Annotated in this window: 49 protein-coding genes and 1 tRNA gene (1 of these 50 running past the window's edge); 19 read left to right on the top strand and 31 right to left on the bottom strand. The window is 66.2% G+C overall.

Annotation, left to right across the window (positions count from 1 at the left end; translation table 11 throughout):
• Positions 1-51: 51 nt before the first annotated feature.
• Together CV_RS08190 and CV_RS08185 are read right to left on the bottom strand one after the other, a co-directional pair.
• Positions 52-762, bottom strand: coding sequence for a substrate-binding periplasmic protein (locus CV_RS08190; protein WP_011135223.1), 711 nt, complete (start codon positions 760-762; stop codon positions 52-54).
• Between the two features lie 77 nt (positions 763-839).
• On the bottom strand, positions 840-2,162 hold the full coding sequence (locus CV_RS08185) for a sodium-dependent transporter (RefSeq protein ID WP_011135222.1): 1,323 nt from the start codon (positions 2,160-2,162) through the stop codon (positions 840-842).
• A 727-nt stretch (positions 2,163-2,889) separates the two neighbouring features.
• Between CV_RS08185 and CV_RS08180 the strand changes: the two genes are divergently transcribed.
• Both CV_RS08180 and CV_RS08175 read left to right on the top strand, forming a co-directional pair.
• The gene (locus CV_RS08180; protein ID WP_045050414.1) at positions 2,890-3,369 is read left to right on the top strand and encodes a hypothetical protein; all 480 of its coding nucleotides are present in this window, start codon (positions 2,890-2,892) and stop codon (positions 3,367-3,369) included.
• 320 nt (positions 3,370-3,689) lie between these two features.
• Positions 3,690-4,625, top strand: a complete 936-nt coding sequence (locus tag CV_RS08175) for a sensor domain-containing diguanylate cyclase (protein ID WP_011135219.1) — start codon at positions 3,690-3,692, stop codon at positions 4,623-4,625.
• Positions 4,626-4,680: 55 nt separating this feature from the next.
• On the opposite strand, the gene mpl is transcribed toward CV_RS08175, so the two are convergent.
• Positions 4,681-6,051: a UDP-N-acetylmuramate:L-alanyl-gamma-D-glutamyl-meso-diaminopimelate ligase gene (gene mpl, locus CV_RS08170; RefSeq protein WP_011135218.1), complete on the bottom strand. Its 1,371-nt coding sequence runs from the start codon at positions 6,049-6,051 to the stop codon at positions 4,681-4,683.
• Positions 6,052-6,229: 178 nt separating this feature from the next.
• Between mpl and CV_RS08165 the strand changes: the two genes are divergently transcribed.
• The 4 genes from CV_RS08165 (at position 6,230) to CV_RS08150 (ending at position 11,444) form a co-directional block, all read left to right on the top strand.
• Positions 6,230-7,930 (top strand): sensor histidine kinase, encoded by a 1,701-nt coding sequence (locus CV_RS08165; RefSeq protein WP_043595844.1) that lies wholly within the window; start codon positions 6,230-6,232, stop codon positions 7,928-7,930.
• Positions 7,924-8,646 carry a two-component system response regulator BtsR gene (gene btsR, locus CV_RS08160; RefSeq protein WP_011135216.1) on the top strand — a complete coding sequence of 241 codons (723 nt, stop codon included), beginning with the start codon at positions 7,924-7,926 and terminating at the stop codon, positions 8,644-8,646. Before CV_RS08165 ends, btsR begins: the two co-directional genes overlap by 7 nt.
• Before the next feature lie 90 nt (positions 8,647-8,736).
• Positions 8,737-9,507, top strand: a complete 771-nt coding sequence (locus CV_RS08155) for a hypothetical protein (RefSeq protein WP_045050342.1) — start codon at positions 8,737-8,739, stop codon at positions 9,505-9,507.
• Positions 9,508-9,635: 128 nt separating this feature from the next.
• Positions 9,636-11,444, top strand: coding sequence for a carbon starvation CstA family protein (locus CV_RS08150; RefSeq protein WP_011135214.1), 1,809 nt, complete (start codon positions 9,636-9,638; stop codon positions 11,442-11,444).
• 69 nt (positions 11,445-11,513) lie between these two features.
• Here CV_RS08150 and CV_RS08145 read toward each other — a convergent pair whose 3' ends face one another.
• From CV_RS08145 to hemG, 9 genes are all read right to left on the bottom strand, one after another.
• The gene (locus CV_RS08145; protein WP_043595842.1) at positions 11,514-12,929 is read right to left on the bottom strand and encodes a sodium:proton antiporter; all 1,416 of its coding nucleotides are present in this window, start codon (positions 12,927-12,929) and stop codon (positions 11,514-11,516) included.
• A 341-nt stretch (positions 12,930-13,270) separates the two neighbouring features.
• Positions 13,271-13,660, bottom strand: a complete 390-nt coding sequence (gloA, locus tag CV_RS08140) for a lactoylglutathione lyase (protein WP_011135212.1) — start codon at positions 13,658-13,660, stop codon at positions 13,271-13,273.
• 19 nt (positions 13,661-13,679) lie between these two features.
• Positions 13,680-14,390, bottom strand: coding sequence for a M48 family metallopeptidase (locus CV_RS08135; protein WP_043595839.1), 711 nt, complete (start codon positions 14,388-14,390; stop codon positions 13,680-13,682).
• Positions 14,350-15,126, bottom strand: a complete 777-nt coding sequence (locus tag CV_RS08130; protein WP_011135210.1) for a lysophospholipid acyltransferase family protein — start codon at positions 15,124-15,126, stop codon at positions 14,350-14,352. The genes CV_RS08135 and CV_RS08130 overlap by 41 nt, the downstream gene beginning before the upstream one ends.
• A gap of 16 nt (positions 15,127-15,142) precedes the next feature.
• The gene (gene gmhB, locus CV_RS08125; RefSeq protein ID WP_011135209.1) at positions 15,143-15,682 is read right to left on the bottom strand and encodes a D-glycero-beta-D-manno-heptose 1,7-bisphosphate 7-phosphatase; all 540 of its coding nucleotides are present in this window, start codon (positions 15,680-15,682) and stop codon (positions 15,143-15,145) included.
• 111 nt (positions 15,683-15,793) lie between these two features.
• On the bottom strand, positions 15,794-17,854 hold the full coding sequence (gene glyS, locus CV_RS08120) for a glycine--tRNA ligase subunit beta (protein WP_011135208.1): 2,061 nt from the start codon (positions 17,852-17,854) through the stop codon (positions 15,794-15,796).
• Between the two features lie 15 nt (positions 17,855-17,869).
• Entirely contained in the window at positions 17,870-18,292 is a 423-nt protein-coding gene (locus CV_RS08115) for a surface-adhesin E family protein (RefSeq protein ID WP_011135207.1), read from the bottom strand.
• A gap of 64 nt (positions 18,293-18,356) precedes the next feature.
• Complete coding sequence (gene glyQ / locus CV_RS08110) at positions 18,357-19,247, bottom strand: glycine--tRNA ligase subunit alpha (protein ID WP_043595837.1); 891 nt, start codon at positions 19,245-19,247, stop codon at positions 18,357-18,359.
• Positions 19,248-19,303: 56 nt separating this feature from the next.
• Positions 19,304-20,611 carry a protoporphyrinogen oxidase gene (hemG, locus tag CV_RS08105; protein ID WP_158303306.1) on the bottom strand — a complete coding sequence of 436 codons (1,308 nt, stop codon included), beginning with the start codon at positions 20,609-20,611 and terminating at the stop codon, positions 19,304-19,306.
• 155 nt (positions 20,612-20,766) lie between these two features.
• Between hemG and CV_RS08100 the strand changes: the two genes are divergently transcribed.
• Positions 20,767-22,311, top strand: coding sequence for a methyl-accepting chemotaxis protein (locus tag CV_RS08100; protein ID WP_227590075.1), 1,545 nt, complete (start codon positions 20,767-20,769; stop codon positions 22,309-22,311).
• Between the two features lie 49 nt (positions 22,312-22,360).
• On the opposite strand, the gene tdh is transcribed toward CV_RS08100, so the two are convergent.
• The 5 genes from tdh to hemB form a co-directional block, all read right to left on the bottom strand.
• A complete protein-coding gene (gene tdh, locus CV_RS08095) occupies positions 22,361-23,386 on the bottom strand; it encodes an L-threonine 3-dehydrogenase (RefSeq protein WP_011135203.1) in 1,026 nt (341 codons plus the stop codon).
• Positions 23,387-23,438: 52 nt separating this feature from the next.
• Positions 23,439-24,638 carry a glycine C-acetyltransferase gene (locus CV_RS08090; RefSeq protein WP_011135202.1) on the bottom strand — a complete coding sequence of 400 codons (1,200 nt, stop codon included), beginning with the start codon at positions 24,636-24,638 and terminating at the stop codon, positions 23,439-23,441.
• A 15-nt stretch (positions 24,639-24,653) separates the two neighbouring features.
• Positions 24,654-24,746 (bottom strand) — tRNA-OTHER (locus CV_RS23455).
• Positions 24,747-24,771: 25 nt separating this feature from the next.
• Positions 24,772-24,987 carry a hypothetical protein gene (locus CV_RS08085; RefSeq protein WP_011135201.1) on the bottom strand — a complete coding sequence of 72 codons (216 nt, stop codon included), beginning with the start codon at positions 24,985-24,987 and terminating at the stop codon, positions 24,772-24,774.
• Positions 24,988-25,062: 75 nt separating this feature from the next.
• Positions 25,063-26,070 (bottom strand): porphobilinogen synthase, encoded by a 1,008-nt coding sequence (gene hemB, locus CV_RS08080; protein WP_011135200.1) that lies wholly within the window; start codon positions 26,068-26,070, stop codon positions 25,063-25,065.
• A 791-nt stretch (positions 26,071-26,861) separates the two neighbouring features.
• On the opposite strand from hemB, the gene CV_RS08075 reads away from it, so the two are divergent.
• Entirely contained in the window at positions 26,862-28,004 is a 1,143-nt protein-coding gene (locus CV_RS08075) for a porin (RefSeq protein ID WP_011135198.1), read from the top strand.
• Between the two features lie 121 nt (positions 28,005-28,125).
• Here CV_RS08075 and dnaJ read toward each other — a convergent pair whose 3' ends face one another.
• From dnaJ to grpE, 4 genes are all read right to left on the bottom strand, one after another.
• Positions 28,126-29,253 (bottom strand): molecular chaperone DnaJ, encoded by a 1,128-nt coding sequence (gene dnaJ, locus CV_RS08070; protein ID WP_011135197.1) that lies wholly within the window; start codon positions 29,251-29,253, stop codon positions 28,126-28,128.
• 13 nt (positions 29,254-29,266) lie between these two features.
• Positions 29,267-30,376 (bottom strand): fatty acid desaturase family protein, encoded by a 1,110-nt coding sequence (locus tag CV_RS08065; RefSeq protein WP_011135196.1) that lies wholly within the window; start codon positions 30,374-30,376, stop codon positions 29,267-29,269.
• A gap of 119 nt (positions 30,377-30,495) precedes the next feature.
• Positions 30,496-32,424, bottom strand: coding sequence for a molecular chaperone DnaK (gene dnaK, locus CV_RS08060; RefSeq protein ID WP_011135195.1), 1,929 nt, complete (start codon positions 32,422-32,424; stop codon positions 30,496-30,498).
• A gap of 114 nt (positions 32,425-32,538) precedes the next feature.
• The gene (gene grpE, locus CV_RS08055) at positions 32,539-33,084 is read right to left on the bottom strand and encodes a nucleotide exchange factor GrpE (RefSeq protein WP_043595834.1); all 546 of its coding nucleotides are present in this window, start codon (positions 33,082-33,084) and stop codon (positions 32,539-32,541) included.
• A 442-nt stretch (positions 33,085-33,526) separates the two neighbouring features.
• Between grpE and aceA the strand changes: the two genes are divergently transcribed.
• The gene (aceA, locus tag CV_RS08050) at positions 33,527-34,825 is read left to right on the top strand and encodes an isocitrate lyase (RefSeq protein WP_011135193.1); all 1,299 of its coding nucleotides are present in this window, start codon (positions 33,527-33,529) and stop codon (positions 34,823-34,825) included.
• A gap of 129 nt (positions 34,826-34,954) precedes the next feature.
• Positions 34,955-35,434 carry a ribonuclease E activity regulator RraA gene (gene rraA / locus CV_RS08045; protein ID WP_011135192.1) on the top strand — a complete coding sequence of 160 codons (480 nt, stop codon included), beginning with the start codon at positions 34,955-34,957 and terminating at the stop codon, positions 35,432-35,434.
• Here the strand turns inward: rraA and CV_RS08040 are convergent.
• Positions 35,431-35,838, bottom strand: coding sequence for a GFA family protein (locus tag CV_RS08040; protein ID WP_043595832.1), 408 nt, complete (start codon positions 35,836-35,838; stop codon positions 35,431-35,433). The genes rraA and CV_RS08040 overlap by 4 nt on opposite strands.
• A 166-nt stretch (positions 35,839-36,004) precedes the next feature.
• Here CV_RS08040 and CV_RS08035 point away from each other — a divergent pair, with 166 nt between their 5' ends.
• Positions 36,005-36,802: a substrate-binding periplasmic protein gene (locus CV_RS08035; protein ID WP_043595829.1), complete on the top strand. Its 798-nt coding sequence runs from the start codon at positions 36,005-36,007 to the stop codon at positions 36,800-36,802.
• 65 nt (positions 36,803-36,867) lie between these two features.
• Here the strand turns inward: CV_RS08035 and panD are convergent, their stop codons facing one another.
• From panD to CV_RS08000, 7 genes are all read right to left on the bottom strand, one after another.
• Positions 36,868-37,248, bottom strand: coding sequence for an aspartate 1-decarboxylase (gene panD, locus CV_RS08030; RefSeq protein ID WP_011135189.1), 381 nt, complete (start codon positions 37,246-37,248; stop codon positions 36,868-36,870).
• 24 nt (positions 37,249-37,272) lie between these two features.
• On the bottom strand, positions 37,273-38,106 hold the full coding sequence (gene panC, locus CV_RS08025) for a pantoate--beta-alanine ligase (RefSeq protein ID WP_011135188.1): 834 nt from the start codon (positions 38,104-38,106) through the stop codon (positions 37,273-37,275).
• Between the two features lie 19 nt (positions 38,107-38,125).
• Positions 38,126-38,914, bottom strand: coding sequence for a 3-methyl-2-oxobutanoate hydroxymethyltransferase (panB, locus tag CV_RS08020; protein ID WP_011135187.1), 789 nt, complete (start codon positions 38,912-38,914; stop codon positions 38,126-38,128).
• Between the two features lie 49 nt (positions 38,915-38,963).
• Positions 38,964-39,599: a deoxynucleoside kinase gene (locus tag CV_RS08015; protein WP_011135186.1), complete on the bottom strand. Its 636-nt coding sequence runs from the start codon at positions 39,597-39,599 to the stop codon at positions 38,964-38,966.
• The gene (gene folK, locus CV_RS08010; RefSeq protein ID WP_011135185.1) at positions 39,596-40,108 is read right to left on the bottom strand and encodes a 2-amino-4-hydroxy-6-hydroxymethyldihydropteridine diphosphokinase; all 513 of its coding nucleotides are present in this window, start codon (positions 40,106-40,108) and stop codon (positions 39,596-39,598) included. The genes CV_RS08015 and folK overlap by 4 nt, the downstream gene beginning before the upstream one ends.
• Complete coding sequence (gene pcnB, locus CV_RS08005; RefSeq protein ID WP_011135184.1) at positions 40,105-41,457, bottom strand: polynucleotide adenylyltransferase PcnB; 1,353 nt, start codon at positions 41,455-41,457, stop codon at positions 40,105-40,107. The genes folK and pcnB overlap by 4 nt, the downstream gene beginning before the upstream one ends.
• Before the next feature lie 150 nt (positions 41,458-41,607).
• Positions 41,608-42,513, bottom strand: a complete 906-nt coding sequence (locus CV_RS08000) for a LysR family transcriptional regulator (protein WP_043595826.1) — start codon at positions 42,511-42,513, stop codon at positions 41,608-41,610.
• 127 nt (positions 42,514-42,640) lie between these two features.
• On the opposite strand from CV_RS08000, the gene CV_RS07995 reads away from it, so the two are divergent.
• The 6 genes from CV_RS07995 (at position 42,641) to mobA (ending at position 51,189) form a co-directional block, all read left to right on the top strand.
• Positions 42,641-43,654, top strand: a complete 1,014-nt coding sequence (locus tag CV_RS07995; protein ID WP_011135182.1) for a zinc-binding alcohol dehydrogenase family protein — start codon at positions 42,641-42,643, stop codon at positions 43,652-43,654.
• 94 nt (positions 43,655-43,748) lie between these two features.
• Positions 43,749-44,600 carry a glycine betaine ABC transporter substrate-binding protein gene (locus CV_RS07990; RefSeq protein WP_011135181.1) on the top strand — a complete coding sequence of 284 codons (852 nt, stop codon included), beginning with the start codon at positions 43,749-43,751 and terminating at the stop codon, positions 44,598-44,600.
• A gap of 140 nt (positions 44,601-44,740) precedes the next feature.
• A complete protein-coding gene (locus CV_RS07985; RefSeq protein WP_011135180.1) occupies positions 44,741-46,270 on the top strand; it encodes an efflux transporter outer membrane subunit in 1,530 nt (509 codons plus the stop codon).
• A gap of 76 nt (positions 46,271-46,346) precedes the next feature.
• Positions 46,347-47,453 carry an efflux RND transporter periplasmic adaptor subunit gene (locus CV_RS07980; protein WP_011135179.1) on the top strand — a complete coding sequence of 369 codons (1,107 nt, stop codon included), beginning with the start codon at positions 46,347-46,349 and terminating at the stop codon, positions 47,451-47,453.
• A 9-nt stretch (positions 47,454-47,462) separates the two neighbouring features.
• Entirely contained in the window at positions 47,463-50,519 is a 3,057-nt protein-coding gene (locus CV_RS07975) for an efflux RND transporter permease subunit (RefSeq protein WP_011135178.1), read from the top strand.
• Between the two features lie 73 nt (positions 50,520-50,592).
• A complete protein-coding gene (gene mobA / locus CV_RS07970; RefSeq protein WP_011135177.1) occupies positions 50,593-51,189 on the top strand; it encodes a molybdenum cofactor guanylyltransferase MobA in 597 nt (198 codons plus the stop codon).
• Positions 51,190-51,198: 9 nt separating this feature from the next.
• Here mobA and fdhD read toward each other — a convergent pair whose 3' ends face one another.
• Complete coding sequence (gene fdhD / locus CV_RS07965) at positions 51,199-52,011, bottom strand: formate dehydrogenase accessory sulfurtransferase FdhD (RefSeq protein ID WP_011135176.1); 813 nt, start codon at positions 52,009-52,011, stop codon at positions 51,199-51,201.
• Between the two features lie 110 nt (positions 52,012-52,121).
• Between fdhD and CV_RS07960 the strand changes: the two genes are divergently transcribed.
• Together CV_RS07960 and CV_RS07955 are read left to right on the top strand one after the other, a co-directional pair.
• A complete protein-coding gene (locus tag CV_RS07960; RefSeq protein WP_043595824.1) occupies positions 52,122-52,403 on the top strand; it encodes a helix-turn-helix domain-containing protein in 282 nt (93 codons plus the stop codon).
• A gap of 149 nt (positions 52,404-52,552) precedes the next feature.
• Positions 52,553-54,856, top strand: a complete 2,304-nt coding sequence (locus CV_RS07955; RefSeq protein WP_011135174.1) for an FdhF/YdeP family oxidoreductase — start codon at positions 52,553-52,555, stop codon at positions 54,854-54,856.
• A gap of 37 nt (positions 54,857-54,893) precedes the next feature.
• Here the strand turns inward: CV_RS07955 and CV_RS07950 are convergent, their stop codons facing one another.
• Positions 54,894-57,671 carry the 3' portion of a PAS domain S-box protein gene (locus tag CV_RS07950; protein WP_080508952.1) on the bottom strand. 2,439 nt of this gene lie beyond the right edge of the window, so the window shows 2,778 of its 5,217 coding nt (coding positions 2,440-5,217); its start codon lies beyond the right edge, outside the window; the stop codon is at positions 54,894-54,896.

The raw sequence follows: 57,671 nt of genomic DNA, 5'->3' as shown, positions 1-57,671 counted from the left end.
TGGCAAAAACGGCAGTGTAGCCCAGCGCGGGCCCATTTGGCATGCCCGCCGTCAGCGCAGATCGAAACGGGCCATGCTGCCGTCGGCGCGCATCGCGGCGATGGCGCCATCCAGCCGGGCGATCAGCGCGTCGTCCACTTGCCGGTTGCAGGCGAAGGACACGTCCAGCGTATCCATCACCCAGGCCACCCTGGGCGGCGGCATTTCCAGACGCCGGGCCAGCGACGCGACGCCGACATCCAGCATCGCCCACAGATCCAGCCGGCCCAGCCTCAGCTTCTCCAGGCCGCTCAGGTAATCGGCGCTTTCCTCCACCGCCACGCCCCGCTCTTTCAGGCGCGCCGCCGCCATGGTGCCGCGCATCGCCCCCACCCGCAGCCCCCCCGCCTGCTCCAGGCTGCGCAGCTGGCGGCCATCGTCCCCCCTGGCCAGCAAGACCAGGCGCATCTGCAGCAGCGGGGCGCTCCATTTGAAATTCGCCGCCTGCTCCGGCAGATGCGCCACCGGCAGGCAGGCATCGCGCTGCCGCTCCACCAGCAGCCGCGCGCGGGCCTGTGGATAGGCTTCGAAACGCAATTCCACGCCGGCCCGGCGCCCCACCTCTTTCATCAGGTCGATGCCAACGCCGCGCATGGACGCTCCATCGGGCGCCTGCTCGATGATGCCGGGGATTTGCGTCAGCAGCATGCGCAAGGCTTCAGCCCGGGCATCCGCCGCCAGCAAGGCGCCGGACAGGATCGCCGCCACTCGCCACTTCGCCATGGCTACTCCAGACCGTCCGTACTGTCTGAACCATAGCAAAACGGGGAGCCGCCGCTCCCCGTCTTCTCATGCCGCCATCAGCGGAAGCTGGCCACCATGATGCAGCCTATCAACAGCGGCGCCAGCGCCATGCAGAAGCCGCGCATGCATTGCATCGCCCGCGGCGAGCGGCCGGACGACAGCTCGGCCCTGACCACCGGCCAGGCTTTCCAGCCTACGAACAGCGCCAGCAGCAGCTCGCCCGCCGGCATCAGCAGCTTGGAGGTGACGAAGTCCAGCAGATCGAAGAAGTTCATGCCGAACAGTTGGTAATCGCCCCATACGCCCAGCGACAGCGAGGCAGGGATGCCCAGCAGGAAGGTGCCGGCGGCCATCAGGATGGCGGCGGTGCGGCGCGACAGGCGCAGCTCGTCGATGGCGAAGCTGGTCACCACCTCCAGCAGCGACACCGACGAAGTCAGCGCCGCCAGCAGCAGCAGGCAGAAGAACATCACCGCGAACAGCTGCCCCAGCGGCAGGTGGGCGAACACCGCCGGCATGGTGATGAAGGTGAGGCCGGGGCCCGCGGACGGGTCGAAGCCGAAAGCGAATACCGCCGGCAGCACCATCAGGCCGGCCAGGAAGCAAGTGGCCACCGTCAGCAGGATCACCCACAGCGCCGAGCCCAGCAGCTTGGATTCGCGGCCGACGTAGGAGCCGTAGGTGATCATGATGCCCAGGCCCAGCGACAGCGAGAAGAAGGCCAGGCCCAGCGCGTCCACCAGCATGCTGGCGCTCACCTTGGAGAAGTCCGGCGCGACGAAATAGCTGACGCCCTCCAGCGCGCCCGGCAGCGTCAGTCCGCGCGCGATCAGCACCAGCATCAGCGCGAACAGCGCCGGCATCAGGAACTTGGACAGCGCCTCGATGCCCTTCTGCACGCCGCCGACCACCACGGCCAGCGTCAGCAGCGCGAAGCCGCCGTGATAGAGCAGCGGCTGCACCGGGTCGCTGATGAAGCCGCCGAAAATGGCGCCGAGCGCCTTGGGATCGGACGTCATGATGCCGCCCTGCAGCGACTTGACGATGTAGGCGATGGTCCAGCCGCCCACCACGCTGTAGAACGACAGGATCAGAAAACACACCAGCACGCCCATGTAGCCGATGAGCGGCCAGAAGCCGCCGGCCAGCTTGCGGAACGCGCCGACGGCGCCGGCGCTGGTGGCGCGTCCCAACGCCATTTCAGCCAGCATCAGCACCAGGCCCAGCGTCAGGCAGATGCCGAGGTAAATGAACAAAAACGCGCCGCCGCCGTTGGTGGCGGCCACGTAGGGAAACTTCCAGATGGCGCCCAGCCCGATGGCCGAGCCGGCTGCCGCGAGAATGAAACCGAGGCGCGAGCCCCATTGAGATCTAGCCATGTCCTGTAAATCTTTGTCGTGTAATGGTTTTGTCTTTGCCGCGGCGGGCGTCCGGGCACGCGAAAGCGCCCCGTCGAAACGGAGCGGGTCTGACGTGCACGGGAAACGCGCGGTGCCGCGGCGTCGCCGAACGCCCGCGCCGGCCGATGCGGCGTGGCGCGGAGTCGAGATGTCCGTCGCGCGCGTCGCGGCCGCTAGAGCGGACCGCGGCCGCCTGCGCGGCGGAACCGGGAGAGGAAGCCGTCTGTTGGACGGTTGCTACGGGCGCCTCGGGGTGGTGAAGCCTGCCAGTCCTCGCGATGCATCTTGCAGATGCGTTTCAGAATGTAACACGATTGCGGGTGGTATCTAACTGACATCAGTGTAAATCGACATTTACATGATGCCGGCAAGCCGGAATCAACACTCGATGCGCCGCCTGTCTCCGGATGGGATCGACGGCCGCCGGGCACATGCGGCGCCATCCGGCGCGACGCGCCGGGCAGTCGCCCCTTCTTTTCCTCTTCCGGTCCTGCCGCGGGCTGCTACCGGCTGCCTGCCGGCGCCCCGCGCGAAATCAGGCAAACGGCGCGCCGCCACCCACCCATCGCAGCCATCTTCACACTTTATTCATCATTGAAAAACAAACACATCACTCTTATTGCAAATGCAACATAAGCGCTACTCATTATCACTAGAATCATCTGCGCAACAAAACAATGTCATTAAAACTGCAAAGGTTATGAAAATGAAGAAACTTGTTTTGACCGCCTGCCTGCTGGGCGCTTCCTTCGCGGCGCTGGCCGACGCCAAATCCGACTGCCGCGCCGCCGCCGGCAGCTACCTGACCGGCACCGTGGTCAGCGGACCGACCTTCGCCTCCGGCCAGATGCTGAACGGCGTCGAGCTGTCGCACACCCACGTGCGCCTGCGCGCCGACCAGGACGGCCGCACCTATGATGTGGCGATGGACAATGTGTACGCCTACGGCTACGACTACGCCGGCGAAGACGTGCCCTCCCCGCTGAACACCATCCAACGGGGCGACCGCCTGCAATTGTGCGGCCAGTTATACACCAGCGGCGTCGGCATCCACTGGGTGCACCCCAACTGCGGCGCGCAGCCGACCAGCCGCCAACCGAACGGCTGGGTGAAGAAGATCTACAGCGACGGCACCGTCAGTGACAACTACGAAGCCAACACCGAATACTGCCAACTGTGGCAATAGGCCAGCTTCCGGCTGGGAAAAAACGCGCCTGCGGGCGCGTTTTCCTTTGCGGTGACAAACCGTCCACGAGCTGGCGGCGGCCAGGCGCTGCGCGCCCCCGCGCGCCGGCACGCACCGGATGTGCTCGATATCCAGATGGAAGCCGCCGCGCCCGAGAAATACACAAATATCATTTGAAATTAACGAGTTAATCTTCATCAAGCTACGTGAAAACCACGAGAACAATGAATAAACTAAGTAGAAGAACGTAGTGTGCCGCGACGCCTCACCCAGGTGCCCAAGCCGCGTCATTACCTTCGGCAGCCAAGGGAGGCGGACAGATGGTCACATTGCAGGCGTTCCAGCCATTGATAGACACGGTGCAGGGCAGCCTGCTGCTGGCCTCGCCGGACGATGGCCACATCTACTGCGCCAACCAGCTGGCCTGCATCCTGCTCGCCAGCCCCCACAGCGAACTGCTCAAGTCCTCGGTCTACGATTTTCTGCCGGACAAGAACGAGGCCTACACCATCTGCCGCGAACTGGCAGGCAACAATATGATCTACAACCGCGGCATGCAGCTGAGCACCAGCACCGGACGCATCTTCGACGTCCAGCTGTCGGCGCGGCGCATCAGCCTGGACCAGGTGCCCTTGCTGGTAGTGAGTTTCTCCGACCGCACCGAGACCAAGGTGCTGGGCCAGTTGCTGGATTTCGAACGCCAGCTGGTGGAACGCTCGCTGAGTATCGTCAAGACGCTGAAGGAAGAAGGCCGGCAGAACGACGACGAGGACAAGCTGACCGGCGTGGTGGGCATGCACAGGCTGATGTCCAGCGCCCACTCCGAAACCAGCCGCGCCAAGCGCTACGGCGGCAGCCTGTCCGGCCTGGCGCTGGAGCTGGTCAACGTACCCGAGATGGTGCCGCGCGAGGACGACGGCTCCGCCTATGGCCACCTGATCCGCCTGGCCGGCAGCCTGTGCCTGCAGAGCAGCCGCGACAGCGACCTGGTGGCGCGGCGCAGCGCCAACACCTTCGTCATCCTGCTGCCCCATACCGCGATCGGCGGCGCCAACGAAATGGGGCGGCGCCTGATCAAGTCGCTGCGCCAGCTCACCTTTCTCTACCAGGGGACGGAACACCAGGCGGCGGCCTGCGTCGGCATCAGCGCGCTGCGGCCGGAGGAATCCAGCCCCACTCCTATGCTGGAGCGGCTGGAAGAGGCGCTGAAGAAGGCGCGCGACGGCGGCGCCAACTACATCATCCAGCTGCCCTGAGGCGGGGGGGCATCTCCGCACGCCCCGGATCCATGCGCCAAGCCGGCGGCGCGGCTCAGGCCAATTTGTCCAGCAGCTTCTGGTGAATGCCGCCGAAGCCGCCGTTGCTCATCACCAGCACATGGTCGCCCGGTTTGGCCTCGGCGGCGATGGCGCCCAGCAGCGCGTCGAAATCGCTGAAGGTCTGCGCCTTCGCCCCCATGACTTGCAGCGCCTCGCCCGGATTCCAGTTCAGCCCCGCGGCCGAGCAGAACACCTTGTCGGCCAGCGCCAGCGAACCCGGCAGCGCGTCCTTCATCGTGCCCAGCTTCATGGTGTTGGAGCGCGGCTCCAGCACGGCCAGAATGCGAGCGTCGCCCACTTTGCGGCGCAGGCCTTCCAGCGTGGTGGCGATGGCGGTGGGGTGGTGGGCGAAATCATCGTAGACGGTGACGCCGCCCGCCACGCCCTTCACTTCCATCCGGCGCTTGACGTTGGCGAAACGGGACAAGGCGTCTATCGCGTCCTTGACCGCGACGCCGGCATGGCGCGCGGCGGCGATGGCGGCGATCGCGTTCAGCCGGTTGTGCTCACCCATCAGCGCCCAGCGCACCGTGCCTTGCTGCTCGCCGTTCAGCAGCACGTCGAAGCCGCCGTCCTCGTGCAGCGCGCCCAGCTGCCAGCCGGCGTCCACGCCGAAGCGCTCCGCCGGCGTCCAGCAGCCGCGCGCCAGCACGCGGTCCAGATTGGCCTCGCGGCCGTTGCTGACGATGCGGCCGTTGCCCGGAATGGTGCGCACCAGGTGGTGGAACTGGGTTTCAATCGCCGCCAGGTCGGCGAAGATGTCGGCGTGGTCGAATTCCAGGTTGTTCAGGATCGCGGTGCGCGGGCGGTAATGGACGAACTTGGAACGCTTGTCGAAGAAGGCGGTGTCGTACTCGTCGGCCTCGATCACGAAGAAGGGGCTGACGCTCGCCGGATCCAGCGCCGGCGCGCCCGGCAGCCGCGCCGACACACCGAAGTTCTCCGGAATGCCGCCGATCAGAAAGCCGGGCGCCAGGCCGGCGTCCTCCAGTATCCACGCCAGCATCGAGCTGGTGGTGGTCTTGCCGTGGGTGCCGGCCACCGCCAGCACCCATTTGTCGCGCAGCACGTTCTCGGCCAGCCACTGCGGGCCGGAAATATAAGGCAGGCCGCGGTTGAGGATTTCCTCCATCAGCGGCTTGCCGCGCGTCACCACATTGCCGATCACATACACGTCCGGGTTCAGGTCCACCTGCTCCGCGCCGAAGCCCTGGGTCAGTTCTATGCCCATCGCCTCCAGCTGGGTGCTCATCGGCGGATAGACATTGGCGTCGCAACCGGTCACCTTGTGGCCGGCCTGTTTGGCGATGGCGGCGATGCCGCCCATGAAGGTACCGCAGATACCCAGGATGTGGATGTGCATATCGTTCAACGCAGCTAAAGACAACGAAACCGCAAGGATACCGGAAAGCCGCCCGGGCCGACACCAGGCCCCTGGCGCCCGGGCAGCGGCCGGATGCCGTCCACCCTTGAGCCAGAACAAGGCCGCGGGGACGGCACGGTCGTTAAACTGTTCTCGCGCAAACAATCCATGCCATCGAATGATCGTAGAACTGACCCTGGTGCTGTCGCTGCTGCAGCAGATGTGCGTTTATCTGGTGATCGCCTACCTGCTGTCCAAGACGCCGCTGTTCATCCCGCTGACCCAGATCACGCTGCAATTGCCCCACAAGCTGGTCTGTTATCTGGTGTTTTCGATGTTTTGCATCATGGGCACCTATTTCGGCCTGCACATCCAGGACTCCATCGCCAATACCCGCGCCATCGGCGCGGTGCTGGGCGGCATGCTGGGCGGCCCCTGGGTGGGGCTGGCGGTGGGCTTCACCGGCGGCCTGCACCGCTATTCGCTGGGCGGGCTCACCGCCGGCGCCTGCATGGTGTCGACGATGATGGAGGGCCTGCTGGGCGGCCTGGTGCATCTCTACCTGGTGCGCCGCGGCCTGCGCGCGCGGCTGTTCGACCCGCTGGTGGTGGCGGCGGTGGCCTGCGTCGCCGAGATCGGCCAGATGCTGATCCTGCTGGCGCTGGTGCGCCCGTCCGAGGCGGCCGAACGCCTGGTGGCCAGCATCGCGCTGCCGATGATGGCGGCCAACACGCTGGGGGCGGCGATGTTCATGCGCATTCTGCTGGACCGCCGGGTGCTGGCGGAAAAATACTCCACCGCCTTCTCCGGCAAGGCGCTGCAGATCGCTGCCCGCGCCGAAGGGGTGCTGCGCCAGGGCTTCGACCCGGAAAACAGCATGACCGTGGCGCGCATCCTGTACGAGGAGCTGGGCGTCGGCGCGGTGGCCATCACCGACCGCGAGCGGCTGCTGGCCTTCATCGGCATAGGCGCGGATCATCACCTGCCCGGCACGGCCATCACCTCGCCGCACACCCACCGCGCGATCGAGCGCAACGAGGTGGTGTACGCCGACGGCAACGAAACGCCCTACCGCTGCTCGATCAGCCCCCAGTGCCGGCTGGCGTCCTCGCTGGTGATCCCGCTGCGCGGCGAGGACGAACGGGTGATCGGCACCATCAAGCTGTACGAGCCGCGCAACAAGCTGTTCTCCCGCATCAACCTGACGCTGGGCGAAGGCATCGCCCGCCTGCTGTCCGCCCAGATCCTGCAGGGCCAGTACGATAAACAAAAGCAGCTGCTGGCGCAGACCGAGATCAAACTGCTGCACGCCCAAGTGAACCCGCACTTCCTGTTCAACGCTCTGAACACGCTGTCGGCGGTGATACGGCGCAACCCGGAACATGCCCGCCGGCTGGTGCAGTACCTGTCCACCTTCTTCCGCAAGAACCTGAAACGCTCCGGCGAAGCGGCGACGCTGGAGGACGAGATCGAACACGTCAGCGCCTACCTGCGCATCGAGGAAGCGCGCTTCGCCGGGAGGCTGGACGTGGAGATCTCGCTGGACGAGGCGGCCCGCCGGGCGCGGCTGCCGGCGTTCTCGCTGCAGCCCATCGTCGAGAATGCCATCAAGCACGGCACCTCCCAACTACTGGAAGCCGGCCGCATCCGCATCGCCGCGCGCTGCGCCGACGGCAGGCTTTGCGTGACGGTGGAAGACAACGCCGGCCTGTACGCGCCGGCCGGCCCCGGCGACGGCTTAGGCATGTCGCTGGTGGACCGGCGCATCCGCGCCCGGCACGGACCGGCTTACGGCGTGTCGGTGGAGTGCGAGCCGGAGGCCTATACCCGCGTCACGCTCAGCGTGCCCTGCCCCGAGCCTGGAGAAATCCCATGCTGAAAACCCTGCTGGTCGACGACGAGCCGCTGGCACGCGACGAATTGCGCGAGCTGCTGGCCGCGCATGGCGATTTCGACATCGTCGGCGAATGCGGCAACGCGATCGAAGCCATCGCCTTCATCCACCGCCAGCAGCCGGACGTGGTGTTCCTGGATATCCGCATGCCGCGGATCAGCGGCCTGGAAATGCTGGCGATGCTGGACCCGGACAAAATGCCGCGCGTGGTGTTCGTCACCGCCTTCGACGACTTCGCGATCCAGGCCTTCGAAGAACACGCTTTCGATTACCTGCTCAAGCCGGTGGACCCGCAACGGCTGGCCAAGACGCTGGTCCGGCTCAGGCGGGAGGCCGCGCCGCAGCCGCTGGACATCCTGCGCCGTCTGTCGCCGCTGGAACTGGTGCCCTGCCACGGCGTCAACCGCATCGTGCTGCTGCCCCTCGCCGAGGTGGAGTACGTGTCTTCGCGCGTCAGCGGCGTGTTCGTGCAGGCCGGGGACGGGCGCGAACACTTCACCGAGCTGACGCTGCGCACCTTCGAGGAGCGCAGCGCGCTGTTCCGCTGCCACCGCCAGCATCTGGTCAACCTGCGCGCGATCCACGAGATCCGCCTGGGCGAGAACGGCGTGGCCGACATCGTCACCCATGCCGGCCGCTCGCTGCCGGTCAGCCGGCGCTTCCTCAAGCCGCTGAAGGAGGCGCTGGGCATTCCCGGCTGACGCCCCCTCCCCCCCTGTGCTACACCCAAATCAGCAAGCGCCGCTCCATACAAGGCGCGATACGAGACGGATGGATGCGAGGGGATGGCCATGATCGCGCCGGAAACGCTTTGCCTGCCGCTGGCCCTGTGCGCGGCGCAGGCCCTTGCCTGCAACGGCACCGCCACGCCGGAAACCGCGCCTCGGGTGGATGCTCCCGACCTGCGCGGCATCGCGGTATACCTGCCGCGGGTGCTGGAAAACAGCGAGTCCGGCCCCTTCGCCGACCTGCTGCAAACCATCGCCCGCCACTACCCGGCCGGCAGGATCAGCTTCGAGATCAAGCCGGTCAAGCGCGTCTACCTGGACACGGACGACCGCGGGGCCGACTTCCGCTTCCCCATCATGAAAGTGCGCGACAACGCCGACGGCGCCACGCCCTACCAGTTCTCCCACGAGATGATGGGCAAGGTCACCTTCGTGCTTTATTCCCATCAGGCCAAGCCGTTGCGCAAGATCGACATCCTGCGCACCGCCAACCTCGCGCGGTATGCGGTGGAGGCGCCGCCGGTCAACTGGGGCTTCCCCAGCAAGAGCGTGGTCAACCTGGAGCTGTCGCTGAAGCAGCTGAATCTGGGGCGGGTCGACGCCGTGCTGTGGGCGCAGGAGGAAGCCGACTACCTGGTGCGCAAGAACAAGCTCAGCCACATCCATCGCGAGCATTTCGACGACTTCCCCGACGTGCTGTTCATGTCCTGCAACCGCCGGGGCGACTTCGTCAATCAGGCGCTCAGCCGCGCCATCAGGGCCGCCCGCGCCAGCGGCGAGCTGCAGAAGGCCTACGCCAGAGTGCACCAGCCCTATCAGGACTGGCAGCCGTAGCGGCCCGCCGCCGCTCGCCCCCGCCACGCCGCCGCTCGCGACGCCAGGCTGCCGCTCGCCGACTTCGGGCGCCGGCGCACGTCCTTTACGGCGTAAGGTGAAGCCACGATTTCACCGGAGCCACCATCATGGATCACGCATTGACTTTTGTGATCGGCAGCCTGTGCATTCTTGCGATCTGCTACCGCCTGTACGGGGTATTCTTCACGCGCAAGGTGCTGGGCGTCGACGACAGCGCCGTCACCCCCTCTCACGAACTGAAGGACGGCAAGGACTACGTGCCCACCAGCAAGTGGGTGGCCTTCGGCGGCCACTTCGCCGCCATCGCCGCCGCCGGCCCGCTGGTGGGCCCGGTGCTGGCCGCCCAGTACGGCTATCTGCCCAGCATGGTCTGGCTGCTGATCGGCTGTGTGATCGGCGGCGCGGTGCACGACACCGTGGTGCTGTTCGCGTCGATGAAGCACCATGGCAAGTCGCTGTCCGAAGTGGCCAAGGCCGAACTCGGCCCGGTGGCCGGCTGGTGCACCGGGCTGGCCATGCTGTTCATCATCACCATCACCATGGCTGGTCTGTCCATGGTGGTGGTGCACGCGCTGGAGCGCAACCCGTGGGGCGCTTTCGCCGTGTTCATGACCATCCCCATCGCCATAGCCGTCGGCCTGTGGGAGCGCGTCACCGGAAGCATGAAGAATGCCAGCTATGTGGGCATCGCCGCCATCATGGCCTGCGTGTTCGCCGGCCCTTACATCCAGCACACCGCGCTGGGCGAATGGCTGTCGCTGAAGGCATCCACCGTGTCGTTGCTGCTGCCTATCTACGCCTTCTTCGCCACCGCGCTGCCGGTCTGGATGCTGCTGACCCCGCGCGCCTGCCTGTCCAGCTTCATGAAGATAGGCGTGTTCGGCCTGTTGGTGGCCGGCGTGGTGTTCATCAACCCGCAGATCCAGTTCCCGGCGGTGACGCAGTTCATCCATGGCGGCGGCCCGGTGCTGTCCGGCCCGGTATGGCCGTTCATCTCCATCACCATCGCCTGCGGCGCCATTTCCGGCTTCCACGCCTTCATCGGCTCCGGCACCACGCCCAAGCAGATCGACAAGTGGAGCGACATCCTGCCGGTGGGCTTCGGCGCCATGCTGGCCGAATGCGTAGTCGGCGTGATGGCCTTGATCGCCGCCACCGCCTTGCATCCGGCTGATTACTTCGCCATCAACTCCGCCCCGGCCGTGTTCCACACCCTGGGCATGGACGTGGTGAATCTGCCCAAGCTGTCCGAGGAGATCGGCCTCGATCTGTACGGCCGCACCGGCGGCGCGGTGACGCTGGCGGTGGGCATGGCGGACATCTTCACCCGCATCCCGTGGTTCAGCAATCTGGCGTCCTATTTCTTCCAATTCATGGTGATGTTCGAAGCCGTGTTCATCCTCACCGCCATCGATTCCGGCACCCGCGTCGCCCGTTACCTGATCCAGGACTTCGTCGGCGATCTGTGGGCGCCGCTGAAGCGCACCGACTGGATGCCCGGCGCCATCGGCGCTTCCGTCGTGGCCTGCGTGATGTGGGGATACCTGCTGAACTCCGGCGACATCAACTCGGTATGGGCGCTGTTCGGCGTGTCCAACCAGCTGATGGCCTCCATCGGCCTGATCATCGGCGCCACCATCATCCTGCGGCTGTCGCACAAGCGCAGCTACATGCTGACCTGCCTGGTGCCGCTGGCCTACCTGTACGTCACCGTCAACTACGCCGGCTACTGGATGGTTAAGAACGTGTACCTGAACCCGGCCGCCAAGGGCTACAACCTGTTCAACGCCGGCATCTCCATCGTGATGCTGGCCCTGGGGCTGGCGATCCTGGTCTCCGCCGTCCGCCGCTGGAAGGCGCTGTTGGGCCGTCCGGCGCCTCAAGCCGCCCTGGAGCCCGCCGCCGCCAAAGCCTGACCTCCCTCTTGTCCAACAAAAAAGCCCATCGCAAACGCGATGGGCTTTTTGATTGCCGACCCAACAGAATCAGAAGTGGAAGAACACCAGCGTCAGCAGCGCGAAGCACGGCAGCAGCACGGCGCCGGACCACAGCATGTAGCCGAAGAAGCCCGGCATCCTGACGTGGCGGTGCTCGGCGATGGCCTTGACCATGAAGTTGGGCGCGTTGCCGATATAGGTCATCGCCCCCATGAACACGGCGCCCATCGAGATGGCCAGCAAGGTGCTGGCGAACGGGCCCATCAGTTCGGCGGCGTCGCCGGACGCCAGGTTGAAGAACACCAGATAGGTCGGCGCGTTGTCCAGGAAGCTGGACAGGATGCCGGTCATCCAGAAGTACATGCCGTCCAGCGGCTTGCCATCGGGGCCGGACACGGCCTGCACCAGGCCGGCCAGCGCGCCGTGGTCGCCGGCGCGCAGGATGGCGATCACCGGCGCGATGGTGATGAAGATGCCGGCGAACAGCTTGCCCACTTCCAGAATGGGCAGCCAGTTGAACTCGTTGCCGGCGCGCACCTGCTTGGGCGTGATCCACAGCGAGGCGAAAGCCAGCAGCAGCAGGATCCCGTCGCGCAGCAGGTTCTGCAGCTCCAGGTGGACGCCGGGCAGCGCGAAGGCGATGCCGGGCTTCCACAGGCCGGACATCAGCACCGCGCCCACCACGCCGGCCAGCAGCCAGAAATTGCGCTTGCCGTGCAGCTTCAGCGGCTTGTCGTGGCTGGTGTCCACCGGTTTGAGCGTGCCTTCCTTCGCCTCCTTGGCGAACATGTGGCGGTCCAGGAAGTAGAAAATGGCCAGCAGCAGCGCCGACAGCAACAGCACCGGGGCCAGCATGTGCTGGAAGGTCCAGCCGAAGGTCACGCCCTTCAGAAAGCCGAGGAACAGCGGCGGATCGCCCAGCGGCGTCAGGCCGCCGCCGACATTGGCCACCAGGAAGATGAAGAACACCACCACGTGCACATTGCGCTTGCGGCCCTCGTTGGCGCGCAGCAGCGGCCGGATCAGCAGCATCGCCGCGCCGGTGGTGCCCATGACCGACGCCAGCGCGGTGCCGATGGCCAGGATGACAGTGTTCAGCCGGGGCGACGCGTGCAGCGAGCCCCACACCAGGATGCCGCCCGACACCGTGTACAGCGCGAACAGCAGCACGATGAAGGGGATGTATTCGGTGAACAGCGCGTGCAGCACCAGCGCGCCGGCGTGGCCCAGCCCGAAGGCCGCGGCGAAAGGCAGCAGGAACAGCGCGGTCCAGACCGCGGTGATCTTGCCGAAATGGTGGTGCCAGATGCCGGGAGCCAGCATCGGAAACAGCGCGATGGACAGCAGGATGCCGGCGAACGGCACGCCCCAGGCCAGGCCGAGCGTGGCGCCGTCCAGATCGGCGGCGCGGGCGAACGCGGGGAGCAGCAAGCCTCCCGCCAGTGCAATCAGTTTTTTATTCATCAGTCCTTCCCGAACGAGCAGATGCCCGTGATGCCAAAACGCAGCCGCGGCTGCCGGAACATTCCCGGTTGGTAGGGCCCGAGCAGGCCCTTTTATTGAAAAGCGGACCGGCTTCCGGGTGCCGGTCCGCCTGGGCGGCCCCTCCCGCCCGCGGCCAGCCGCGTCGCGCGCGGCCGGCGAATTCGGCGGAATATCCGAAAGCCTCCGGACATTCCGCCGGCAGCGCCTAGAATGGCTTACAAAACCCAGTTTTACGGCTGAGGCAAGGCGCGCCGACGCAGACGGCACAAGCCGTACGGCAAGCCGGCGCCACGCAGCATCAGGGGTTTTGTTAGCCGCTCTTAGCGGCTGCCTTTCTGGATGAACTCGATCTTGTAGCCGTCCGGGTCCTCGATGAAGGCGATCACGGTGGTGCCGTGCTTCATCGGGCCGGCCTCGCGCGTCACCTTGCCGCCCTTGGCGCGCGCCATGTCACAGGCGGCGTAGGCGTCGTCCACCTCGATGGCGATGTGGCCATAGCCGCTGCCCAGATCGTAGGATTCGGTGTCCCAGTTGTGGGTCAGCTCCAGCACGGTGTGCTCGGCCTCGTCGCCGTAGCCGACGAAGGCCAGCGTGAAACGGCCTTCCGGAAAGTCGTTGCGGCGCAGCAGCTTCATGCCCAGCACTTCCTGGTAGAAGGCGATCGAGCGATCCAGGTTGCCGACGCGCAGCATGGTGTGAAGCATTCTCATGGCGTTTTCCTTTTAAAGATCAATCCAAGACAAACAAGCCGCCGCCGTGCTGGCGCAGCCAGCGGCGGGCATCCCGCCAGCCGGGGCAGAGACGCTCGGTCTCGGCCCAGAACGCCGGCGAGTGATTCATGTGCTCAAGATGGGCCAGCTCGTGGGCGGCCACGTAATCGACCACCGCCAACGGCGCCTGCGCCAGCCGCCAGTTCAGGCGGATGCGGCCGTCGGCGCTGCAGCTGCCCCAGCGGGTGCGCGCCGAAGACAGCTGCAGCCCGCTCGGTTTGCGGCGGCAATGCGCCGCCAAAAGGGAAAGGCGGCCGGGAAACAGCATCGCCGCCTCGCGTTTCAGAAATGTGGCCAGCGCGGCTTTCAGCGCGGCGGCGTCGCCGTCGGCCACGCCCGCCACCAGCAGTTCCCCGCCCTCGCGGCGCACCGTCTTGCGCGCGCCGCCGATCAGCCTCAAGGCCAGCGGCTCGCCCAACAGCGCCAGCCGGCTCAGCTCCTCGCCGGCCTCCAGGTGGCTGCGCTGGCGCAGCACGTGGCCGACTATCCAGTCGTAGCGCTGCTGCAGGACCTGGTGCAGACGTTGTTGACTGACTCCCGGCGCGGCGATCAGTTCCACCACGCCGTCGCGGATCTTGATGCCTATGCTCTGGCGCGCGCGGCGCGTCAGCAGCACCGGCACCTCGCCGTCAGGCAGAGGCAGTCGATGCCAGACGCTGGCGTTTTTCATCGGGATGGGCAAAGGGGCCGACGCCGCCGATTTCGCGCTGGCGGGCTTCGATCCAGGCTTCGGCCTGGGCCATCATCGCCTCGGGACCGGCCTCGTTGTCGGGGTGGATGGCGGGGCCGACCACCACGGTGATCTCGCCCGGGTATTTCAGGAAGGCGTTGCGCGGCCAGAATTCGCCGGCGTTGTGCGCCACCGGCACCATGGGCATGTCGAACTGCTTGGCCATGCGCGCGGCGCCCAGCTTGTACTTGCCGCCCACGCCCGGCTTGGTGCGGGTGCCCTCCGGGAACACGGTGATCCAGAAGCCGTGGCGCTTGCGCTCCAGGCCCTGGTCCAGCAGGCGCTGGTTGGCGCGCGCGCGGTCGGAGCGGTTGATGATGATGGGGTTCATCAGCACCAGGCCCCAGCCGAACAACGGGATCCAGGTCAGTTCGCGCTTGGCCACATACACCTGCCACGGGAAGATCTTCTGCAGCGCCAACGTTTCCCAGCCGGACTGGTGCTTGGACGCGATCACCGACGGCGCCGACGGGATGTTCTCCGCGCCGATCACCTTGTATTTCAGCCCGATCACATGCTCAAGCATCCACAGCAGGCTCATCGCCCAAGTCACCCCGAACACGTGGCGGCTGCGGCGCGGCAGCGGCGCCGCCAGCATCAGCAGCAGGAAGAACACCGGTGTGATGACGATGAGCACCACCCAGTACAACAGATTGCGTATCCACAAGCCGATCATGCTTTCAGTCTCTGCCTCAATGATGGTTGATCAGATGCTCGGCGGCATCGTACAAGTCGTTGAACACCAGCGTGCTCTCCGGCAGGCCGCCCTTGGCCAGCGTCTTGGCGCCCTTGCCGGTCTTCACCAGAATGGGCTGGCCGCCGACGGCGGCGATCGCCTCCAGGTCGCGCAGACTGTCGCCTATCATCGGCAGGCCTTCCAGCTTGACGTTGAAGCGTTCGGCGATCTCCAGCACCATGCCGGGCAGCGGCTTGCGGCACTCGCAGCCGTGATCCGCGCTGTGCGGACAGAACACCACCGCGTCGATGCGGCCGCCGGCCTGGCCGACCAGGCGGTGCATCTTCTCGTGCATCGCGTTCAGCGCATGCATGTCGAACAGGCCGCGGGCGATGCCGGACTGGTTGGTCGCCACCACCACGCGCCAGCCGGACTGGGTCAGATTGGCGATCGCCTCCAGGCTGTGCTCCAAGGGCACCCACTCGATGGTGTTCTTCACGAAATCGTCGCGATCCTCGTTGATCACGCCGTCGCGGTCGAGAATGACTAGCTTCACGCTCTCTCCAATGAGTAGGGCGGAAGCCCCGCCGGGGCGTTCCGCCGTTTGTATTCCCGTCGACTGCGAGCTTGGCGGAACGCCCGGCACAGCCGGGCCTCCGCCCTGCCCTCACTCCGCCAGCAGCGAAATGTCGGCCACGCGGTTGAACAGCGCGGCCAGGCTGGCCAGCAGCGCGATGCGGTTGGCGCGCACCCTGGCGTCCTCGGCCATCACCATCACCCCGTCGAAGAACGCGTCCACCGGCGCTTTCAGGCTGGCCAGCTGCGACAAGGCGCCTGAGAAGTCGTGGGCGGCGAACTTGACCTCCACCGCCGGCGCCAGATCCCGCACCGCGGCATACAGCGCCTGCTCGGCGGCCTCCTGCAGCAGCGCGGCGTCCACCGCGCCGATTTCGCCTTCGGCCTTCTTCAGGATGTTGTTGACGCGCTTGTTGGCGGCGGCCAGCGCGGCGGCTTCCGGCAGCGACTTGAACGCGGCCACGGCGGCCAGCACCGCGCGCACTTCGTTCAGGCGGCTGGGCGAGAGCGCCAGCACGGCGTCGATCTCGTCGCCCTTGTAGTCGGCGGCGAGGAAGTTCTTCAGGCGGTCCATCATGAAGCCGAACACTTCGTCGGCGACGTTGGCGGACAGCTTGCCGGCCGGGAAGGCCTCGGCGACGATGGCCAGCAGCGGCTTCAGGTCCAGGTCGGCTTCCAGCGCCATGCGCACCACGCCCAGCGCGGCGCGGCGCAGCGCGAAGGGATCCTTGTCGCCGGTCGGGATCAGGCCGATGCCCCAGATGCCGACGATGGCCTCCAGCTTGTCGGCCAGCGCCACCGCGGTGGCGATCTTGCCTTCCGGCAGGGTGTCGCCGGCGAAGCGCGGATGGTAATGCCCTTCCACCGCGGCGGCCACTTCGGCGTGCTCGCCGTCGTGCTGGGCGTAGTACATGCCCATGATGCCCTGCAGTTCCGGGAATTCGCCGACCATGTCGGTCACCAGGTCGGCCTTGGCCAGATAGGCGGCGCGGGCGGCCAGCGCGGCGTCGGCGCCCAGCTGATGGGCGATGGCGCCGGCGATGCTCTGCAGGCGCTCGACGCGCTCCAGCTGCGTGCCGATCTTGTTGTGGTACACCACGTTGGCCAGGCGCGGCAGGCGGCTGTCCAGGCGGTGCTTCTTGTCCTGCTCGAAGAAGAACTTGGCGTCGGACAGGCGGGCGCGCAGCACGCGCTCGTTGCCGCCGACGATGAAGGACGGATCGGCGGTCTCGACATTGGACACCAGCAGGAAGCGGTTCATCAGCTTGCCGTTCCGGTCCAGCAGCGGGAAGTACTTCTGGTTCTGCTGCATGGTCAGGATCAGGCACTCCTGCGGCACCTGCAGGAACTCGGCCTCGAAGCCGGCCTCCAGCACCACCGGCCATTCCACCAGCGCGGTCACTTCGTCGAACAGCTCGTCCGGCGCGGCGATGGTGGCGCCGAGCTTGGCGGCGGCCTCGGCCAGCTTGTGGCGGATCAGCTCGCGGCGGGCGTCGAAGCTGGCGATCACCTTGCCCTGCTCATGCATAACGCGGGCGTAGGCGTCGGCATTGGCGACGACGACCTCGCCCTGCGACAGGAAGCGGTGGCCGCGGGTGGCGTTGCCGCTGTTCAGGCCCAGCACCTCGCCAGCGATGACCTTGTCGCCGTGCAACATGATCAGGCCGTGCACCGGGCGCACGAACTGCACGTCGGAATCGCCCCAGCGCATCAGCTTGGGCACCGGCAGCTTCTTCAGCGCCAGCGACACCACCTCGGCCAGCTGCGCGGACAGCGCCTCGCCCGGCTTGGTGCTGGAATAGGCGTACACGTCCTGCTTGCCGTTGTTGACGATGGACAGTTCTGACACTTCCACGCCGCAGGAGCGGGCGAAGCCGGCCAGGGCCGGCGTCGGCTGCCCGTCCTTCATGCCGGCGGCCGCGGCCGGACCCTGGCGGGTGATGTGCTGGTCCGGCTGCACGGCGAGCACGCCGGGCAGCTGCACCGCCAGGCGGCGCGGCGACGCGTAGGTCACCGCCGCGGCGTCGGCGGCGACGAACTGCATCTTTTTCAGTTCTTCGGTGATGGTCTGGGCGAAACTGGCGGCCAGACGCGGCAGGGCCTTGGGCGGCAGCTCCTCGGTCAGGAGTTCGATCAGCAGGGTCGCGTTCATTCTCTAACGTTTCAATTATCGGGATGCGGCTCCGGCCGCCTCGCAAATCACCTTCATCATGGCGTGGGCGACCGAATCCTCGCTCACCGGCTGCCACTTCCAGGCATAGCGCGGCACCGGGAACATGGTGGAAAACAGGTGCTTGTTGTTCTTGTCGAAATACTCGGAACCGACAAACACGTACTGGTACTGCTTGCAATCGGCGTAGCCGGTGGTGCGGCGGATATGGAAGCTCAGCCGGTACGACTTCTCGTAGCGCGGCTTGGCGAAGCGCTCCTGGTTGATGAAATGCACCAGCCCGTCCTTGCCCAGCCACAGCGAGTTGCCGTCTATCGCCAGTTGCATCTGGCCGCCGTCCTGGTATACCACCCAGTCGGCGGCCGGCTGCGCCCAGGCCGGCAAAGCGAACAACAGCCAGAATGCGGCTTTGATTCTCATATCCATCCCCTGTCAGGCGCGGCGGCTAAACCGCCGCCCCTAACAGCATAGACTGCCGGGCTGCTCAGTCCTTGCGGCACATCGGGAAGCCCAGCGCCTCGCGGGCGTCGTAGTACGCCTGCGCCACGCCGCGCGACAGATTGCGGATGCGGCCGATGTAGGCGGCGCGCTCGGTCACCGAGATGGAGCCGCGGGCGTCCAGCAGGTTGAAGGTATGGCCCGCCTTCAGGATCATTTCGTAGGCCGGCAGCGGCAGGCTGGCTTCCAGCAGCTTCTTGGCCTCGGCTTCGTAGTCGTTGAACTGGCGGAACAGCAGCTCGACATTGCTGTGCTCGAACGCGTACTTCGACTGTTCCACCTCGTTCTGGTAGAACACGTTGCCGTAGGTGACCGGCTGGCCGTCCGGCAGGTGGGTCCAGATCAGGTCGTAGACGTTTTCCACGCCCTGCAGGTACATCGCCAGGCGCTCCAGGCCGTAGGTGATCTCGCCCAGCACCGGCTTGCAGTCCAGGCCGCCCACTTGCTGGAAGTAGGTGAACTGGGTCACCTCCATGCCGTTCAGCCACACTTCCCAGCCCAGGCCCCAGGCGCCCAGCGTCGGGTTTTCCCAGTTGTCTTCCACGAAGCGGATGTCCTGCACCGTCGGATCCAGGCCCAGTTCCTGCAGCGAACCCAGGTACAGCTCCTGGATGTTGGACGGCGACGGCTTCAACACCACCTGGAACTGGTGGTGCTGGAACAGGCGGTTCGGATTCTCGCCGTAGCGGCCATCCTTGGGACGGCGGCTGGGCTGGACGTAGGCAGCGTTCCAGGGCTCAGGACCCAGCGCGCGCAGGAAGGTGGCGGTATGGGAGGTGCCGGCGCCCACTTCGGTGTCGTACGGTTGCAGCAGCGCGCAGCCCTGGCGGTTCCAGTAGTGCTGGAGCGTGAGGATGATTTCCTGGAAGGTAAGCATAAAGGTGGTGTTGGAAAATTGAAGAAACAAGGGTCGATTCTACCGCCTGACGCCGCTCACGCAAAGCCGCCTTCCCGCTCCGCCAATCGCCGGGCCAGCCGCCGCCCTTTTCTCAGGCAATCCGGCAGGGATGCGCCATCCAGCCAGTTGACGCACAGATGCAAGCCCCGTCCGCCCCACTGCTCGGCCGCGCCGCGCAGCCGGCGCTGCAGCGGCGTGCCCTGCGGCAAGGCCTGCGGCCAACGCGTCAGGTGCTGCGCCAGCGGCCTGCCGCGCATGCCGAACAGGCGTTCCAGCTCCTGGTTGAGCCCCGCCAGCAGCGCGTCGTCGTCCTGTTCCAGCCATTCCGGATGCTTGCGGCCGCCGATGAAGCTGGTCACCAGCCGGGTGCCGTCGGGACAAACGTGCGGATAGATGTTGCTGACCGTCAGATGGCCCAACGTCAACGCGCCCTCCCCGCTCGGATGCAGCGCGCCGTAGCCTGGCAGCGGCTTCTCCATCGCCTCCCCGTCCAGCAGCGTGGACACCACGGCCAGCGGCGCGTACGGAATGCGCCGGCAGACGTCGGCCATTTCCGGCGCCAGCGGATGCAGCAGCTCGGCGGCGGCGGCGGCCGGCACGGCCAACACCACCCGATCGGCCCACTCCCAACCCTCGCGGGTACGCAGCCGCCAGCCGTCGCCGTCGCGGCGCAGCGCGGTCACCGGCGCGCCCAGCTTGATGTCCAGATCCCGCGCCAGCCGCTGCGGCAATTGCTGCAGCCCGCCTGGCAAGGTGCACATCCGGGCGCGCCCGGCCCTTTCGCGCCACAGTCCCTTCCACAATGGCAGCGGCCGCGCCGCCGCCCGCGCCAGCCTGGGCAGCGTCTCGTCCAGCGCCAGTTCCTCCGGATCCCCGGCGAACACGCCGCAGGCCAGCGGGTCCAGCAGCTTGTCCAGCACTTCCTGCCCGAAACGGCGGCGGCAGAAAGCCGCAAGGGAGGACTCGGCCTCGGCCGGATCGCCCGGCCGCAACAGTCCGCGCAACAGCTGCCATTTGGCCCGCCAGCTAAGCAGGCCGCCCGCCATCAGTTGCCAGGGGCCGGCAGGCAACGGCCGGTAGCGCCCACGCTGCAGCACATGCCGCAAATCGCTCCCTTGCTCAGGCCACAGCGGCGACAAGCCGAGCTCCGCCAGCCATTGCCCCAGTTCCTCGTCCAGCAGCAGCGTATTGGGCCCCTGCTCGCACAGCGCCTCCCCCGCCAAGGTGCTCACCTTGCCGCCGACGCGTTCCGCCGCTTCGAACACCCGCACCGGCATGCCGTGCCGTTGCAGCCACCAGGCGCAGGACAGCCCTGAAACGCCGGCGCCGATTACCGCGATCATGATCGTCTCCCGAAAAATCGATTCCATCACGATTATCCTTGCCCATGGCCACCCCTCATTGACTGCGGTCAACCGCGCCCGGCATCACCGCGGGGCGAAGACCCGCGCCCGAAGAGCTATACCGATAGCAATCCGTCCCACTCGAAGGCATGCCGATGCGACACGCCCTCAGCATGAAAGCCAGGCTCTGGCTATTGGCCCTGATCAACCTCACCGTCCTGCTCATGCTTTCCATCGCCTGCCTGGGTCAGCTGCGCGGCATGGCGGACGATACCCGGCGGGAACTGGAGCAGGTCAATCGCGGCAGCCGCATCAATCACGCGATGCAATTGGCCAATCTGCATTTCAAGGTGCAAGTGCAGGACTGGAAAGACGTGCTGCTGCGCGGCAACAATCCGGCCGACTATCAGCGTTACCTCGCCGCCTTCGAGGCCGAAAGCGCCATCGTCGAGCAGACGCTGACCCAGGCGTCAGGCGCCTTGCGCGATGGCGGCGAATCCAGCGCGGCGATAGACGCGGTGCGGGACGAGCACCGCCGGCTCAATGCCCGCTACCGCGCGGCGCTGGCAAGCTTCCGCCAGGACGATCCTCTGGCCGGACAGGCGGTGGACAAGCTGGTGCGCGGCATGGACCGCGACATGACCGACCGGCTGCTGCGGCAAAGCGCAGGCGTGCAGGAAGGATTCGAGCGCACGCTGGCCGAGCAGATCGCCGAGGCGGACAAGGGCTACCGCCATACCCGCGACCTGTTCGCCGCCATCTCCGCCGTCAGCCTGCTGGCGCTGGCCGGCGCCATCGCCCAGATCGGGCGGGGATTGTTCCGCCAGGTCGGCGGCGAGCCGGCGATGGTGGCCGAGGTCGCCCACCGGGTGGCCAGCGGCGACCTGACCGTGAAACTCGAGCCGCGCGGCGGCGACGATCGCAGCGTGCTGGCGGCGATGCAGCACATGGTGAGCCGGCTGACCGGCGTGATCGAGCAGCTGCGGCTGGACGCCGAACAGCTGAACGCCACTTCGTCCGAGGTTTCCGCCTCGGCGCAGTCGCTGAGCCAGAGCGCGTCGCAGCAGGCCGCCAGCCTGGAGGAGACCAGCGCCTCGGTGGAACAGATCGCCGCCACGGTGTCGCAGAACTCGGAAAGCGCCCATCTGACCGACACCATGGCCAGCCAGGCGGCGCTGCTGGCCAACTGTGGCGGCGAGGCCGTGTCGCGCACGGTGGCGGCGATACGCGACATTTCCAGCCGGATAGACGTGATAGACGACATCGCCTACCAGACCAATCTGCTGGCCTTGAACGCCGCCATCGAGGCCGCCCAGGCCGGCAGCCACGGCCGGGGCTTCACCGTGGTGGCCGCCCAGGTGCGCAAGCTGGCCGAGCGCAGCCAGGACGCGGCGCGGGAAATCTGCGCGCTGGCCGGCGGCAGCGTGGACATGGCGGAGCAGGCGGGCACGGCGCTGGGCGAGATGCTGCCGGCGATCCGCAAGACCGCCGAGCTGGTTCAGGAAATCGCGCTGGCCTCGCAGGAACAGAGCGAGGGCCTGCAGCAGATCAATACCGCCGTCTGCCATCTGTCGCTGGCCACCCAGCTGAGCGCCTCCACCTCGGAGCAGCTGTCCGCCGCTTCCGACCAGTTGAACGCGCAGGCCGACCAGCTGCGGCGGATGATCGCTTACTTCAGGACACGCGCCGCGCCGGCATGAAAAAAGCGGCCCGTTACGGGGCCGCTTCGCATGCTGACGGACGCGGGACTCAGCGCCAGTCCAGGATCACCTTGCCGCTCTGGCCGGACAGCATCGCGGCGAAGCCCTGCTCGAACTCGTCCACCTTGAAGTGGTGGGTGATGATAGGACTGATGTCCAGGCCGGACTGGATCAGGGCCACCATCTTGTACCAGGTCTCGAACATCTCGCGGCCGTAAATGCCCTTGATTTCCAGGCCCTTGAAGATCACCTGGTTCCAGTCGATGGCGGTATTGGACGGCGGAATGCCCAGCAGCGCCACCTTGCCGCCGTGGTTCATCGTTTCCAGCATCTGGCGGAAAGCCTGCGGATTGCCGGACATTTCCAGGCCCACGTCGAAGCCCTCGCTCATGTGCAGCTCCTGCATCACCGCCTTCAGGTCCTCGCGGGCGACGTTGACGGCACGGGTGGCGCCCATCTTCTTCGCCAGCTCCAGCCGGTAGTCGTTGACGTCGGTGATGACGACATGGCGCGCGCCGACATGCTTGGCGATGGCCACCGCCATGATGCCGATCGGGCCGGCGCCTGTGATCAGCACGTCCTCGCCCACCAGGTTGAACGACAGCGCGGTGTGCACGGCATTGCCGAACGGGTCGAAGATGGAGGCCAGGTCGTCGGAGATGTCGTCCGGGATCGGGAAGGCATTGAAGGCCGGAATCACCAGGTATTCGGCGAACGCGCCTTCGCGGTTGACGCCGACGCCGGTGGTGTTGCGGCACAGGTGGCGGCGGCCGGCGCGGCAGTTGCGGCAATAGCCGCAGGTGATGTGGCCTTCGCCGGACACGCGCTGGCCGATCTTGAAGCCCTGCACTTCCGAACCCATGCCGGCGACGACGCCGACGTACTCGTGCCCGACGTGCATCGGCACCGGGATGGTCTTCTGCGACCACTCGTCCCAGTTCCAGATATGGATGTCGGTGCCGCAGATCGCGGTCTTGACGATCTTGATCAACAGATCGTTGTGGCCGACTTCCGGCAGCGGAACATCGGTCATTTCCAGGCCGGGAGCGGCCTTCAGCTTGGCAAGCGCCTTCATGTCTCTATCCTTGAAGCCGCGCGGACGCCGCGCGGCCTGTCATGCGGTCAAATCAGATTACGCCCAGCTCGCGGCCGACCTTGATGAAGGCGGCAACAGCCTTCTTCACTTGCTCCTCGCTGTGCGCGGCGGACATCTGGGTGCGGATGCGCGCCTTGCCCTTGGGCACCACCGGGTAGGAGAAGCCGATCACGTACACGCCTTCGGCCAGCAGCTTGGCGGCCATCTCGCCTGCCAGGCGGGCATCGCCCAGCATCACCGGGATGATCGGGTGTTCGCCCGGCACCAGGGTGAAGCCGGCGGCGGACATTTCCTTGCGGAACAGCTCGGCGTTGCGGCGCACCTTGGCGCGCAGCTCCGCGCCCTCGCCGCCCTTCAGGATGTTCAGCACTTCCACGCTGGCGGCGGCGATGGCCGGCGCCAGCGTGTTGGAGAACAGATAGGGGCGCGAGCGCTGGCGCAGCAGGTCGACGATGGGTTGGTGCGCGGCGACGTAGCCGCCGGACGCGCCGCCCAGCGCCTTGCCCAGCGTGCCGGTGTAGATGTCGACGCGGTCGGAGACGCCGCAGTATTCCGGCGTGCCGGCGCCGGTTTCGCCGATGAAGCCCACCGCGTGCGAGTCGTCCACCATCACCAGCGCGTCGTGGCGCTCGGCCAGGTCGCAGATGCCCTTCAGATCGGCGATGATGCCGTCCATGGAGAACACGCCGTCGGTGACGATCAGCTTGAAGCGGGCGCCGGCCTGTTCGGCGGCGACCAGCTGCGCCTCCAGATCGGCCATGTCGTTGTTTTTGTAGCGGAAGCGCTTGGCCTTGGACAGGCGCACGCCGTCGATGATGGACGCGTGGTTCAGCTCGTCCGAGATCACCGCGTCCTCTTCGGTCAGCAGGGTTTCGAACACGCCGCCGTTGGCGTCGAAACAGCTGGAGTACAGGATGGTGTCGTCGGCGCCGAGGAACTCGGAAATCGATTTTTCCAGCTGCTTGTGGATGGACTGGGTGCCGCAGATGAAGCGCACCGACGCGCAGCCGTAGCCGTACTGGTCCATGCCGGCCTTGGCGGCCAGCACCAGGCGCTTGTCGTCGGCCAGGCCCAGGTAGTTGTTGGCGCAGAAGTTCAGCACATGCTCGCCGCCGGCCAGCGCGATGTCGGCGCTTTGCGGCGTGGCGATCACGCGCTCCGGCTTCTCGAAACCGTCGGCCCGGATCTGGGCCAGCGTAGCCTGCAGGTGAGCGAGATAGGTGTGGTTCATGGCAGTCCTTTGGATAGGCGGGACGCGGGAATCGAACCCGCGTCCGCAGGCACCGCGCGCCGCGCTTGGCGGCTGCGCGCCGGAAACTGCCGCCATTCTAGCCCAGCCGCATGGCGGCTAGCAGTGACAGTTGTCAGCGTTTTGGCGGCGCTCTGTCACCGTGCGGCAATATTTCCGCCTCGCCGGACGGCGCGTCTTCCTCATCGCCGTCCCAACCCAGCGGCTTGACGCCGGGCGGCAGTTCCACCGGCGGCTCGCGCCTGGCCAGCCTGGCCAGCACGCCGACGGCGGTGATGGCCGGCGCGGCGATCACCGCCAGCCAGAACCAGGTGGAATGCAGCACGTCCATGGTTCATCCTCGAAAAGCGAACACCCCTTGCCACGCTCGCGCCAAGGGGTGCGGTCCGTCACTACCTATTATCGGCTATCCGCGCTGGCGCAGCAGCCGGGCGGCGTCCATCGCGAAATAAGTGAGGATGCCGTCGGCGCCGGCGCGCTTGAACGCCAGCAGGCTCTCCATCATGCACTTCTCTTCATTGAGCCAACCGTTCTGGAAGGCCGCCTTCAGCATCGCATACTCGCCGGACACCTGGTAGGCGAAGGTCGGCACATGGAAGGTGTCCTTGACGCGGCGGATCACGTCCAGGTAGGGCATGCCGGGCTTGATCATCACCATGTCGGCGCCCTCTTCCAAGTCCTGGGCCACCTCCTGGATCGCCTCTTCGATATTGGCCGGATCCATCTGGTAGCTGTTCTTGTCGGCCTTGCCGAGGTTGGCGGACGAGCCCAGCGCGTCGCGGAACGGGCCGTAGAAGCCGGACGAATACTTGGCGGAGTAGGCCAGGATCTTGGTGTGGATGAAGCCTTCCTCCTCGAAGGCCTCCCGGATCGCGCCGATGCGGCCGTCCATCATGTCGGAGGGGCCGAACACGTCGACGCCGGCTTCGGCATGGCACAGGCCCTGCTTGATCAGGATTTCCGTGGTCTCGTCGTTCAGCACGTAGCCGTTGGCGTCGATCACGCCGTCCTGGCCGTGGATGGTATAAGGATCCAGCGCGCCGTCGGTCATCACGCCCAGCTCCGGGAAGCGCTTCTTCAGCTCCCGCACCACGCGCGGCACCAGCCCTTCCGGATTGTAGGCCTCGCTGCCTTCATTGTCCTTGTTCCCGGTGATCACCGGGAACAGCGACAGCATCGGGATGCCCAGCTCCAGCGCCTCCTCGGCCACCGGCAGCAGCTTGTCCAGCGTCAGCCGCGGCGCGCCCGGCATCGACGGCACATCCACCACCTGATTGCTGCCCTCCATCACGAAGACCGGGTAGATCAGGTCGTTGGTGGTCAGCACGTTCTCGCGCATCAACCGGCGGCTGAACGCATCCTTGCGCATCCTGCGCATGCGGGTCACCGGGAAATAGCGATTGGCAAAAATCATGACGACAGCCCCCTAAAAAAGACATCGGCAATTGTACGCCCAATCCCCCCGACGCGGCAGCGGGCTTTACGCATCGTCGCGATGCGTTCCTGCAGCGAGGCCGCCTGCCCGCCCCCTGCGCGTGGGCGCGCCATCTCCCGGCTCGCCCAGTCCTCCCGCATTCTGAAGTTTTGAGCAAAAGCATAGAATCTATCGGTTTATGGGATCTATTTAGCAATCAAACCCTTTTCAGCATGCCTCCATGCCTGGCCGCCGCTGCGGAACCGCTCAGGCGATATAGCCGGCTCCAAGGCACTGCGCGTGGACAGGGGAATCCTAACCCGCGCATCTTTTTCCGCGACGCGGATCTTGAGCGCGCCCGCCAGCCAATCGCAGCCAAGCGTATGACCGTGCGCAACTCACCCGCCATCGGCCGGCCATGAATTTGCATGATAAAAACTCAATCATCATGAATTGTGCAATTGCAGCAAAATGCATAAAAGCAACAATAAATTTCACTATTAATGGAAATTTTTATATTCCATATAAATTACAAATTTTACAAATAGCTTCCACAGCCAGAAAACCTGAAAACAAGCTTTTGATGTGAAACAAAATATCATTTTTCATGCAAAAAAAGCGCCTTGACAGGCAATTGTCATTACAGTGAATTGTTCTGATATGTTAAGAAGTATGTCTTGACGAAAAACTCATCCCTCCTCCACACTGCCGAACCTATCACGGCGGAATAAAAACAACACCGCCGGCAGGCGCCTCAGGGCAAGAAATCGAAACAAAGGGTTTTAGAGAAAATGAAGAAAATCGTACTCGCCGCCGCAGTCGCAGCGGCCATCCCGGCATTCGCTCAAGCCGACGTCAACCTCTACGGCTCGCTGCGCGCCGGCGTCTCCGTCACCAAGAACAGCACCAACAACTACAGCTCCACTTTCGGCGTCGACGATTTCGGCAGCCGTATCGGCTTCCGCGGCAACGAAGATCTGGGCAACGGCCTGAAAACCATCTGGCAAGTGGAAACCGGCTTCGCCATGGATGGCGTCTCCGGCGGCGGCACCGCGTCCGGCACCTTCGCCAACCGTGAAAGCTATGTTGGCATCGACAGCAGTTACGGCAAGCTGCGCGTGGGTTACCTGACCGACGTGCTGGGCGACAGCGAAGCCACCGACAACCTGTACGGTCCGCGCCGCGACGGCATGGGCACCAACTTCCCGCTGTACGAGGCAACCGACCTGTTCTCCTACGGCGACAGCCGCTACAAAAACAGCGTCCGCTACGATTCCCCCACCTGGAATGGCTTCAATCTCACGCTGCAATACGGCGCGGGCGAGAACGCCGCCGTAGGCCAGATGAAACAGGGCGAACAATACGGCGCACGTTTGGCCTATCAGAACTCCGGCTTCTTCGGCGCCTGGGCCTACGCCGGCGTGCTGAACACCAAGGGCGGCAGCAACAGCTCCACCAACCGCCTGGAAGGCGGTTACAGCGCCAACAACCTGTACCTGGCCGCTACCTACCAGTGGCTGACCACCTATGGCAACGCTTCCGCGCAAGCCAAGAATGCCGACGGCACACTCAAGGTTGACGACAACAAACAGCCGGTTTATGTCATTCCCGGCATCAAGCAATTGAGCCCGACCATAGGCAGCGGCACCAACAAGGTGGAAAACACCGGCTGGGCCATCAACGCCGCCTATACCATCGGTAACTTCAAGCCGTCCATCGTCTACTCGAAGCGCGGCGACGCCAAGATCGACGGCGTCCGCTACAGCCTGGGCGCCAGCCAGTGGGCGGCAGCTCTGGACTACACCCTGAGCAAGCGCACCATGGTGCAAGTCGGCTACGGCGAACTGAAGGAAAACAAGGACGCTCAAACCATCAACCAGCACGCCAAAGATACGTCCTCGCTGGCTTGGGCGATGATGAAGCACAACTTCTAAGTCTCCTCGGTTTCTGGAATGTGCGAACAGCCGCCCCACAGGGCGGCTGTTTTGCTTTGAACGGCAGCCAAACAAAAACGCCAGCCCTGAGGCTGGCGTTTCGCAGTTCCGACTCAACAGCTTATTCGAAGAAATCGCGCAGCTTGTCCATGAAGGACTTGGAACGCGGATTGTGGGTGGCCACATCGCCCTGGCTGATCGCCTCGAACTCGCGCAGCAGCTCTTTCTGGCGCTCGGTCAGCTTGACCGGGGTTTCCACCACCACGTGGCAGTGCAGATCGCCGTACTCGGCGCCGCGCACCGCCTTCACGCCCTTGCCGCGCAGGCGGTAGACCCGTCCGCTCTGGGTTTCCGGCGAAATCTTCACCTTGGCCATGCCGTCCAGGGTCGGGATTTCCACTTCTCCGCCCAGCGCCGCGGTGGAGAAGGAGATCGGCATCTCGCAGTGCAGGTCCATGCCGTCGCGCTGGAACACCGCGTGCTGCTTGATATGGGTGACCACGTACAGATCGCCGGCCGGCCCGCCGTTCTGGCCCGGCTCGCCCTCGCCGCCCAGGCGGATGCGGTCGCCCTCGTCGACGCCGGCCGGAATCTTCACGTTCAGCGTCTTGGTGGTCTTCTTCTGGCCGGCGCCGTGGCAGCTGCCGCACGGATCGGTGATCTGCTTGCCCGTGCCGTGGCAGGTCGGGCAGGTCTGCTGGATCGAGAAAAAGCCCTGGCTCATCCGCACCTGGCCGTGGCCGCCGCAAGTGGCGCAGGTCTTGGGCTGGGTGCCCGGCTTGGCGCCGGTTCCATTGCAGGTGGAGCAGGATTCGTGCGATGGGATGCGGATCTGCTTCTCGCAACCGCGCGCCGCCTCTTCCAGCGTGATTTCCATGTTGTAGCGCAGGTCGGCGCCGCGGTAGACGTTGGAACGCCCGCCGCCGCTGCCGCCCCGGCCGCCGCCGAAGATGTCGCTGAAGATGTCGGCGAAATCGCCGAAGCCGCCGAAGCCCTGGCCGCCGCCGCCCATGCCGGCCTGCGGATCCACGCCCGCGTGGCCGAACTGGTCGTAGGCGCCGCGCTTCTGGCTATCGGACAGGATCTCGTAGGCTTCCTTCACCTCCTTGAACTTGTCCTCGGCCTCCTTGCTGTCCGGATTGCGGTCCGGATGGTACTTCATCGCCAGCTTGCGGTAAGCCTTCTTGATGTCGTCGTCGGAAGCGTCGCGATTGACGCCGAGCACATCGTAGTAGTCTCTTTTTGACATCTTGCTGTCACTCTCAAATTCTGGTTGCCGCAGCAACAGGGCCCGCGCTCAGCGCGGCCGGTTGTCGCCCCATCTGTTTCAAAAAGCGGAAATGCGCCTTCATCGCCGCCCATACCGACTGAAACGACTGGTAGGGCATGCCGTGCTCCCGGCAGGCATCGGCCACGATCCGGCTCAGCGCCGGGTAGTGGACATGGCTGGTCTTGCGGAACAAATGATGCTCGACCTGGAAATTCAGGCCGCCCATGTAAAACGTCACCAGGCGGTTGCCGCAGGCGAAATTGGCCGTGGTCTTCAGCTGATGCACCGCCCACTCGTCGGCCATCTTGCCGTCGTCTCCCGGCAGCGGGAAAGCCGCGCCTTCCACCGTGTGCGCCAACTGGAACACCACCGACAGCGTCAGGCCGAACAGCAGGTGCACGCCGATGAAAGCCAGCAACACATGCGAAAACGGGTGGTACAAGGCCGGCAAGACCAGGGTGTAGCCGACGTACAGCAACTTGGTGGCCACAAAATAAGGCCATTCCCACCATGCCCGCTTCGGCAGCGGCGTATCGCCGATCTTGCCGCGTATCATCTTGTGCCAGTCGCTGAACAACAACCAGAACAGCGTCAACAGGCTATACAGGAACACCGCGTACCAATGCTGCAGCCTGTGCCAGGGCCGCCACGGCGTGGCCGGCGACAAGCGCATCAGGCTGCCCAGCGCGATGTCGTCGTCCTTGCCGTCCACATTGGTGTAAGTGTGGTGCAGCACATTGTGCTTCTGCTGCCACAAGCTCTGGCTGCCGCCCAGCACCTCCATGCTGGAGCCCATCAGCCAATTCACCCAGCGTTTGCGCGAATAGCTGCCGTGGGCGCCGTCGTGCATCACGTTGAAGGCGATCAGCACCAGGCCCTGCGCCAGGCCGAAGCCGGCCAGCAGCGCCGACCACCAATGCTCCGCGCCCCACACCAGCGCCGCGTAGCTGAAGCCGGCCAGCGCGTAAGCGAACGCGGTCTTGAAATGCAACAGGCGGTTGCCGGTGTGGCGCTGGCCGGTTTGCTGAAAGTAGGCGTCAACCCGGGACTTCAGCGTTTCGAAAAACGGCCCTCGGGCCGAAAAGGTGATACGGGACGACATGCACTCTCCAAAAGACCAAACCTGAAGGCGGTCACGCAAACGCCGATGACCGGAGCAAGCCCCGGGGCTTCCCGGAGGGCTTGGCCCGGTCATCTGGCGCCTTCATGACAAGACGGCTATCAGGCCTTGTCTTTCTTCACTTCTTCGAACTCGGCGTCCACCACGTTGCCTTCGTCCTTCTTGCCGGCTTCGGCCTGCTCGGCGCCGCCTTGGGCGCCGGCTTCCGCCTGAGCCTGGGCGTACATGATCTCGCCCAGTTTCTGGCTGGCCTTGGCCAGTTCTTCGGCCTTGGCCTCGATGGCTTCCTTGTCGTCGCCCTTCACCACTTCCTCGGCTTCCTTCAGCGCGGACTCGATCTTGGCCTTTTCATCGGCGCCGATCTTGTCGCCGTGCTCGCCCAGCGATTTCTTGATGCTGTGGATCAGGCCTTCGGCGTGGTTGCGCGCGGTCACCAGCTCATGCAGCTTCTTGTCTTCCTCGGCGTTGGCCTCGGCATCCTTCACCATGCGCTCGATCTCGGCCTCGGACAGGCCGGAAGACGCCTGGATGGTGATGTTGGCCTGCTTGCCGGTGGCCTTGTCCTTGGCGGACACGTGCAGAATGCCGTTGGCGTCGATATTGAACTCGACCTCGATCTGCGGGATGCCGCGCGGCGCCGGCGGGATGTCGCCCAGGTTGAACTGGCCCAGCGACTTGTTGGCGGCGGCCTTCTCGCGCTCGCCCTGCAGCACGTGGATGGTCACCGCGGTCTGGTTGTCGTCGGCGGTGGAGAAGGTTTGCGACGCCTTGGTCGGGATCGTCGTGTTCTTCTGGATCAGCTTGGTCATCACGCCGCCCAGGGTTTCGATGCCCAGCGACAGCGGGGTCACGTCCAGCAGCAGCACGTCCTTGCGGTCGCCGGACAGCACGGAGCCCTGGATCGCGGCGCCGACGGCCACGGCTTCGTCCGGATTCACATCCTTGCGCGGCTCCTTGCCGAAGAATTCCTTGACCGCGTCCTGCACTTTCGGCATGCGGGTCTGGCCGCCGACCAGGATCACGTCGGTGATGTCGGACAGCGACACGCCTGCGTCCTTCAGCGCCACGCGGCACGGCTCGATAGAGCGGGCGATCAGGTCATCCACCAGGCTTTCGAACTTGGCGCGGGTGATCTTCATCGCCAAGTGCTTGGGACCGGTGGCGTCCATGGTGATGTACGGCAGGTTCACTTCGGTCTGGGTGGCGCTGGACAGCTCGATCTTGGCCTTTTCAGCGGCTTCCTTCAGACGTTGCAGTGCCATCACGTCCTGCTTCAGGTCGACGCCTTGCTCTTTCTTGAACTCGGTGACGATGTAGTCGATCAGGCGCTGGTCAAAGTCTTCGCCGCCCAGGAAGGTGTCGCCGTTGGTCGACAGCACTTCGAACTGGTGCTCGCCGTCCACGTCGGCGATTTCAATGATGGACACGTCGAAGGTGCCGCCGCCCAGGTCGTACACCGCGATCTTGCGGTCGCCTTCCTGCTTGGCCAGGCCGAAAGCCAGCGCGGCCGCGGTCGGCTCGTTGATGATGCGCTTGACTTCCAGGCCGGCGATGCGGCCGGCGTCCTTGGTGGCCTGGCGCTGGCTGTCGTTGAAGTAGGCCGGCACGGTGATCACGGCTTCGGTCACTTCCTCGCCCAGGTAGTCTTCGGCGGCCTTTTTCATCTTGCGCAGCACTTCTGCGGAGATTTGCGGCGGAGCCAGTTCCTGGTCGCGCACCTTGACCCAGGCGTCGCCGTTCTTGGCCTTCAGGATTTCGAAAGGCATCAGGTCGATGTCCTTCTGCACTTCCTTGTCCTCGAAGCGACGGCCGATCAGGCGCTTGGCGGCGTAGATGGTGTTCTTCGGGTTGGTGACGGCCTGGCGCTTGGCCGGCGCGCCCACCAGGATCTCGCCGTCTTCGACGTAGGCGATGATGGACGGGGTGGTGCGGTTGCCTTCGGCGTTCTCGATGACTTTCGGGTTGCCGCCCTCTACCACTGCCACGCAGGAGTTGGTGGTGCCCAGGTCGATACCGATGATTTTACCCATGATGTATTCCTTTTCTCTATTCGTTCCGGCTTTGACTTATCTGATAGTCAGAGCCTGTTGTCTCAATAAATATTGGCTATGCCGAACTTTTCAAGAGGCCGGCATGCGCCTTTTTTATGCCTTGGCCTTGGCCACCACCACCATGGCCGGGCGCAGCACGCGGTCGGCCAGCAAATAGCCCTTCTGCATCACGCGCACCACGGTGTTCGGCTCGGCGTCGGACTCTTCCGCGCTCATCGCCTGGTGCTGGTGGGGATCCAGCTTGTCGCCCAGCTTGGGCGCGATGTCCTTGATCTGCGCCTTGTCGAAGGCGGACACCAGCTGTTTCAGCGTCATGTCCACGCCCATCTTCAACGCGTCGATCTGGCCGCTCTGGTCCAGCAGGGCCATTTCCAGATAATCCTTGACCGTCACCAGCTCGGCCGCGAACTTGCCGATCGCGTATTTGTGCGCGGCGGCCACCTCGTCCTGCGCGCGGCGGCGCTGGTTTTCCAGCTCGGCGCGGGCGCGCAGCAGGGTGTCGTTCAGTTCGGCGATTTCGGCTTCCAGCCCGGCGATGCGCTGCTCGGGGGTCTGCTCCAGCTCGGTATGCGCCGCGCTGGCGGTCTCGGTCATTTCGTTTTCCACGGCTTCGGCCGCTTGGTTTTGGTTCTCTTGCATGACGTTTCCTCGGAATTGCACCGGCTAAATTGATGTCCAGATGCAAGGTAGGGACTTTCGTCCCGATTTCAAGCCCTGACGCGCATATCTCCATCTCAAGGCAAAAATAGTCAATGTGCGTATTTCTACGGCCATTTTTTCGCAAACAATGCATTTGTCGCGTTCAAATATTCGTTTGAAGCAGCACATTGTTAGCTTATGAAAACACTGGATTTTTTCTGTGCAGCACTGCACACAAGGTGATTTTTTTGTGCTTATAATGGCCGCACACCAAGGAGCAAACCGCTGCGGCGGCGCAAAAGCGCAACCCTGCGCGGTCAAGGAAATTCGGGTCGATCCAACCCGGTTTCGACAAAAAATCCGGCACACCGGATACGCCGTACAGCCATCGAGGACGCCGGTTCGCCGGCGAGCACAGAAACGTTTCGAGAAGGGTTTCAACATGACGACTCGCGAACAACGCATTGCAGCCATCCAGAAGGACTGGGACGAAAACCCGCGCTGGAAGGGAATCAAGCGTGGCTACAGCGCCGCCGACGTCGAACGCCTGCGCGGCTCGCTGCAGGTGGAGCACAGCCTGGCCCGCCATGGCGCGGAAAAACTGTGGCAGCTGGTCAACAACGAACCGTACATCAACTGTCTGGGCGCGCTGACCGGCGGCCAGGCGATGCAACAGGTGAAGGCCGGCGTCAAGGCGATCTACCTGTCCGGCTGGCAGGTGGCCGCCGACAACAACGAATACTCGGCGATGTACCCGGACCAGTCGCTGTACCCGGTGGATTCGGTGCCCAAGGTGGTGGAACGCATCAACAACGCCTTCACCCGCGCCGACGAGATCCAGCACGCGAAGGGCCTGGACAAGGGCGACAAGGGCTATGTCGACTACTTCGCCCCCATCGTCGCCGATGCCGAAGCCGGCTTCGGCGGCGTGCTGAACGCGTATGAGCTGATGAAGGCGATGATCCGCGCCGGCGCCGCGGGCGTGCACTTCGAAGACCAGCTGGCCTCGGTGAAGAAATGCGGCCACATGGGCGGCAAGGTGCTGGTGCCGACCCAGGAAGCGATCCAGAAGCTGATCGCCGCCCGCCTGGCGGCCGACGTCTACGGCGTGCCGACCCTGGTGATCGCCCGCACCGACGCCGAAGCGGCCGACCTCTTGACCAGCGACGTGGACCCGAACGACGAGCCCTTCCTGACCGGCGAACGCACCGCCGAAGGCTTCTACAAGACCAAGAAGGGCCTGGAGCAGGCGATCAGCCGCGCGGTGGCCTACGCCGACTATGCCGACCTGGTGTGGTGCGAAACCGGCACGCCGGACCTGGAGTTCGCCCGCAAGTTCGCCGAGGCCGTCCACGCCAAGCACCCGGGCAAGCTGCTGGCCTACAACTGCTCGCCGTCGTTCAACTGGAAGAAGAACCTGGACGACGCCACCATCGCCAAGTTCCAGCGCGAGCTGGGCGCGATGGGCTACAAGTACCAGTTCATCACCCTGGCCGGCATCCACAGCATGTGGTTCAACATGTACGACCTGGCGCAGGACTACGTGGCGCGCGGCATGTCCGCATACGTCGAGAAGGTGCAGGAGCCCGAGTTCGCCGCCCGCGACCGCGGCTACAGCTTCGTGTCCCACCAGCAGGAAGTGGGCACCGGCTACTTCGACGACGTCACCACCGTAATCCAGGGCGGAACCTCCAGCGTCACCGCGCTGACCGGCTCCACCGAGGAAGAGCAGTTCCACTAAAAGTGGGCGGCTGGCAGCCATGCCAGCCGCGTTGCCGCCACAAGCGGCCACTCATCAGCCCGCGTACCCCGCGGGCGGTGCCGCCCCGTCTTACGGCCGGGCGGCATTTTCCTATCCGGAGAGAACGACATGAGCTTGGCGACCACCGATCTGTGCGACGCGTTCGATGCCGAAATCCAAGTGCTGGACCCGGTGTTTCAATCATTCGGCGGCCATGCCCGCTTCCACGGCCCCATCGCCACGCTGAAGCTGTTCGAGGACAACAGCCTGGTGCGCCAAATGCTGGGCGAGCCCGGGAACGGCCGGGTGCTGGTGGTGGATGGGGGCGGTTCGCGCCGCTGCGCGCTGCTGGGGGACCAGTTGGGCGAGCTGGCGGTGAAAAACGGCTGGGCCGGACTGGTGATAGACGGCTGCGTGCGCGACAGCGCGGCGCTGGGCAAGCTGCCGCTCGGCGTCAAGGCGCTGGCCGCGCATCCGCGCAAGTCGGTGAAGCGGGACAGCGGCCAGCGGGATCTGCCGCTGCGCGTCGCCGGTTGCGACATCCTGCCGGGACAATGGCTTTACGCCGACGAGGACGGCGTGATCGTCAGCGGACGCCCGCTGGGCTAGCCGCCCTCGCGCTGATGCACCGGCAGCGCGCCCTGCGCGCTGGCGGTGCCCCACTCCAGCCGCTGCTCCCACCAGGAGTGATGCTCCGGCGCCAGCGCCTCCGGCATGTCCAGCGAGGCGGCGGTCACGTCGATCTCCTCCGGATCGGACTCGTGGAAGTATGTGAGCGTGGAGCCGCAATGCGGACAGAAGCCGCGCGACACCGCCGCAGACGAGTGGTACTGCACCGGTTTCTCGCCGCGCCACTCCAGTTCGTGCACGCGGACGGTGAACCAGGTGACAAAGGCGGCGCCGCTGGCGCGCCTGCAGCTGCGGCAGTGGCAATGGGTGATGTGGAACGGCGTGCCTCGCAGACGGTAGCGCACCGCGCCGCACAGACAGCCTCCGGTCAGTCCTACGCTCATCGACGATCCCCCCGCAGGATTGGAATGCGGTCTTTGCCGCGCCTCCTTTTCACTATGCCTCAGCCATGCTGCAAGTGCAAAAAAACCATCAAACCGCCGCTGGACATCGGAAGCATAGCCGGCGAGCGCCGCATAAAATGGAACATGCACACCTCCGGAAACCATCATGCGCCGCGCCCTCTCCGCCCTATTGCTCTGCCTGCTCCTGCCCCATGGCCCCGCCTCCGCGGAAGAACCGGACCGCTCGCCGGTGCGAATCTGCGACGACGGCGACGAATGGCCGCCTTACACCTATTACCGCCGGACCAACGGCGAGCCGACAGCCGAGATCACCGGCTTCTCGGTCGAAGTGATAGGCGCCATCCTCGGCAAGCACGGCATTCCATTCACCATTGCGTTGCCTCCCTGGAAACGCTGCCTGGCGTCAATAGAGGCGGGAGAGAACTACGTGATGGCGCTCAGCGCCAGCAAGAATCCCGACCGGGAGCGGCGCTTCCTGTTTTCCATGCCCTACTACCAAACCCACTATTACGTCTTCTACGCCAAGGATCGCTTCCCTCAGGGATTGAAGCTGGACAGCCAGGCGGATCTCAACCGATACCGGCTGGGCGGCATCAAAGGCTATGCCTATTCGAATCTAGGCACGGTTGACAAGGACAGGATGGTGCGGGCCGCCAGCTATCCGGAGTTGGTCAAAATGATGAAAGCCGGCCGGCTGGACGTGTTCGCTGAAGACTACGAAGTCATGGCGGGCCTGGCCAGCATAGGCACGCTGGACATCATCGGGGATCCGTCCATCGGCCGCGCGCCGCTGCCCGGCGCCAACGCCAACCCCTTCCACATGATCTTCAGCCGCAAAAATCCGCGCGGCGAAGCCTTGAGGCAGCTGATCGACAGCGAACTGGAAGCGATGCGCCGCTCCGGACAGCTGGCCAAGCTGCTGGCCAAGTATGTGAAGCGCTGATCCAAAGACAATCGCCGCGGGTTGCCCATCCGGGCCACGCGCGGCGATGGCGGAAAAACCGGCGCTCAGGCCGGCTGGGTCGGCGTGGCGCCCTTCACCTCGGTCAGGCGGTTGTCGCCGTCGACGAACACCAGCTTGGGCGAGTGGCCCTTCAGTTCCGCATCCTCGTACTGCGCGAACGAGGCGATGATCAGCAGGTCGCCCGGCGCGGCGCGGCGCGCGGCGGAACCGTTGACCGAAATCACGCCGGACCCGCGCTCGGCCTTGATCGCGTAAGTGGCGAAACGCTCGCCGTTGGTGACATTCCAGATCTGCACCTCTTCGTACTCGAGAATGTCCGCCGCTTCCAGCAGGTTCTCATCGATGGCGCAGGAGCCGATGTAATGCAGCTCGGCATGCGTGGTGGTCACGCGGTGGAGCTTGGACTTGAGCATATTGCGTTGCATGACAGCCTTCCTTCTCGTCCCGGCCTAGCGGAACACTTCGATATTGTCGATCAGACGGGTCTTGCCCAAGCGAGCGGCGGCCAGCACCACCAGGCGCTTCTCGCCGGCGTGGGCGATCTCCAGCGTATCGGCCTGCCGCACTTCCACGTAGTCCACGGTCCAGCCCGCTGCGGCCAGATCGTCGCGCGCGGCTTGCTCCAGCGCCGCGTAATCCTGGCTGCCCGCCATCAGTCCGTCGCGGATCATGGACAGGTTGCGGTACAGGCGCGGCGCTTCGGCGCGCTCTTCGGCCGACAGGTAGCCGTTGCGCGACGACAGCGCCAGGCCGTCGCCGGCGCGGCCGGTGTCCACCGGCACGATCTCGATCGGCGAGTTCAGGTCGGCGATCATGGCCTGGATCACGTGCAGCTGCTGGTAGTCCTTCTTGCCGAAACAGGCCAGATCGGGCTGCACGATGTTGAACAGCTTGGTGACCACGGTGGCCACACCGCGGAAATGCCCGGGGCGGAAGGCGCCGCACAGCTCGTTCTGGATGTGCGGCGGCTCGACGTTGAAATCCTGCCGCACGCGCGGGTACAGCTCGCGTTCGGACGGGAAGAACAGCGCGTCCACGCCGGCGGCGGCCAGCTTGGCGCAGTCGGCGTCGAAAGTGCGCGGGTAAGCGTCGAAGTCCTCGCCCTGGCCGAACTGCAGCCGGTTGACGAAGATGCTGACCACGACTTTCTCGGCGCGTTCGCGCGCGGCGGCCACCAGCTTCAGGTGCCCCTCGTGCAGATTGCCCATGGTGGGCACGAAAGCCAGCTTGCCGGCCTGCTTGCGCCAGGCGCGCATCTCGGCCACGGTACGGATGATTTCCATCTCTCGTTCTCTTCCGGGCTTAGTAAGTGTGCTCTTCGGCCGGGAAGGTCTTGTCCTTCACCGCCTTGATGTAAGCCTGGACAGCGCCCTGGATGCTGCCGGCCTCTTCCATGAAGTTCTTGACGAACTTGGCCTTCTTGCCCGGATACACGCCCAGCATGTCGTGCAGCACCAGCACCTGGCCGGACGTGTCCGCGCCCGCGCCTATGCCTATGGTCGGCGCCTTGACGGTTTCGGTGATCTCCTTGGCCAGCGGCGCCGGCACGCACTCCATCAGCACCAGGCTGGCGCCGGCCTCGGCCAGGACCTTGGCGTCGTTCAGGATGCGCTGCGCGTCTTCGCCCCTGCCCTGCACGCGGTAGCCGCCGAACATGTTGACGTATTGCGGCGTCAGGCCGATGTGGGAGCACACCGGAATGCCGCGCTCCACCAGGAAGCGGGTGGTCTCGGCCATGTAGGCGCCGCCTTCCAGCTTCACCATGTGGGCGCCGGCCTGCAGCAGGCGCGCGGCATGGGCGAAGGCCTGTTGCGGGCTCTCCTGGTAGGCGCCGAAGGTCATGTCGCCGAGGATCAGCGCGTTCTTGGCGCCGCGGGCCACGCAGCGGATGTGGTAGAGCATGTCCTCTTCGCTGACCGGCAGCGTGGAGTCCACGCCCTGCATCACCGGGCCCAGCGAGTCGCCGACCAGCAGGATTTCCACGCCGGCCTCGTCCAGCAGGCTGGCGAAGCTGGCGTCGTAGCAGGTCAGCATGGTGATCTTCCGGCCTTCCTCGGCCAGCTTGTGCAGGGTATTGACGGTTATTTTCATCTCGACTTCCTCGCGTTCCATCTTCGGCGCCGCGCGGGAACCAACCCGGTCAGACGCTCTTGTTGAAATAACTGCGCTGGCCGCGCATTTCGGCAATGCAGCGGATCAATAACTCGAAGTCCTCGTCGCCGTCCACCAGATTCAAGTGGTCGGTGTTGACGATCAGCAACGGCGCCGCCTCGTACTGGTGGAAAAACTCGCTGTAGCCGGCATGCACGCGTTTGAGGTAGCCCTCGGGGAAGTTGACCTCGTAATCGACGGCGCGCGCGGCCACCCGCTGCAGCAGGATGTCCTCGGACGCCTGCAGATAGATCACCAGGTCCGGCACCGGGTATTCCGGCAACGCCAGCCTCGCCAGGCGCTGGTAGATCGCCAGCTCGTGCTCGTCCAGGTTGAGGCGGGCGAACAGCGCGTCCTTCTCAAACAGGAAGTCGGATACCAGCGGCGCGGCCTGCAATTCGCCGCTGATCATCTCGCGCGCGATGTCGGCGCGCTGCAGCAGGAAGCTCAGCTGGGTGGACAGCGCGTGCGCCGGCATATTGCGATAGAAGCGCGGCAGGAAGGGATTGGCGGCCGGGTCCTCGGCCTTCAGCTGCACGCCCCAGTATTCGGACAGCCGGCGCGCCAGCGAAGACTTGCCCGAGCCTATCGGCCCCTCCACCACCACGTATCGCAATTGACTCATGCTTGTTCCTGTTTGTTGGGGTTGGACTCGTCGTCCAGGCGCGCCACGCCGGAACCGGCCAGGTCCGCCGCCAGCGCGGCGATGTCGCCGACGCCCGGCAGCGTGGCGCCGGCGGCGATCTCGGCCAGCGGCACCATCACGAAGGCGCGCTCGCGCATGCGCGGATGGGGCAGGATCAGCCGGGGCTCTTCAAGGAAGACGCCATCGTAATACAACAAGTCAAGATCCAGTACCCTTGGCGCGTTGCGGAAGCTGCGCTGGCGGCCGAAGCGTTGCTCCAGCGCCAATAACGCGTCCAGCAGGCGCAACGGCGGCAGCTCTGTGTCCAGCAAGGCCACCGCGTTGATGAAATCGGGCTGGTCGGCGTAACCGACCGGCGCGGTGCGGTAGAGCGAGGAATGGCGCAGCAACGTGGCGCCATCCAAATGGCCAAGGGCCGCAAGAGCGGCCCTGACTTGCTGCTGAGGCTGCTCCAGATTGCTGCCCAGAGCCACGTAGGCCAGCGTCACTCGGCGCTCTCCCCCGCGCCCTCGGGCTTGCGGCGGCCGCTGCGCCGGCGGCGGCGCTTCTTGGCGGGCTCCTCGGCGCCGCCTTCCTTGGCTTCGGCGATCAGGCGCTCGCACTCGTCGGCGTCGGCGCGCTGGAAGCGCTCCCACCACTCCACCAGCGCGCGCGGCACCTCGCCGGCCTCGCTGCGCAGCGCCAGGAAATCATAGGCGGCGCGGAAGCGGGGCTGCTCAAGGAAGCGGTATGGGCGGGCGCCGGTGCGGCTGTCGAAGCGCGCCTGCAGCGTCCAGATCTCGCGCATGGTCACGCTGAAGCGGCGCGGAATGGCGAAATCGTTGTCCTGTTCGTTCTCGACGTCGGAAATGGCGTCCAGCAGCGCCGGCAGGCTCTTCTCGCCCGCCTCGCGGCGGCGCTGCCAGCCCTGGTCGACCTGGCGCCACAGCAGCGTGGCCAGCAGGAAGCCGACGGAAATCGGCTTGTCGGCGCGCAGCCGGGCGTCGGTGTTGTCCAGGCTCAGCTTCAGGAAGGCGTCCTCGCCGCCCTTGTCGTCGATCACCGCGTCCAGCAGCGGGAACACGCCGCGCGCCAGGCCCTCCTCGCGCAGCTTTTTCAGGCAGGCGTAGGCGTGGCCGGACATCAGCAGCTTCAGCAGCTCGTCGAACAAACGGGCCGGCGGCTCTTTCTTCAGCAGGTGGGCATGCGCGCGGATCGGCTTTTTGGTGTCCTCGTCGATCTCGAAGCCCAGCTTGGCCGCCAGGCGCACCGCGCGCAGCATGCGCACCGGGTCTTCCTGATAGCGGCGTGCCGGCTGGCCTATCATCACCAGTTTCTTCGCGTGCAGGTCCTTGACGCCGTGGTGGTAGTCGATGACGGTTTCGTCGGACGGGTCGTAGAACAGCGCGTTGACGGTGAAGTCGCGCCGGTGCGCGTCCTCTTCCTGGCTGCCGAAGCTGTTGTCGGCCATGATGCGGCCGGTTTCATTGGTGTCGTCGACGCTGCCGCCGCGGAAGGTGGTCACTTCTATGGTTTCCGGGCCCATCATCACGTGGACGATGCGGAAGCGGCGGCCGATGATGCGGGAGCGGCGGAACAGGTGGTGCACCTGCTCCGGCGTGGCGTTGGTGGCCACGTCGAAATCCTTGGGCGACACGCCCAGCATCAGGTCGCGCACGGCGCCGCCCACCACGAAGGCGGAGAAGCCGGCTTCCTGCAGCCGGGAAGTCACGCGCAGCGCGGCGTGGCTGAGCTGGTCGCGGCGGATGCCGTGCTGCGGCAACGGATAGACGCGCGGTTTGCCGCGGCGTTTGCCCATGGGCAATTCCAGGACTTTACGGATGAGCTTGCGGATCATGTGGAAGATAGTGGCTTGGAATGCTGGATTCGCAAGGTTAGGGATTCAAGGCCGCGATTATAGCCCGAATCCCCGCGGAAAATACACATCGGCCCTTCCCTCCCCCGAAACTTGTTTCAATCGATACGGTCCGCGCCGCGCGCCTCCGCGTCACGGCTCCGCCAGATACCGTTCTAGGCAATCTTGCAGATGCGCGCGCAACGCGGCCACCGCCGGCGACAACATCAGCCGATGCGGCGTGACCAGGCATAGCGGCGTCGGCTCGGTTCCGTAATCGGGCAGCAGGGGCGTCAGCCTGCCCGCGCGCAGATCGGCCAGCACGTCCAGCCGCGACTTGTAGGCGATGCCGCAGCCGTCCACCGCCCAGCGCCGCACGATCTCTCCATCGTCGCTGAGCCAGCGCCCGGACACCGTCACCGTCTGCCGCTCGCCCTGGCGTTCGAAACTCCAGCGCTCGTGCACCGCCGCGCCCAGTACCAGCCGCAGGCACTGGCGGCCCCGCAGGGCCTGCGGCGTCTCCGGCGCGCCGTGGCGGACCAGGTAGTCCGGCGACGCGCACAGCACCCGGCGGTTGTCAGCCGCCAGCGGCAGCGCCACCAGGCTGGAATCCTCCGGCACGCCGTAACGCAACGCCACGTCCACCGGCTGGCGGTAGAGATCGGCGACGCGGTCGCTGATCTGCAACTGCAGGCTCAGGCCGGGATGCCGGCGCAGAAAATCATCCAGCCATGGCCGCAGCAGGTTGCGCCCCAGGTCCGACGGCATCGACAGCGACAGGCTGCCCGACAGCTCGCGCCTGTCCTGCTCCAGCGCCAGGCTGCCGGCCTGCAGCGCATCCAGCGCCGCGCGCGCGTGCTCCAGGTAGCGCTCGCCGGCCAGCGTCAGCCTCAGGCTGCGGGTCGAGCGCGCCAGCAGCTGCGCGCCGAGCGCCTGCTCCAGCCGCTTCAACGCGGCGCTGGCCACCGCCGGGCTCAGGTCCAGCTGGCGCGCGGCGGCCGACAGGCTGCCGTTGTCCGCGGCGCGGATGAATACCTGCAAATCATCGACTCTAACCATTTTTATCAAAAATATTTTGAAACTGATTCGTATATTAGCCGGATTTTCTTCAAATCAAACAGCAATACCATGCGAGGCATCACGAAGGCGGCCCCGCCGCCGGGATTGCGTAACCAGAGGAAACCCCATGAAAGCCGTCGCTTATTACCAGAATCTGCCCATCTCCCATCCGGAAGCGCTGCAGGACGTGCAACTGCCCGAGCCCGTCATCGGCGAGCGCGATCTGCTGGTGGAGGTGCAAGCCATTTCCGTCAACCCGGTAGACGTGAAGGTGCGCGCCAATATGGCGCCGGAAGCCGGCCAGCCCAAGGTGCTGGGCTGGGATGTGGCCGGCGTGGTGCGCGCCGTCGGCGCCAAGACCACGCTGTTCCAGCCGGGCGACCGCGTCTGGTACGCCGGCGCGCTGCAGCGCCCCGGCGCCAACAGCGAGCTGCACGCGGTGGACGAGCGCATCGTCGGCCGCATGCCGGACAGCCTGGACTTCGAGACCGCGGCCGCGCTGCCGCTGACCGCCATCACCGCCTGGGAGCTGCTGTTCGACCGCCTGCAGGTGTTGGCCAACGGCCAGCCGGCCGGCCGCAAGCTGATGATCGTCGGCGCCGCCGGCGGCGTCGGCTCCATCATGATCCAGCTAGCGCGCCAGCTGACCGGCCTCACCGTGATCGCCACCGCGTCGCGGCCGGAAACCCAGGCCTGGGTCAGAGAGCTGGGCGCCCATCACGTGATCGACCACAGCCAGCCGCTGAGCCGGGAGCTGAAACGCATCGGCATCGAGAGCGTCGACTACGTCGCCAGCCTGAACCAGACCGACGCCCACTTCGGCGAGATCGTCGAATCGCTGGCGCCGCAGGGCAAGCTCGCGCTGATCGACGACCCGGCAGCGCTGGACGCGCGCCCGTTGAAAGTGAAAAGCATCTCGCTGCACTGGGAGTTCATGTACACCCGCTCGATGTTCGCCACCGACGACCAGATCGAGCAGCACAAGCTGCTGACCGAGCTGGCGCGGCTGGTGGACGCCGGCATCGTCAAGAGCACCGTCGCCGAGCGTTTCGGCGCGATCAACGCCGCCAACCTCAAGCGCGCCCACGCCTTGCTGGAAAGCAACGCCGCCCGCGGCAAGATCGTGCTCAGCGGTTTCTGACCCAGCCGCGCCGTGGCGGCCGGCACCGCACAGGCCGCCACGGGCCCTTCTTTCCCTCCCCGGCCGCGCAACGCGGCCTTTCCGGTCCGACGACATGAATACGCCCCGCATCACCCTGATCACGATAGACCTGTCCTTTCACGCCGCCAGCGCCGCGGTAGTTGCCCAACTGCTGGAAAAACACGGCGTGGCAGTAGACGAGCTGCGCGCGCCGCACGAGCGCGCGTTCGCGCTGCTGGCCGCCGGCCAGGGCGACATGCTGTGCAGCGCCTGGCTGCCCGGCAGCCATGGCGGCTATCTCGCCCCCATTGAAAACGACATGGAAAAGCTGGCCGCGCTCTACGAACCTTACGCGCTGTGGGGCGTGCCGGACTACGTGCCGGCGGGGGCCGTCGCCGAAATCGCCGACCTGAAAAAACCGGAGGTCGCGTCGCGGATGATCAAAAGGATACAAGGCATCAATCCCGGCGCCGGCATCAGCCGCTTTTCGCGCGAGATCATCGCCCACTACCGTCTGGACGGGGCCGGCTACCATTTCGAGAACGGCAGCCTGGAAGACTGCGCCCAGGCGTTCGAACAGGCGGTCGCGCGCGGCGACTGGGTGGTGGCGCCGCTGTGGCAGCCGCAATTCCTGCACTGGCGCCACCGCATCCGCGCGCTGGCCGACCCGGAAAACCTGCTGCGCGGCCGCGACGAGGCGACGCTGATCGCCCGCAAGGACGCGCTGGCCCGCCTGCCGCCCGCAGCCGTCGACGACTTGCGCAGGCTGCGGCTGGGCAACCGGGTCGTCGCCTGGCTTGACCATCTGATCTGCCGCCAGGGCGCGACGCCGGCTCAGGCGGCGCGGCAATGGCTGTCCTCGGCGGGCGGCGCGGACGGACGGGCAGGAGGCGACAGCCATGTTCAGCAAGACGACATTCACATGACCACACCATCAACCCAGTAGACATATGGACAAAATCCAGAGAGCATACGGGATTCATTCCCTTGCTCCGTCCAGGCGAGCCGTCGCAAGGGAAGAAATCGGGGAAGGCCGCGGGTCCGGCTGATGGCCGCGCGGCGTTCCTGCACATTCAGGAGCACGCTGTGTATTCCAGATCCAATCCTCCTTCCGCCCGGCCGCGCCCCGCGGCCGGCGACGGCCTATCCTCTCCCGCGCCCTGGCGCCGCCTCGCGCTCTTGGCCCTGGTTCTGGCCCAGGCCGGCTGCGCGGTCGGCCCCGACTTCAAGCCGCCCGCGCTGCCGGACGCCGCCAAGCGCGGCTATGCCGAGACGCCGCTGGCCGCAACCACCGCCAGCGACGAACGTGCCGGCCCCGCCGGCGCCGGACAGCGGCTGGTGAACGGCGGCGATTTGCCCGCCCAATGGTGGACGCTGTTCAGATCGCCGGAACTGGACCAGCTGATCCGCGCCGCGCTGGCGCACAACCCCTCGCTGGAAGCGGCGCAGGCTGCGCTGGCCCAGGCGCGCGAGAACTACAACGCCGCCTCCGGCAGCCTGTTGTTTCCCAATGTGAACGCCCAGCTGGGCGGCGGCCGCCAGCGCGCCATCCTCTCCGGCACCGCGCCCAGCGAATTCAACGTCTACAGCGCCACCGTCAACGTGTCGTACACGCTGGACCTGTTCGGCGGCTCCCGCCGCCAGCTCGAAGGCCTGATGGCGGCGGCCGACTACCAGCGCTTCCAGACCGAGGCCGCCTACCAGACACTGATCGCCAACGTGGTGACCGCCGCCGTCCAGGAAGCCTCGCTGCGCGGCCAGCTGCAGTCCACGCGCGAGCTGCTGAAGGCGCAGGAGGCCCAGCTCGCCATCGTCGACAAGCAGGTCGCCCTCGGCGCCCAGGCGCGCGCCGCGGCGCTGAGCCAGGGCACGCTGGTGGCGCAGACCCGCGCCCAGCTGCAGCCGCTGGAAAAAGCGCTGTCCCAGACCCGCAACCTGTTGGCCACACTGGCCGGCCGCTTCCCCGGCGAGGGCGGCCTGCCCGAGTTCCGCCTGGAGTCGCTGCGCCTGCCGGACGAGCTGCCGGTGTCGCTGCCGTCCGACCTCGCCCGCCAACGCCCGGACATCCGCGCCAGCGAGGCGCTGCTGCACCAGGCCAGCGCCAACGTCGGCGTCGCCACCGCCAACCAGTACCCGCAGATCACCCTCAGCGGCAGCTACGGCACCCAGCACACGGTGCTGCCCAATACCGACCTCGGCAACACGCTGTGGAGCGTCAGCGGCGGACTGTTGCAGCCGCTGTTCAACGGCGGCGCGCTCAGCGCCAAGCGCCGCGCCGCCGAGGCCGCCTACCGGCAAGCGGAGGCCCAGTACCGGACAACCGTGCTGAAAGCCTTCCAGGACGTCGCCGACAGCCTGCGCGCGGTGGACGCCGACGCCCGGGCGCTGCAGGCCCAGGCCGACGCCGAGGCCAAGGCGCGCGAGTCGCTGGAGGTCCATACCCGCCAGTACAAGCTGGGCGGCATCAGCTACCTGTCGCTGCTGGACGCGCAACGCAGCTACCAGCAGGCGCGCATCGGCCTGATCCAGGCCCAGGCGGCGCGCTACAGCGACAGCGCGGCGCTGTTCGCGGCGCTGGGCGGCGGCTGGTGGCAACAGCCCGCGGCCGCCAACTGAGCGGGCAAGACACACACATCGCCCGCCGGCGACGGCGGGCCAGCCAATTCGAATCGCCATATAGAGAAGACGAATCATGACCAAGCGAATGTTGATCATGCTGGGCTGCGTGCTGGCGCTGGTGGTGGCGCTGGGCGTGGGCTTTTTCCTCCACATCCAGAAGCTGATCGCCAGCTCGCCCAAGCCGGGGCCGCAGACGGTGTCCACCGCCGTGGCCAAGATGCAGGAATGGCAGCCGCAGCTGGGTTCGGTGGGCACGCTGTCCGCCGTGCACGGCGTGGACGTCAGCAGCGAGGTGGCCGGCCTGGTGCGCAGCCTGCACTTCAAGTCCGGCCAGGACGTGAAGGCCGGCGAGGTGCTGGTGCAGCTGAACGCCGACGCCGACGTCGCCCAGCTGCGCGCGCTGCAGGCCGCCGCCGAACTGGCCGCCACCACGCTGAAGCGCGACCGCGCCCAGCTGGCGGTGCAGGGCGTCAGCCAGGCCCAAGTGGACGCCGACGAAGCCGACCTGAAGAGCAAGAAGGCCCAGGTGGCGCAACAGGAGGCGGTGGTGGCGAAAAAAACGATACGCGCGCCGTTCGCCGGCCGCGTCGGCATCACCGCGGTCAATCCCGGCCAGTACCTGAATCCGGGCGACAAGATCGTCACGCTGCAGACCATAGACCCGGTCTACATCGACTTCTACCTGCCCCAGCGGCAGATCGCGCAAATCCGCCTGGGCCAGCAGGTCAAGGTGAAGAGCGACGCCTTCGGAACCGAGCCCTTCCACGGCCGGATCAACGCGATCAGTCCCAAGATCGACCCGGCCACCCGCAACGTCCAGGTGCAGGCGACCATCGCCAACCCCAAACGCCTGCTGCTGCCCGGCATGTTCGGCAACGCCACCATCGACGTGGGCAGCAAGCAGAACCGCCTGACGCTGCCGCAAACCGCGATCACCTACAACCCGTACGGCTCCACCGTGTTCCTCGTCAAGCAGGGCAAGAACGGGCCTGAAGCGCAGCAGGCCTTCGTCACCACCGGCGACACCCGCGGCGACCAGGTGGCGATCACCGGCGGCCTGAAGGAAGGCCAGGAAGTGGTGACCAGCGGCCAGCTGAAGCTGAAGACCGGCACGCCGATCGCGGTCAACAACTCGGTGCGTCCGTCCGACAACCCGAGTCCGACGCCGCAAGAACACTGAGGCCGCGCCATGAACTTCACCGACATCTTCATCAAGCGGCCGGTGCTGGCCACGACCATCAGCCTGCTGATCGTCGTGCTCGGCCTGCGCTCGCTGTTCGGCCTGCCGATCAACCAGTATCCGCAGACGCAGAACGCGGTGGTGACCATTTCCACCACCTATTACGGCGCCGACGCCAAGACCGTGGCCGGCTTCATCACCCAGCCGCTGGAGTCGGCGATCGCCCAGGCGCAGGGCATCGACTACTTGTCGTCCTCCAGCAACAACGGCGTGTCCACCATCACCGCCACGCTGCGGCTGAACTACGACGCCAACCGCGCGCTGACCGAGATCAACACCCAGGTCAACTCGGTGAAGAACCAGCTGCCGGCCCAGGCGCAGCAGCCGGTGCTGACGGTGCAGACCGGCCAGACCACCGACGCGATGTACATGGGTTTCTACAGCGAGACGCTGCCGACCAACAACGTCACCGACTACCTGGTGCGCGTGGTCAAGCCCAAGCTGGATTCGGTGGCCGGCGTGCAGACCGCCGAAATCCTGGGCGCGCGCCAGTTCGCGCTGCGCGCCTGGCTGGATTCGGCCAAGATGGCGGCCCACGGCGTCACCGCGGCCGACATCAGCGCCGCGCTGGCCAGCAACAACGCGCTGAGCGCGCCGGGCTCCAGCAAGGGCCAGATGGTGACCATCCCGCTGACCGCCGACACCGACCTGCACACGGTCGCCGACTTCAAGCAGCTGGCGATCAAGCGCAACGGCGACGCCATCGTGCGGCTGGAAGACGTGGCCATGGTGACGCTGGGCTCGGAGAACTACGACTTCAACGTCGCCTTCAGCGGCGTGCGCTCGGTGTTCATCGGCATCAAGGTGGCGCCGGAGGCCAACATCCTCGACGTCGCCGAACGGGTGCGCAAGGCCTTCCCCGCCGTCCAGCAGCAGCTGCCCACCGGCCTGACCGGCCAGATCGTCTACGACTCCACCGACTTCATCAACACCTCGATCCACGAGGTGGTGAAGACCCTGGTCGAGGCGCTGGTGATCGTGACCGTGGTGATCTTCCTGTTCCTGGGCAGTTTCCGCGCGGTGGTGGTGCCGGTGATCGCGATGCCGCTGTCGCTGATCGGCACCTTCTTCATCATGCTGATGCTCGGCTACTCGATCAACCTGCTGACGCTGCTGGCGCTGGTGCTGGCCATCGGCCTGGTGGTGGACGACGCCATCATCGTGGTGGAGAACGTGGACCGCCACATGCGCGAGGGCAAGACGCCGTTCGAGGCCTCCATCATCGCCGCGCGCGAGCTGGGCGGCCCCATCCTGGCGATGACGGTGGTGCTGGTGGCGGTGTACGTGCCGATCGGCTTCCAGGGCGGCCTGACCGGCGCGCTGTTCACCGAGTTCGCCTTCACGCTGGCGGCGTCGGTGACGGTGTCCGGCGTGGTGGCGCTGACGCTGTCGCCGATGATGTGCTCGCGCTTCTTCAACGCCGACATGGACAACAGCCCCTTCGTCCACGCGATCGACCGCACCTTCGAGCGCGTGCGCCACGGCTACCGCCGCATCCTGCACAGTCTGCTGGAAACCTGGCCGGTGCTGATCGTGATGGGCGCCATCCTGATCGCGCTGCTGGCGGTGATGTTCAAGATGTCCAAGTCCGAACTGGCGCCGGAAGAGGATCAGGGCATCGTGCTGTCCCAGGTGGTGGGCGCGCCGACGGCCACCTCCGAGCAGATGCAAACCTACGCCAAGCAAGTGTTCCAGGTGGCCAAGGGCATGCCGGAATACGAGCAGATGTTCCAGATCACCGGCGTGCCGACCGTCAACGCCGGCATCGGCGGGGTGCTGTTCAAGCCGTGGGATCAGCGCTCGCGCAACGCGCACGAAATCCAGATGGACCTGCAGTCGCGCTGGAACAAGATCGCCGGCGCGCGCGTGGCGGCGTTCCAGTTCCCGCCGCTGCCGGGCGCGTCCGGCCTGCCGGTGCAGTTCGTGATCAACACCACCGAGCCGTTCGAGAACCTGAACCAGGTGGCGCAGCAGGTGATGGACAAGGCGCGCGCCTCCGGCAAGTTCTACTTCCTGGACGCCGACCTGAAGATCGACAAGCCGCAGGCCACGGTGATGATGGATCGCGACAAGATCACCGCGCTGGGCCTGACCCAGCAGGACGTCGGCAACGCGCTGAGCGCGGCGCTGGGCGGCGGCTATGTCAACTACTTCTCGATCGACGGCCGCTCCTACAAGGTGATCCCGCAGGTGCAGCAGGTGGACCGGCTCAACCCGTCGCAGCTGCTGGACTACTACATCAAGACCCCGAACAACGGCGTGATCCCGGTCGGCACCGTGGCCACGCTGAAGTACGACGTGGTGCCGCAGTCCATCACCCGCTTCCAGCAGCTCAATTCGGTGACCATCTCCGGCGTGCCAGGCGCGTCGCAGGGCGAGGTGCTGCAATACCTGCGCGACACCGTGCAGCAGGTGGCGCCGACCGGCTATTCGGTCGACTACTCCGGCCAGTCGCGGCAGTTCATGCAGGAGTCAGGCGGCTTCCTGGTGACCATGCTGTTCGCGGTGATCATCGTGTTCCTGGCGCTGTCGGCGCTGTTCGAGAGCTTCCGCGACCCGGTAGTGATCCTGGTATCGGTGCCGCTGGCGCTGTTCGGCGCGATGATCTTCATCTTCCTGGGCTTCTCCTCGCTCAACATCTACACCGAGGTGGGCCTGGTGACGCTGATGGGGCTGATCAGCAAACACGGCATCCTGATCGTCGAGGTGGCCAACGAGCTGCGCAAGACCGGCCTGTCCAAGCGCGAGGCGATCGAAGAGGCGGCGTCCATCCGGCTGCGCCCGATCCTGATGACCACCGCGGCGATGGTGTTCGGCGTGATCCCGCTGGTGATCGCTTCCGGCGCCGGCGCGGCCGGCCGCTACGCGATGGGCCTGGTGATCTTCACCGGCCTGTCCATCGGCACGCTGTTCACGCTGTTCGTGGTGCCGGCGATGTATATGTTCATCGCCTCGCGCCGCGAGGAAAAAGCTGAGCCCGCGCCGGAAGAAGCGGCCCAGCACTAAGCCCGCGTACTGCGCTATGATCCGACAGGCGGCCCCGGCCGCCTGTTTTCATTCCACGCACAGGAAAGCCGCCATGCCAGCCAGCCGTCCCGCCGAATTCGTCACCGCCCTGCTGCTAGCCGGCGGGGAAGGCCGGCGCATGAGCGGCGCGGACAAAGGCTGGCTGGAACTGGACGGCGTGCCGCTGGCCGAGCGGGCGGCGGCGCGGCTGCGGCCGCAGGCCGGCGCCTTGCTGATCAGCGCCAACCGCAATCTTGAGCGCTACGCCGCGCTGGGCCAGGTGGTGACCGACGCGGCGGAATTCGCCGGCGGCGGACCGCTGGCGGGGCTGGAGGCCGGACTGTCCGCTTGCGATGGCGACTGGCTGGTGAGCGCGCCCTGCGACCTGCCCTTCCTGCCCGACGATCTGGCCGCGCGGCTGATGGCGCCGTTGCTGCGAGGCGAGGCCCCGCTCAGCGTCGCGCGCTGCGATGGACATCCGCACCCGGTATGCATGGCGGTTTGCGCGGACCTGCTGCCCTCGCTGCGCGCTTATCTGCGCGGCGGCGGACGCAAGGTCAGGGAATGGCAGGCGCAGGCGGGAGCGGCGATGGTGGACTTCGACGACGCGCCGCAGGCCTTTCGCAATCTCAACACACCGGACGATCTGGCCGCCGCCTCCCGGAGATGAGCCGGCGCCCTAGGCCGTGTACTCGACGAAGCCGGTACGCCTGCAGAAGCTGGCCAGCGCGACGCCGGCGCGGCGCGCGATGTCGACCGCCAGCGAGGTGGGCGCGGAAATGGTCGCCAACAGCGGGATGCCGGTTCTGGCGCACTTGCGCGCCAACTCGTAGCTGGCGCGGCTGGACATGAACACGAAACCGTCCGCGGGGTCCATGCCCTCGAGCGCCAGCCAGCCTATCAGCTTGTCCAGCGCATTGTGCCGGCCCACATCCTCGAACGCCATCCTCACCCCGCCGTCGCGGCCGCACCAGGCCGCCGCGTGCGCGCAGCCCGTCGCCTGCATCAGCCGCTGATGGGCCGGCAGCTCGGCCGCCGCGCGCGCGATCGCGGCCGGATCGGCGGACACGGGCCCCGCCGGCCCGGCGATGGGCTCGGGGGACAGATCCAGCATCGCCAGGCTCTCGATGCCGCACACGCCGCATCCGGTGCGGCCCGCCAGGCTGCGTCGCCTGTCCTTCAGCGCCAGGAAGGCCGGCTGCGCGATTTCCAGCCTGACCTCGGCGCCGCCGCAGACGAAATCGGACTCGATGTCGAAAATCTCCGCACGCCGCGCGACAATGCCTTCGCTCAGCGCGAAGCCCACCGCCAGCCATTCAAGATCCAGCGGCGTGGCCATCATCACCGCGTGCGAGATGCCGTTGAACACCAGCGCCACCGGTGTCTCCTCCGCCACCCGGTCCCAATCGGGCCGGCTCGACCCATCGAGATGGCGCGTCACCGCCAGCGATGTCATTCCCTGTTCCGTTCTGTCGTGATCCTGCATGCTCATCCGCCCATCCGCGGCCGCCCGCGGCGCCCGCTGCAAAAAAATCCACCGATCCGTCCGCCCGGCTCGCCGCCATCGCTTATACTGGCGCGCCCTGTCCCCGCGCGACTGCCATGACCGACCGCCCCGCCGCCGACCAGCTGGACCCGAATATCGCCGCCCTGCTCGCTCAACTGTGGCGGGCCGCGGCGGCCGGCGGCCGTCCCTGGTCGCTGGCCCGGCTCGCCAAGCAGTCCGGCCTGAGAATGAGCACGCTGCTGCGCGGCCTGAATCTGCTCGCCGAACTGGGCCTGGTCCAGGCCGACATCCAAGCCGATGGCCGCGGACGCGCCTGGCTCAACGAGGAAGGCCTCGCCTGCTGCCGGGAATGGTTCGCCGGCGCCGACCCAAGCTGACATTATCCCGTCCGCGCCGCCGCGCGCGCCAGCGCGGCGACGCCGGCTCGCAAGGAATTTGACCGTGATCCGCCGCCATCCTTTATCCTTGCATCGATTGACCCAAAGCAAAACCGGAACCACACCTTTCCCGCAGGAGCCGCCCCGACATGAGCCATTCCAAGACCAGCGAACGCATCCAGCCGTACGCGCAGCCGGCCGGCGGGCTGGATTCCATCAAAAGCACCACCGTTTCGCTGCTCAAGGAAAAGGTGCCGGGCAGCCGGTATAAGACGCTGTTCCACCAGAACCAGCCCGACGGCTTCGACTGCCCGGGCTGCGCCTGGCCGGATCGGGAACATACCTCCACCTTCGAATTCTGCGAGAACGGCGTCAAGGCGGTGGCGGCCGAGGCCACCTCCAAGCGCATCGGCGCCGATTTCTTCGCGCGGCATAGCGTGGCCCAGCTGCTGGAACAGAGCGATTACGAGCTGGAGCAACACGGCCGCCTGACCGAGCCGCTGGCCTACGACGCGGCCAGCGACCGCTACCTGCCGATTGCCTGGAGCGACGCCTACGCCCGGATCGCCGGCCATCTGAAGGCCTTGCCCGATCCCAACCAGGCCTCGTTCTACGTCTCCGGCCGCACCAGCAACGAAACCGCCTTCCTGTTCCAGCTGTTCGTGCGCCTGTACGGCACCAACAACTTCCCGGACTGCTCCAACCTCTGCCACGAATCGTCCAGCCGCGCGCTGCCGCAAACGGTGGGCGTGGGCAAGGCCACGGTGGTGCTGGAGGACTTCGAGCACGCCGACACCATCATGGTGTTCGGCCAGAACCCGGCCACCAACCATCCGCGCATGCTGAACGAGCTGCGAGCCGCCGCCAAGCGCGGCGCGACCATCGTCTCGATCAATCCGCTGAAGGAAAAAGGCCTGGACCGCTTCGCCAGCCCGCAGCATCCGCTGGATCTGGTCAACGGCGGCGCCGAGATCAGCTCGCTGTTCATCCGCCCCACGCTGGGCGGCGACTTCGCGCTGATCAAGGGCGTGGCCAAACGCGTGCTGGAACTGGACGACGCGGCCGTCGCCGCCGGCGGCGAGCGGATTCTGGACATCGGCTTCCTGGCCGAGCACTGTTCCGGCTTCGACGCCTTCGCCGCCGACCTGCGCGCCGAGAGCTGGCCGGACCTGGCCGCCGCCTCCGGCGTGCCCTACCAGGATATCGACGCGCTGGCCCGGGTGTACGCGAAAGGCAAGGCGGTGATCGCCACCTGGGGCATGGGCCTGACCCAGCACCGCGATTCGGTGGCGGCGATCCAGATGCTGTCCAACCTGATGATGATGCGCGGCAACATCGGCCGCCTCGGCGCCGGCCTGTGTCCGGTGCGCGGCCACTCCAATGTGCAGGGCGACCGCACCATGGGCATCGAGGACAAGCCCGCCCCGGCCTTCCTCGACCGGCTGCGCGATGTCTACGGCTTCGAACCGCCGCGCGGGCACGGCCTGGACGCGGTGGACACCATCAAGGCGATGCTGGACGGGCGGGTCAAGGTCTTCGTCGGCCTGGGCGGCAATTTCGCGATGGCGACGCCGGACACGCCGCGCACCTTCGAAGCGCTGCGCAACTGCGATCTGACCGTGCAGATTTCCACCAAGCTGAACCGCAGCCACCTGATCCACGGCCGGGACGCGCTGATCCTGCCGACGCTGGGCCGCACCGAGATCGATCTGCAGAAAACCGGCCCACAGGGCGTGACGGTGGAGGACTCGATGTGCATGGTGCACTTGTCCTACGGCATCAACCCGCCGGCCTCGAAGCAGCTGCGCTCGGAAACCGCCATCGTCGCCGGCATCGCCGACGCGACGCTGGGCGGCGGGAAAATAGACTGGCTGTCCTATGCGGACGATTACGCCAAAATCCGCGACGAGATCGCCAAGGCCGTCGCCGGCTTTGAAGATTTCAATGCCCGCGTGGCCAAGCCCGGCGGCTTCCACCTGACGCCGGCCTCGCGCGAGCGGCGCTGGCTGACGCCCGACGGCAAAGCGCGATTCATCGTCAACGCGCTGGAGAAGGACACGCCGATCGCCCGCGCCCGCGCGCTGCACGGCGACCGGTTGATGGTGCTGATGACCGCCCGCTCCCACGACCAGTACAACACCACCATCTACGCGCTGGACGACCGCTACCGCGGCGTCTACGGCCAGCGCCGGGTGCTGCTGATCAACCGGGATGACATCGCGCGGCTGGGCTTCGCCGACGGCGAGCGGGTGGACCTCTTCACCGTCTGGCACGATGGGATAGAGCGCCGCGCCGACGGCTTCCGGCTGGTGGAGTACGACATCCCGCGCGGCTGCCTGGGCGCCTACTTTCCCGAGACCAACCCGCTGATCCCGCTGGACAGCGTGGCCGGCGTCTCCAACACGCCCACGTCCAAGTCGGTGCCGGTGCTGCTGCGGCGCTCGGCCGGCTGACGCCTGCCGCCCGCAGGCCGGCCTCGGTCCGGCCTGCTCAGTCCGCCAATGCCAGCAGCTCCCGGACGATGGCGATCGCCTGCTCGAACTGCAGCCGTTGCACGCAGGCCGCCACTTCGCGCACCGAGTCCTCCTGAGCGCCCAGCGGCCGGTCCAGCAATTCGTCAACCAGGTCTATCGCCGCCAGATTGCTGTCCTCCAGCAAGGCCAGGATGTCGCGCAGCTGCCTCCTCCAATCCCCGTCCGGAAGCGGTTTCGCCGTCTTGCCCGTCTCTTCCGCCGGCAGGCTGTCGAACAGCTGCGCCACGCTGTCGCCCAGCAGCCCGCGCAAACGCTCGAGATCCTCGCCGCTTATCGCCTCCCCGTCCCGCGCGCGCTTTTCGAGCTCGGCGGCCAGCCGGCTCAGCGCCTGCGCGCCCAGCGTCGCCGCCAGCCCCTTCAGGGTATGCAAGCCCGACGCCAGCTCCGGCCGCGCATCCAGGCGGCCGCTCTCTGCGATGCCGGACAGCAGCGTCTCGCATTCCGGACGGAAGGTGGCCAACGCGGCGCGATAGACCCGCAGCTTGTTGCCGAAACGGCGCAACCGCGAAGGCAGCGATTCGACCAGCGCGCCGGAATCGTCGGCCCTCGGCGCCGGAACGCTCGCCGCCGTCCCGTCCGGACCGCCTTCGCGCCCCGCCAACGCCAGCAGCTTGGGCACCAGTTCGTCGATGTCTATCGGCTTGCCGACGTGGTCGTTCATTCCCGCCGCCAGGCAGGCCGCGCGATCGGCCTGGGACGCATTGGCCGTCATCGCCAGAATCGGCAGCCGCTGGCAGCGCATGTCGGCGCGGATGCGGCGGGTGGCTTCCAATCCATCGATGTCCGGCATCTGCACGTCCATGATCACGATGTCGAACGCCGGGTCGGCCGACACCGCCTGGGACACCCCCGACAGTCCCCCCTCGGCCAGGCTGACTCTCGCGCCCTCCTCCTGCAGCAACTCGGACGCCACCTGGCGATTGAGGGCGTTGTCCTCCACCAGCAGGACGCTCATGCCGTCCAGGCGACGGCCGAACGCCGTAGTCGCAGGCGTCCTTTCCGCCTCGCCCTCTCCCGTCACCGAGCGGACCACGGCGTCCACCAGTTGCTGCGGGGTAATCGGCTTGGTCAGGAAATCGTTGAACGGCGGGTTCGGCCGCTCGGCCGCCTCGGCCAGCACCTCGCGGCCGAAAGCCGTCACCATGATGATCACCGGCGGCTTGTCGCCCGCCAGTTGCTGCCGCATCACTTCGGCGACGCCCACGCCGTCCAGGCCGGGCATGCGCCAGTCCATCAGCACCACGTCGTAACGCTGGCCGGCGGAACCCGCCCCGTGCACTTTCTCCAGCGCCTCCTCGCCCCCATCGGCATATTCGGCGCGCCAGCCGACGGTCGAGATGGTATCCATCAGTATCTCGCCCGCCAGCGGATTGTCATCCACCACCAGGACGTTCAGTTGTCCCAGCGGCTCGGGCAGTTGCGCCAGCGGCTGATCCGCCGCCATGCCCAGGGTCAGGTCGAACCAGAAACGGCTGCCGCAGCCGAGCTGGCTCTCCACCCTGAGCTGCCCTCCCATCAGCTCCACCAGCCGCCTGCTGATCACCAGGCCCAGGCCGGTGCCGCCGAAGCGCCGGGTGGTGGAGGCCTCGGCCTGGGTGAAGCCTTCGAAAATGCGCGACAGCTGCTCCGGCGCGATGCCGATGCCGGTGTCGCTGACCTCGATGCGCAACTCGACCTCGCCTTCGCGGCGCGCCCGTTCCCGGACAGCGAGGACGACCTGGCCTTGCGTGGTGAATTTGAGCGCGTTGCCGGCCAGGTTGATCAGGATCTGCTGCAGCCTCAGCTTGTCCCCGATCAGCATGGCGGGCAGCGTCGGCTCCATGCGGAACAGCACCTCGACGTCCTTGTCGTTGGTATTGCCGGACAACACCACCGCCAACTCCCGCATCAGGCCCTCCAGATCGAAAGGGTGCAGGTCCAGCTGCAGCTTGCCGGCGTCGATCTTGGAAAAGTCTAGGATGTCGTTGAGCAGGCCCAGCAGCGACTTGGCCGCCGCCTGGATCTTGCCCACGTAATCGAGCTGGCGCTCGTCCAGCCGGGTATGCTGCATCAGTTGCAGCAGCCCCAGCACCGCGTTCATCGGCGTGCGGATCTCGTGGCTCATATTGGCCAGGAACTGGCTCTTCACCATGCTGGCTTCTTCGGCCTGGCGCTTCGCTTCCAGCAGATTCTGCTCGTAGGCGCGGGTTTCGGTGATGTCGCGGTTGATGCCCGTCACCCGCACGCCGTCGCCGTGGCGCTCCAGACGCGCGCCGACCTGCACGTAGCGCATCTCTCCGTCCGGCAGCCGCACCCGGAACACCCTGTCCATCGCCTCGCCGCGCTCCAGCAGCGCGCGCAGGTCGGCCTCCACGCTGTCCACATCGTCCGGATGCACCCGCTCGCGCCAGTGCCGGTACTCCAGCCCCCGCTCTGCCAGTTCCGGCGGCTGGCGGTAGATTTCGAACATCTGCGCGTTCCAGCGCAGCTGGTTGTCCGCCGGCGACCAGCTCCACACTCCAAGCTGGGCCACTTCGGCAGCCAGCTGCAACTGGTCGCGGGCCGCCACCAGCTCCCGCTGCTGCCGCTGCGGAATGGTGATGTCGGCGGCGATGGCCAGGTAGCCGACCACCAGCTCGTCGGCGTCCCGCATCGCGGTCACCATCAGCGATACCTGAAGCTGGGAGCCGTCCTTGCGGACATAGGTCCATTCCCGCGTCTCGGCTCCGCTGGCCTCGGGCTCCTGCACCAGCGC

Source organism: Chromobacterium violaceum ATCC 12472, from assembly GCF_000007705.1.
GTDB lineage: Bacteria > Pseudomonadota > Gammaproteobacteria > Burkholderiales > Chromobacteriaceae > Chromobacterium > Chromobacterium violaceum.
This window is presented reverse-complemented; position numbering and strand designations above follow the sequence as displayed.

Coding starts and splice junctions, on each gene's coding strand:
- CV_RS08065 (WP_011135196.1), bottom strand. CDS start 30,376: ATGTCGTCCCGTATCACCTTTTCGGCCCGAGGGCCGTTTTTCGAAACG.
- CV_RS08075 (WP_011135198.1), top strand. CDS start 26,862: ATGAAGAAAATCGTACTCGCCGCCGCAGTCGCAGCGGCCATCCCGGCA.
- aceA (WP_011135193.1), top strand. CDS start 33,527: ATGACGACTCGCGAACAACGCATTGCAGCCATCCAGAAGGACTGGGAC.
- dnaJ (WP_011135197.1), bottom strand. CDS start 29,253: ATGTCAAAAAGAGACTACTACGATGTGCTCGGCGTCAATCGCGACGCT.
- glyQ (WP_043595837.1), bottom strand. CDS start 19,247: ATGCTTACCTTCCAGGAAATCATCCTCACGCTCCAGCACTACTGGAAC.
- CV_RS08165 (WP_043595844.1), top strand. CDS start 6,230: ATGATCGTAGAACTGACCCTGGTGCTGTCGCTGCTGCAGCAGATGTGC.
- CV_RS07960 (WP_043595824.1), top strand. CDS start 52,122: ATGACCGACCGCCCCGCCGCCGACCAGCTGGACCCGAATATCGCCGCC.
- gloA (WP_011135212.1), bottom strand. CDS start 13,660: ATGAGAATGCTTCACACCATGCTGCGCGTCGGCAACCTGGATCGCTCG.
- CV_RS07990 (WP_011135181.1), top strand. CDS start 43,749: ATGAATACGCCCCGCATCACCCTGATCACGATAGACCTGTCCTTTCAC.
- panB (WP_011135187.1), bottom strand. CDS start 38,914: ATGAAAATAACCGTCAATACCCTGCACAAGCTGGCCGAGGAAGGCCGG.
- CV_RS08130 (WP_011135210.1), bottom strand. CDS start 15,126: ATGATCGGCTTGTGGATACGCAATCTGTTGTACTGGGTGGTGCTCATC.
- btsR (WP_011135216.1), top strand. CDS start 7,924: ATGCTGAAAACCCTGCTGGTCGACGACGAGCCGCTGGCACGCGACGAA.
- CV_RS08040 (WP_043595832.1), bottom strand. CDS start 35,838: ATGAGCGTAGGACTGACCGGAGGCTGTCTGTGCGGCGCGGTGCGCTAC.
- CV_RS07995 (WP_011135182.1), top strand. CDS start 42,641: ATGAAAGCCGTCGCTTATTACCAGAATCTGCCCATCTCCCATCCGGAA.
- CV_RS08090 (WP_011135202.1), bottom strand. CDS start 24,638: ATGAACCACACCTATCTCGCTCACCTGCAGGCTACGCTGGCCCAGATC.
- glyS (WP_011135208.1), bottom strand. CDS start 17,854: ATGAACGCGACCCTGCTGATCGAACTCCTGACCGAGGAGCTGCCGCCC.
- CV_RS07975 (WP_011135178.1), top strand. CDS start 47,463: ATGAACTTCACCGACATCTTCATCAAGCGGCCGGTGCTGGCCACGACC.
- CV_RS08015 (WP_011135186.1), bottom strand. CDS start 39,599: ATGAGTCAATTGCGATACGTGGTGGTGGAGGGGCCGATAGGCTCGGGC.
- mpl (WP_011135218.1), bottom strand. CDS start 6,051: ATGCACATCCACATCCTGGGTATCTGCGGTACCTTCATGGGCGGCATC.
- CV_RS08115 (WP_011135207.1), bottom strand. CDS start 18,292: ATGAGAATCAAAGCCGCATTCTGGCTGTTGTTCGCTTTGCCGGCCTGG.
- dnaK (WP_011135195.1), bottom strand. CDS start 32,424: ATGGGTAAAATCATCGGTATCGACCTGGGCACCACCAACTCCTGCGTG.
- CV_RS08180 (WP_045050414.1), top strand. CDS start 2,890: ATGAAGAAACTTGTTTTGACCGCCTGCCTGCTGGGCGCTTCCTTCGCG.
- rraA (WP_011135192.1), top strand. CDS start 34,955: ATGAGCTTGGCGACCACCGATCTGTGCGACGCGTTCGATGCCGAAATC.
- tdh (WP_011135203.1), bottom strand. CDS start 23,386: ATGAAGGCGCTTGCCAAGCTGAAGGCCGCTCCCGGCCTGGAAATGACC.
- CV_RS08100 (WP_227590075.1), top strand. CDS start 20,767: ATGCGACACGCCCTCAGCATGAAAGCCAGGCTCTGGCTATTGGCCCTG.
- panC (WP_011135188.1), bottom strand. CDS start 38,106: ATGGAAATCATCCGTACCGTGGCCGAGATGCGCGCCTGGCGCAAGCAG.
- CV_RS07955 (WP_011135174.1), top strand. CDS start 52,553: ATGAGCCATTCCAAGACCAGCGAACGCATCCAGCCGTACGCGCAGCCG.
- CV_RS08155 (WP_045050342.1), top strand. CDS start 8,737: ATGATCGCGCCGGAAACGCTTTGCCTGCCGCTGGCCCTGTGCGCGGCG.
- pcnB (WP_011135184.1), bottom strand. CDS start 41,457: ATGATCCGCAAGCTCATCCGTAAAGTCCTGGAATTGCCCATGGGCAAA.
- CV_RS08085 (WP_011135201.1), bottom strand. CDS start 24,987: ATGGACGTGCTGCATTCCACCTGGTTCTGGCTGGCGGTGATCGCCGCG.
- CV_RS08000 (WP_043595826.1), bottom strand. CDS start 42,513: ATGGTTAGAGTCGATGATTTGCAGGTATTCATCCGCGCCGCGGACAAC.
- CV_RS08190 (WP_011135223.1), bottom strand. CDS start 762: ATGGCGAAGTGGCGAGTGGCGGCGATCCTGTCCGGCGCCTTGCTGGCG.
- grpE (WP_043595834.1), bottom strand. CDS start 33,084: ATGCAAGAGAACCAAAACCAAGCGGCCGAAGCCGTGGAAAACGAAATG.
- CV_RS07980 (WP_011135179.1), top strand. CDS start 46,347: ATGACCAAGCGAATGTTGATCATGCTGGGCTGCGTGCTGGCGCTGGTG.
- CV_RS08135 (WP_043595839.1), bottom strand. CDS start 14,390: ATGAAAAACGCCAGCGTCTGGCATCGACTGCCTCTGCCTGACGGCGAG.
- CV_RS08185 (WP_011135222.1), bottom strand. CDS start 2,162: ATGGCTAGATCTCAATGGGGCTCGCGCCTCGGTTTCATTCTCGCGGCA.
- hemG (WP_158303306.1), bottom strand. CDS start 20,611: ATGATCGCGGTAATCGGCGCCGGCGTTTCAGGGCTGTCCTGCGCCTGG.
- panD (WP_011135189.1), bottom strand. CDS start 37,248: ATGCAACGCAATATGCTCAAGTCCAAGCTCCACCGCGTGACCACCACG.
- CV_RS08175 (WP_011135219.1), top strand. CDS start 3,690: ATGGTCACATTGCAGGCGTTCCAGCCATTGATAGACACGGTGCAGGGC.
- fdhD (WP_011135176.1), bottom strand. CDS start 52,011: ATGAGCATGCAGGATCACGACAGAACGGAACAGGGAATGACATCGCTG.
- CV_RS08035 (WP_043595829.1), top strand. CDS start 36,005: ATGCGCCGCGCCCTCTCCGCCCTATTGCTCTGCCTGCTCCTGCCCCAT.
- mobA (WP_011135177.1), top strand. CDS start 50,593: ATGCCAGCCAGCCGTCCCGCCGAATTCGTCACCGCCCTGCTGCTAGCC.
- CV_RS08145 (WP_043595842.1), bottom strand. CDS start 12,929: ATGAATAAAAAACTGATTGCACTGGCGGGAGGCTTGCTGCTCCCCGCG.
- CV_RS08150 (WP_011135214.1), top strand. CDS start 9,636: ATGGATCACGCATTGACTTTTGTGATCGGCAGCCTGTGCATTCTTGCG.
- hemB (WP_011135200.1), bottom strand. CDS start 26,070: ATGATTTTTGCCAATCGCTATTTCCCGGTGACCCGCATGCGCAGGATG.